The following is a 45,683-nucleotide window of genomic DNA, read 5'->3' on the forward strand; positions in this document are numbered from 1 at the left end:
AAACCCCAGCCGTGAATCCCGCTTCGAATCGGAAAGAGCTGAACCCGCTCTAGCGTCCCGGATTGCGGATGCAATTAAGCGGCTTGCCGAAATCCCACCCGATCTTATGATCGACATCGACCGCTTCAAAGCGTTGAACGACAAGCTGGGCCACCAAGCGGGGGACGACTGTCTCAAACGGATTGCCGGCGTCATCAGAGGAGTGGTTCTCCGGCCCGGCGATAACGTGACAGTAATGTGACAAATCTCTCAAACATAATGTCTGAGATCAAGCTCAAGCATCGGGAACAAGGCCACTCTCAGGTCTTTGTAAGGGCAGTGTTGAGTCAACAGTGCGTTTGGCTCGGCCTTTTGGAGGATGCATGCGCAAGAGTCTGACGATTGCCTTCACCTTGTGCGCGGCCTTGCCGGCTTTCGCTCAAACCGCTCCCACCTCACCGGTCTCGCCGCCTGCGATGGCTCCGGGTGCGATGACGCCGGGCTCTCCGGCGCAGGCGAATAGCGGCCCAGGTGCGAGCGGCGTCACCACCACCGAAGGCACCGGCGCGGGTACTGTCACTAATAATGCCGCCGGCGGTAGCAACGCCGAACAGCCGTCCCGGGCGGTTCCGAACACCGGTACCGGCGGCGGGGGCGGCAGCGGCGGTTAGCACCGACCGCCAGCTCTCATGGAGGGTCGCTTCGGAAACGACGCGGCCCTCTGTCGCCTAGTTGGCGTTAGCCTGAAAAGTTTCGACAGGATCGAATTTGACCCTTCGATGTGATCCTCTGTTGAGGGGCTAAGAACCGGTCGGAGAACACGTCTTGGAACCCAAGTCCGATAAATCGCGGCAGATTGTTGCCCTGACTGCCGACCTTGTATCTGCCTACGTCGGCAACAACGCTGTGCGCGCGGGCGATCTGGAGGGCCTGATCAGCTCCGTAAATAAAGCGCTTGCCGCCCTAGAATTGCCCCCGCCAACGCCAGAAGCCCCGACACTTACGCCACCCGTTTCGATCAAAAGGTCGGTCACGCCGGACTACCTGATCAGCCTTGAGGACGGGAAGCGTTATAAAACGCTCAAGCGCCATCTTTCGGGACGCGGTCTGACGGCGGCTCAGTATCGCGAGAAGTGGGGGCTTCCGTCGGATTACCCCATGGTTGCCCCGAACTACACCATGCGGCGATCCGAACTCGCCAAAACGTCCGGCTTCGGCCGCAAGGCCGTTTCTGAGGAGGCCGGTTCGACCTCACGGCCGAATGCCAGCCCGGAAACAGAAACCGACCCTGCCCAAGAGGCCGCTTAGGAACTAGAAATCGAGTCCTCACCGCAGGGCGGCCCGGTGATAAAGCGGCGCGAACCTCTTGAAACTGAGTGAACGCGACCAAACGAGATTGCTGACCCGCGCCCTCAGCGCGGTTGTCACGCGACAGCAGCGCGTTGTGTGTGCGGATTATCATCGTTAGGAGATGTCATTCCTGACTCTAATAGCGACCATCCCGCGTCACGGTGGGTGAGCACTAGTCGGAGAAGGCATCCATGAACTCGGCGAATGGGCGTTGCGCCAAAGATGAACTGCTGAAGCGTCTGTCGTGAGTGACCCACGCCCGATCCAAGGTGGCATCGCGAGCGCCTCGGTCTCGCGGCTCAATTCGACCTCGGCGAGGACCAGCCCGGCGTTGGGGCCGTCGAACACATCGACCTGCCAGAGGCGTCCTCGATAGCGGACCTCATGACGCATCTTCTCGATCAGCGGGCGTCGACAGAGGTCCGCCAGCATCTGCTCCGCTTCGTCGACGGGAACGGGATACTCAAATTCAGGCCGCACGATCCCGGTCGCGACTCCTTTGATGGTGACGTACGCCCGAGGTCCTGCACGCCTAACCCGAACAGTAACCCCGTTGCCGCTGGCCAGGTACCCCTGACAGAACCGCTGGGCAATGGTGCCCGAGCGCCAGTCGTGACCCAGGACCAGGAACTTTCGCTCGATCTCGACCGGCATGTCCTCGCTTCCTCCGCCTTGGGCAGTTTAACGAAAGCGAAGCGGTCGTCGAACTTTCAAGCGCGGGACGCGGGCGCCTCGCGGTGACCTGAACCGCCCACGGCTTGAGTTACGGCATTTCCATGGGGATCGACCAATTGGTCGCAGGGAGTCGGTCGGTCGTCTGCCGCGTCTCGCGCACGGTGGTAGTCTCGCGCACGATGGTAGATGCGCTCAGCGCCAGATCCCCGAACGTCCTCCTGATTGAATTCGTGGCTCCGCCAGAAGTCCTGGCCTGTCGAATAACGCTACCCGGCAGAGACGATCATGGCCACCCGGGCCCCGCCTCGCCAGATCGGACGTGATCCCGATATCTCGGGCTGACGTGAGTCTCCACAACGCGGGCGGGCTCGACGACGCGGTTCAGGCGTTTCTCGAGGCTCTTCGGGGACCCTCTTGCGATCCTGGTAACGACGGAAGAACCCTCAGAATGCATAGAGATCAAGGCCTCCCTGCAGACGCATGCGAAGCCTATCAAGGGTCGGCCGATCCCGCTCGTCGGCCGCCCGGTTCACCGCGACGGCGTAGTTCAAGACGTTGAATGCTCGAAGAGCCGGCGCGGCCTCCATGACCTCACGCGGCGTCATGCCGTAGCCGGCCAGGAATTGCTCCTTCGCGTCCACGCTTAGGTCGTGCAGCGCGAGTGAAAGGTCCCAGTACGGCGCGGCGTTGCTGGTGCAAAACTCCCAATCCAGCAGAGCCACCACCTGTCCGTCCGGAGCGGCAATGACGTTCTTAAGCCTGAGGTCGCCGTGGTTCAGCACGGGATCGGGCTTCCAGCCTTCGATGTCGCGGAGAGTGGCGCGCAGGTGCTCCAATGCAGGTGGCGCGAGCATCTGGTGGCGCTCGAGCAAGCTCAGCTTCTGTTCCCCCTGAAACTCTCGCTCGAGATAATCGGCCCACGTGTCCTTGCGCGACAGCCGGTTCTCCGACCAGTCGAATGTATGGCCAAACCCGTTGGTCGGAACGCTATGGATCATCTTCGCGTACCGGCCCATCTCGCGCAGCACGCGGAAGCGGTCGGGGTGGTGCGTGCCCTCGACGCCGGATACCTTTCGGGAGACCATGTAGGGGAACGGGATCGGCTCCGTGCCGACCTCCAGCACTTCCGGAACCGGGACGCCCTGCTCTCGGGCGCGCGCCATGGCCCATTGCTCCTTCAGGTACTCCTTGACCTTGGACGGGGTGGCGCTCATCCGCACCACCAACGCCCCATCGGGGTGCTCGGCCTCGAAGACGAAGTTCGTGAGCCCGCCACCCAAGGGCCGCACGGAGCTCGGTGGGCTTCCGAGCAGGTGGGTCAGCACCTGCTCGGCCAGGCGCTGCGCCTCCTCTGCCCCGAGCGCCGGCGCGTCGTGGCCGTTCGGATGGTCGCTCAACCGACAGCCTCCCGCTGCAGCTCCGCGAGCCGCTGCAAGACCTCGCCCATGGCCGGGATGGTCGACACCTTCAGGGTCGCCGAGAGGCCTTTGTGTTCGAGCTGCATCGGGCCGACATGCAGGGCGAGGCCGCACCCGTTGAGGAACGTGTCCATTGGGGTGTCTCCGGCGCCCACACTCTGCGCGAGGTCGAAGCCGAGGGAATCCGCAAGCCGCCTGCAACCTCCGAGCTTGTCGACGCCGCCATGGGTCACGAAGCTGCTAGGGCGGGCGTGCTGGTAGGCCATGAGGCGGTCCTGCGGGATCTCGACCAGCAGGAAGATCATGCACACGTCACGCTGATGCAGGCGGGTCTCGAGTTCGGCGACCGAGCCGCCGAACACCTCCGATGCACTGGCATACTTGCCGCGCACCGCCTCGATCCGCCCCTCGTCGGGCGTCCAGATGATCTCGCCGGCGGTCCAGTCGCGGGGATAGTGGAACAGCAGCAGGTCCGTGACGCCTTCCCCCACCATCCCGCGCACGCCGACCAGGACCTCCTCGATCTCCGAGGCCGTGAGCACGAGCGCGTCGATCTCCTCGAACACGACGGCTCCGCCATTGGTCTCGTTGAGGTAGCCGGTGATGGCGCCGTTGAGCGACACGAGCGGCAAGGGTGTGTCGGTGATGCTGGCCCAGGCGCGGCCGAAGGTCCGCACGACGTTGAGCGGAAAACGCAGCGTGTTGATCGCCACGGGACGTCCGAGATCCCTCAGGTTCTTGAGCCCGAACTCCACCTCCGGTGCGACATGGACACGGCCCTCCCGTTCGATGACAGCCGTGCCATCGAGGTCGGTGATGACAGCCCCATGGGTGGCGAACGCCGAGCCGAGCACGAACTCCCGCAGTGTATCTTCGTCGTCAGGGTGCATGGGCCTACGTCGACCTTTGAGACGACGTTCTGATGACGAGGTGCACAACACCCACCTGATCGCGAGCGAGAGCCCGGGAGTGAATGCCTCGACGGTCAACGGCCCCCGCTACGTCATCCAGAAAACCGCGGTCTCGCTCGCGGTCCATCTCGTGACCTTGACTTGGTCCTTCGGGGGGCAACAAAGCCCCGCCCGGCGAACGCGAACTGTTAGGGCACCGCGCTGCGCCAGGTAGCGCGGCAGCCCCTGATTGCCGCGCGGCAGCGGTTTTGGGCGCCGCCAACAAACTACGTTGGGTCGCCTTGCGGCCTCGCTCTCGGGCCTTGGCGGCCCAATTCTGCAAACGGGTGTCGAACTCGCCCCAGCATTGGCGAGCGGCCTCACGCCGGTCACCCTACTACATCGCGAACGGGCCTAGCTGCTCGATCTAAGCGCTAAGCGGCTACCGGGGCGCTCTCGAAGTAGGCTTCGAAGAGCTGTCCGGCGTCCGGGTCATCGGGCAGGCACTCGCCAAGCCCGACTTCACCGTGCAGGCCCAGGGCACCCGGGCTTCAAACGCCCGCTTTATGCTCCAAGCCTAAGCGTCCCTGATGATCTGCGAGGCGTTCGATATGCCAAAGGAAGAACCGGTCCTCCCATGCCTCCTGCCGCACGTCGGGCACCCGGAAGCTGCCTCGGCCGCGAAGCTGTTCGATGCCGGTCGGCGTGGTGACGACGCGGGTTTCGTCCGCCCAGTCGAAGAGCAACGGCAGCGGCTGGTAATCCATCAAAAGCGCAATCGCGATCGGCGCCGGCAGGCGCACTGGGCATGTAGCGAGCAACGCCTCGCCGAGCTGGCCAAATACCCTTAGGAGCGGCAGGCTGCAGTAGGGCACGCGGCGCTCTCCTGAGGCGAGTGAGGTTGCGCCCTCGGCCATGCTGCAGACGACGCTTTCCCAGCCGACGCCATCATCGTCGAGGGGTTGGCCTAGGCGCACACGGTCGATGAACCCGGTGATCTGGTCATTGAGGGCGGTGCTGATCGGAACCTGGGGGTGAGTTCCGCGAAGATGGCGAGCGAAACGGACGAACGCGGTGGTCGCGCTGATGGGCGTGGTCATGATCATCTCCGTGCAGGTTCAAGGTGCTGCTCACGGCAGCCACGAGCCTTTACGTGGCGGAGACGAGGGCCGAACTCGAACGTAGAAGCGGGGCGCGACAGAGCGCGCCGTCTGAGCTCCAGCAAAGTTTTTTGTAGGAGCGCATGGACGCCGCCGCGGCGAGCGCAGGCTTGCAGGGTGGAACAACAGCGCTTCCGACCGTGCCTGCGATCCGCAGGAACGGCTGGCGGCGCACCTGATCCGAGCCGTCAGCACGTGGATGTCTTGAGCCACAGGACAGTAGGGCAGGGCTCCCTGGGAGGGTTGTCTTCCAAATTGTGGGGCCGCCGAGCGGCGACCCCGTTGCCTTCGTTGGCCCTAGAACTCGAGGCGGTCCCCCGCCCCAATCCGACGGCCCAGCCGTTGAACTTGGCGAGCCGCTTCGTCACTCTGGTCGCCCCACGCATACTGGCCGACAACCGCTTCGAGCACCGCCTCGGCGATGTCCTCGGTCGTGAGCACGCCGGGCGTCGCCGAGGCAGCGATCCGATCGATCGCCGTTCTCAGCTTGATGCGCAGCTTGCGGCGTTCGTCGCTCCAAGCGCGGCCCGATTTCAGATCCGTCATGTTCATACCTCTCGTCGGGCAACGGGATGCTGCCCGACGGTCTTTACGTGAGCGCCAAGGGTGGCCCGCGACCCACGCCAACAACGAAGGAGGGGAACGCGCCGTGGCCTCAGCGGCTCTAACCGCAGCCGCTAGTACCGATCTGCAGGCTGGGAGGCAGGGCCCGTCGCCGACCCTTGGGCGAAGCATGCTTCCCCTTGATTGGCAGGCACCTCGCCAGCCCCGTCGCCGCCCTTGGGCCCGCCGGGGCCTTGATAGGCTTGGCGGCCCGCTCCTGCTCGCGCCCGTCGTCACCGATCGCTCTCGCGCCGCGTCCCCGGCGAGTAGGAGCTCGGCCAGCACCATCGACGAGGCCTTCGGGCCGGTATTCGGAATGTCGATCCACGGCATCGAGCACCGTCATCCGCATCGCGCTGTCTGGTCGGTCTCGCGCCCGACTAACGGAAGAGCGCGGCGACGAGGCTGCAAGCTCTTACCGCGACCGCGATCTGAGGCTGGGCATCGTCGCGCGATTCCGTCTGCCTGGCGCTGAACCGAAGTTGATGTGTGGTGACGCCGAGCACGGTCTCGTGTTGATCAGCGAGGCAATCTGAGGCTCGTTGACGGACGGAGCACGCTCCCCGTGGTCAGTTCGGTCTCAGTGATCTTCAATCGAGCTGCCCCGGTTCAGCTGGTAGCTGGTGACGAAAGTGACGACTTTTTGAACCAACTAAGTAGCCAACTGAGCTGATGTATAAGGGCTGAAGCCGCAACCCGTCACTTTCGTCACCGAACACCAATAATGAACCTTATGGTCAGGCGGGGTGCGGCCAGCCGGCCTCGGGCCGCGAGGCAAGGCGAAGCCCGATCACCTTGTCGCCTCGACTCCCATGAACGACCTCGAACCCGAGACTCTTGAGGTTGCGACCGAACGACAGCCGCTGCTGTGCCATGGTAATGCCCGCCTGCGTAGCCCATTCGCCGTAAGCCGCATGCAGATCCTTGACCCAAGCCTCGTCCGTGCGTTCGCAGCATTCTTCGAGGAAGGCCGGGAGCGGGTTGGCTGCTCGCAGCAACGCGGCCTTGGCTTCCAAGACGGCTGCGGGGGGCGTGAGGCGCCAGCCCCGCCGGATAACGCGCTGAAGCCCGGCGAGGTAACGGTTCAAGATGCCGGGCATTTCCTCCTGCCAGATCAATTTGAACAGACCGGGCTTCGTTTCCTCTTTGGAGAAGGTGCGATCGAACGGCACGACAGTCAGCCGTCGCTGCATACCGTAAGAGAGGTCGGCCAAGGACGGCGGATTGTTGAACAACATCACCACGACTGTGCGTGCGGTGAACGTGAACGATGGGCCATACTTGTTTTCGCCGGTGACCGTCTTCTCCTCGCTGTAGCGCTTCAGATCGCCATCGGGCAGGCGCGTGCCGGCCCGAACGTCGTCGTCGTAGATGGCGAGCTTGCCGAGCAAGCTGCCGGCTGTGAACCGGCTCTTTTCGATGTCACCGATCGGCATCGCGTGGACGAGGTCGAAGCCCACGAGCTTGACGAAGGTCTCGACGAGCTTGGTTTTTCCGTTGTTGCCCGGACCCCAACCGAGCACGACGGTAGCGATCGGCCGGTCGGGCTGCATCGCGTAGCCCATCAACTCGTGCCAGAACGTCGCCATCGCGTTTGGGTTAGTCGCCTTGCCGAAGATCTCCCGGACGGCCTGATCGTAGCGAGGGCAGGTCGCCTCGGGGTCGTAATCAACCTCGAACCGATGGCGGAGGTAAGAGGCCGGATCGTGCGGTTTGAGCTCGAACGAGCCGTCGGCGCCGATCCAGATCTCTCCCGTGCGCGTGTTGATGACCGGAAGGGGGGCGGCAATGAAGCGAAGCGGGTCGCCCGCGGTCGCAACGGTCGGCTCAATGAGACGAAGTACCTGTTGCAGAAGCGACGACGAGTTGTGGCCTCGGCGGGCTGGCATGGCCTGGATGGCACGAAGGACGACGCCAGACAGAACCTGGCGGTCGAGGGTGATCCAGCGCGTGCCGTCATAGGTCCAGAAGCGACCGTCGGCCGGCCTGATGAGGTGGGCGCCCCCGGCAAAGTGCCCGTTGAGGACAGCCCGCATCACCCCTTCCGCCTCGTCGGCAGACAGCTGACCATCGTTGTAGCGTGTGGTGCTAGCTGCGATCCTCTCGACCTCTGCATCGTCGAGGGGAGGGGAGCATCGGGCCGCGTTTTCGGCTTTGAGCGCGGCGCTCAACGCCTCACGCGATGAACCCGCCCGGTGCAGCGTTCCGGCGAAGGTGGCCAGGAAGCTGTTCCGGCTCCCTTCGACAATGCTGCCGGGCGAAGAAGATGCTGCTGTCTGCGGCTCCGGCGCCGGCGGGGGCTGCCGAAGCTTTTCAAGCCAAGCCGCGGGCAGCGTCGCTGGTCTGATTGTCCGAACGTCTCTGCCGTCCTTCCAGCGATAGCGCCGCCCCGACACGTGCCGGCTTGGCGGCGCTACAATGAAGGCGCCATCGGATTGAACATCGACGCCGGGAAGAAGGGCGCGATCGTGCCGTGTCGGAAGACCTCCGTCGGGGTAGCTGAACATGTAGTGCTGCCCACGGCCGCCCGTCAGCGACAGCGCTGAGCGCGGAGGAGGGCCGAGTTCGGCCTTGAGCGCTCGGGCCGTATCGCTCCCACCGTTGCGGGGGTCGATATCGATCGCGACAAGGTTAGAGACAGCGCCAGTGGCAATCCCGACGTTGGCGGCAGGGTGATCCTGCCACAAGCGCGCGACCGCAGTCGGGTCGCAGGTGGCGCCATGCACGCCGCCCACAAGAATCGGGTGCTTGCCGGGGCTGGTGCAGTCACCGCCGCGGCTGCAGGTGCAGACGCCTTGCTCGATGGTATGAAGCGGCAGAACGGCAAGGCCCCGCCGGGCATACGCCACGGCGGCATCCGCGAGGTTCTCGTGATTTCGCGCGCGGCTGGATACTCGTTCGCGACGTTGGTTGGCGTTCATGGAGATTGCCTTTCGGACATGCGGCTGCCGCCCGCGTGTCGCGGTGATGGAGCCGTTGAGGTCTGGGGAGGGCCGCCTGCGGCCGATCTCATTTACCTCACGCACCGCCTTCAGCCCTTGCGGTGAGCGTGCCCGGATTGTGGTCTCGACGATGTTCGCCGCCGCCGCTGGAACGCGCCCGCAGGCGCGGTACGCCCTCTGGGCTTACGGAACACACTTGGCGTGATCCGGCCGTAGCCGGTGACGCAGCGTTGCTTCGGGAGATGGCCATGAGGGCCGAACAACATCTACGAGAGCCGGCAGGTCGGGCGCCGCGCAGGCCTGCCTGCCTTGGGCCCGACAATGTAGGTGGACCGCCGGGAGACTGCCCCGGCCGGGTCGAACCGGCCGAGGCAGGGGCAAGATCGTGCCCCTTAGTGCAGACGCGCGGGGTGCCGCCGATCAGGAAGGTCGTCCGTGCTGGGCGGCGCCTTTTGGCGCTTGATCTCGACGCGCTCGGCCAACGACGTCTTCCAGGCCCCGCTTGGTTCACCGACCACAAGGTCGATTGTCACGCGGGTGCCAGGGGGTTGGGATAAAACCCTGTGCAGGTCGTCCTCCGTCAGTGTGACAGCCAAGTCCGTCCGGCGATTGAAGCTGCGTCGCCCTTCGCCCTTCGGCGTCCGGCGCGCCTGCCGCTCCTCGGATCCGTCACGCCCGGAGAGATCGGTTTCAATTTCGTCCTCAAGCTCTTCGGCAGCCGGTTTCGTTGCCCTCTCCTCCGAGCCGCCCGGCCGAGCTTTCGGCGCCGTGTCGCGAGCCGGGTTTTCGTCAGGGCCGTACCCGATCTCCCGAGGCGCCCCGGTGTCCATGCCGCCGGGCTCGCGGGAGCCGGGCGCCTTAGCTTGTTCGCGCTGGTTGTCGTCGAGGATGCCGATGCCGCCCGCCTCCTCAATCACACGAGGCAGGTCGCGCGGGTCGACGCCCTGCTCGAAAAACGGCCTCAGTGCCCGTTCCCGCACACATGCGAGCGAATACGGCGTGGTGCGGATGTCGAACGCGTTCCCTGCAATCTGCAGCGTGTGGCGAAGGATGTCCTTCGGGTCGTAGCGCTTGACTCGCTTGGGCATCATCGCGTGGACGGCGGCGATCAGGGCAGGGCTCTTCTGGGCCTCCAATGCGACGGCATAAGGGATCTTGAGCCACTTATGCAGAAGCTTGTGGTAACCCAAATCGAGATCGGGAAGGACCTCGCGGACCCGGTTCAGTGCAACAAGCGGCGCGCTCGGGACCTGACGGAGCAGGTTGGTTAAGTCGGCCTCAAAGCGCTCAACCGCCGATCGACTCTGATCGTCGTGATCAGAATGTTGGGGATTCCCCAACATCCTGCCGTTCCAACTTCCTGACATTGCAGCCTCCTCACGATGCACCTTCCGAAACGTCGCTTACTGTTGCGGCGAGCACGACTGACACAAGAGGAACGGTGGCTGAGGCCCCTTGCGACCGTCCTACAGTACCGGTATACATGGTGTCGGAAGTCCGACCGTAAGTGTCTGATATCTTTGACGTCGGTGGTGACTGGGGCCGAGTCCTCTCCTGGGCACCAAAGCGATCTTCCTGGATTTTCGCCAGAGTTCGCCAACTCGCTGAACTTCCACTGAATTGCGCGTCGGAACGGCATTCGGGTCCGGAAACGCGGAACCCCTCTACACGGCGGACAAGCTGGCGAACACAGCTCGTCAGGTACCCCAGCATCATCGGCGAAATCGCGCGCCCCGGCGCTAGGGTTGCTCGAAGCGGGCCTGAAGGGCGTGGCCGTGCACGCGCGAGGTCATCACGATCCTCGCGCCCTTGCCGAGCGGGGCGGCGAGAGGGCCGGCGAGCTTGTTCGGGGCCGCGGCGGCCAGGGCTACGGTCGTGGACTTGCCGCCCTCCTGGATGATCGCCCGACCGGTAAGTCCCTTCGTGTCCAGCGGCTTGCCGTCCTCTTCGAGCACGTAGAAGGCGATCTCGCGGTCGGTGCTGACGAACTCGATCGCATGATGATCCGCCATACGGACCTGGCCGCCATGGGCGCCGGGCTTGGTGGTTTGGGCGAGGGCCGGTGCGGCCAGCGCAAGAAGGGCCGCCAGGGCCGCAACGATTATCTTCAACATCGAACGATCTCCCGTGGTGGCATGGGGTCAGAAAGCTTCGGCGGCGGTGAGGTTGTCCGAGCCGCGGCCCTGGCGCAGCCGCTCGAGCGGTTTGCGCCCGAAGGCGAGAAAGAGGATCGGCGTCAGGAAGGTGTCGAGGAGGGTGGCACTGAGGAGGCCGCCGAAAATGGTGACGGCGACGGGGTGCAGGATCTCCTTGCCGGGCGCATCCGCGCCGATCATCAGCGGCACCAGCGCGACCCCGGCCGACAGCGCCGTCATCAGGACCGGCGTGAGCCGCTCCAGGCTGCCACGGATCACGAGTTCCGGCCCGAACGGCATGCCCTCTTGCAGGGCCAGGTTCAGGTAGTGGCTGATCTTCAGGATGCCGTTGCGGGTGGCGATGCCCGCGAGGGTGATGAAGCCGATCATCGAGGCGACCGACAGGGGCTGCCCGGTGAGCCAGAGCGCGGCCACCGATCCGATCAGAGCCAGAGGCACGCTGCCCATGATGATCAGCGCGAACACGGCCGAGCGGTAGCGGCTGTAAAGGAGCGCGAAGACGAGCGCGAGCGAGAGCAGTGACAGCGCGCCGATGGTCCGGGCCGCCTCGGCCTGAGCTTGGAAGGAGCCTTCCAGGCTGACGAAATAGCCCTGCGGGAGCTTGGTCGCGGCCACCCGCTCGCGGATCGCGGTCACGATCGCGGTCATGTCCGCGCGCCCGTCGGTGTTGGCGAGGACCACCAGGCGCCGGCGGGTGTTTTCGCGCAGGATCTGGTTGGGGCCGTCGGTCTCGCGGATCTCCGCCATCTGTCGCGCCGGAACCCAGCCGGACGGGGTCTCGATGAGCAGGTCGCCCAGGCGCTGCGTGGTCCGCTGTGCGTCGGGCAGCCGCATCGTCACGTCGTAGCGCCGAACCCCGTCCACGATGCGGGACACCACGGTGCCGTTCGACAGGCGGCTCAGCTGGTCCACGATCGCGGCAGGCTGGACCCCGTAGAGAGCAGCCCGGGTGTAATCGACGCGAATTTCGAGCTGCGGGATGCGTACCTGCTTCTCGACCTGCAGGTCGGTCAGGCCCGGGATGCCGGCCATGCGGCCCCGCAGGTCCTCGGCCACGCGCCGCAGGGTGTCGAGATCCTCGCCGAACAGTTTGAGGGCGATCTCGGCCCGCACGCCGGACAGCATGTGATCCAGCCGGTGCGAGATCGGCTGCCCGACATTGACCGAGACCGGCAGCACCGACAGGCGGTCGCGGATGTCGGCCACCAGCTCGGGTTTCGGGCGCGCGTTGGACTTCAGGTCGAGCTCAAGATCCGAGATGTGGACGCCCTCGGCATGCTCGTCGAGCTCGGCCCGACCGGTGCGGCGGCCGATGGTGGCGACATCCGGCATCTCGAGGAGCAGCCGCTCGGCGATGAGCCCAACCCGGTTTGATTCCGCCAGTGAAATGCCTGGGTTGAAGGCGATCGACACGGTGAAGGAGCCCTCGTTGAAGGGCGGCAGGAACGCGCGGGGAAGCATGACCGCGCCGGCGACGGCGATGCCAACCATCACCACCGCAACGCTCATCAGCCATCTCGGATTCCTGAAGGCGCGCTCGAGCAGGCGGCGGTTGCCGCCCTTGAGCACGCGCACGAGCCAGCTTTCGCGGTCCTGCAGGCGCTTGAGGCCAGGCAGGAGGTAATAGGCCATGACCGGGGTCAGGGTGATCGAGACGACGAGGCTCGCCAGGATCGAGATGATGTAGGCCTGCCCGAGCGGCGCGAAGAGCCGCCCCTCGATGCCGGAGAGGGCGAAGAGCGGCACGAAGACCAGGATGATGACCATCGTGGCGTAGACGATGCCGGAGCGCACCTCCTGGGAGGCGGACACCACGACGTCGAACACGGACCGGGGATTGCCCTCTTCGCGGTTCTCCCGCAGCCGCCGGAAGATGTTCTCGACGTCGACCACGGCGTCGTCGACGAGTTCGCCGATGGCGATGGCGAGGCCGCCGAGCGTCATGGTGTTGATCGACAGGCCGGCAAAGTGGAACACCACGGCTGTGGCCAGGATCGAAACCGGGATCGCGGTGAGCGAGATCACGGTGGTCCGCACGTTCAGCAGGAACGCGAACAGCACCACGGCGACCACCACGATCGCCTCCAGCAGCACCGTCTGGACGTTGCGGATCGAGGTCTCGATGAAGTTCGCCTGCCGGAACACGAGCTGGTCGGCCCGGATGCCCTTCGGCAGGTTGGCCGTGATGTCGCGCAGCGCGTCCGTGACTTCGGCCGTCAGCCGGACGGTATCGATCCCGGGCTGCTTCTCGACGGAGACGATGACCGCGGGCTTGCCCATGTAGCCGGCGTCGCCCCGCTTGGTCCGGGCGCCGTAATCCACCTCGGCCACCTGCCGGAGGAAGACGGGATGGCCGCCCACATTGGCGACGACCAGGCGGCGCATGTCGTCGAGGCTGAGGGTCCGGCCGATGTTCCGGATCAGGTACTCCCGGGAATGCTGGTCGGTGAACCCGCCGCCGGTATTGGTGCCGAACTGGGCGAGCGCCTTCTCGACCTGGTCGTAGCTGACGCCCAGGGCCCGCAAGGCGGCCGGTTGAGGCGAGACCCGGAACTGCCGGACCTCGCCACCCATGGGAATGACCTGGGCCACGCCCGGGATGGTCAAGAGCCGCGGCCGGATGGTGAAGTCGGCGATCTCCCGCAGCGCCATCGGGGAGATGGTCTCTCCGGTCACGGCGACCATCAGGATCTGGCCCATGATCGAGCTGATCGGGCCCATCTGGGGCAGGACGTTGGCGGGCAGCTGGGCGCGGATCATCCCGAGCCGCTCGGAGATCTGCTGGCGGTTGCGGTAGATGTCGGTGCCCCAGTCGAACTCGACATAGACGATCGAGAGGCCGACGCCCGAGACCGAGCGCACGCGCGAGACGCCAGGCAAGCCGCTCATCTGCGCCTCGATCGGAAAGGAGACGAGCTGCTCCACCTCCGGGGGCGCGAAGCCCTCGGCCTCGGTCATGATGGTGACCGTGCCTCGGTTCAGGTCCGGGAACACGTCCACCGGGAGCTTGGTCACGACGAACCCACCATAGACGACCAGCACGGCCGCGAGCGCGATCACGAGCAGGCGGTTCCGGAGGGACTGGGTGACCAGGAGGGTGAACATGCGTGGCTCCTCAGCGCACCTGGTTGAGAAGTTCGGCACCCTGGGACACGATCCTCTTGCCGACCGTCAGGCCGTTCAGGATCAGGACGCGGCTGCCGTCGAGGGGTTCGGCCCGAACCTCGAGCGGCTCGAACCTCTCCGGGGTGATGTGCTCGTAGACGAGGTCCTGGCCGTTGCCGCCGCGAACGACGCTCGCGCTCGGAAGCGATATGCCTTCGAGCTGCTGGTCGCTGCTGGCCAGGACGGTCACGAACTGGCCGACGCGCAGGCGCCTCGTGTCACCCTTGATTGCGAAGCGCACCGGGACGGACTGGTTGCGGTCCGCCAGGCCGGAACCCTGGAATGCGAGCTCCAGGCTGCGGCCGTCGCTCAGCCGGACGGTGGCCTGCTGAAGGCGCGGGACCGCCTCGAAGCTCAGCGCCTCGACCCACAGGCGGCTCGGGTCGATGATCTGGAACACGATCAGGCTGGTCTGGGCCATGATGCCGGCGGCGGCATTGGCTTCGGCGATCACGCCGGACACGGGTGCGACCAGCGCCTCCGGCTCCTGCCGAATCCGGTCGAGGGCCTCGCGCCGGTCTTTCAGGCCCTGGAGTTCGAGGCGGGACTCGTCCAGCTGGACAATGGTGATGGCGCCGGTCTTGGCGAGGGGCTCGAAGCGCTGCACGCGACGGGCCACGATGGCGATCTGCTGGTCGAGCTCTCCCTGTCGCTGGCGCATGTCGGAGACGTCGACCGTCTGCACCGGCGGCGTGACATAGGCGAGCACCTCGCCCTTTCTCACGGTTGCCCCAAGCTGGGGGAAACCGCCCGGTGGCGCGGAAAGCCGCCCGGCATTGGCGGCTTGCACGAAGCCGCTGGCATTCGGGTCCGCGATGATCCGGCCGGGCAGCTCGACGGCGCGCCGGTGGACCGAGGAGGCGGTCACCTCGGTCCGGATGGTCAGGATCCGCTGGGTAGGCTTCGGCACGAAGACCGTACCGTCCGCCTGTTTTTGGGCCAGGTCGCGGGCTCCCGGAGAGACCCTCGACGATGTCGCGGCCTGTTCATGGTCATGGCCTTCATGGGCGAGCCCGGAGGTGTTCGAGACCAGGCTCGCGACGGCGATCAAGATCAGGGCCGGCACCGTGCCGAGCCGATGACGGATCATCAGCATCACGAGCGCCCCCGCGAGAAACCCGAACAGCGCGTAGAGCCACGGGTCGGTGCCCGCGATCCTGCGGGACAGCCCCTCGGCGAAGGCCGGGGTGGTGAACCAGGAGGTCCGGGATGCGGCGGCCGGCGTCTCGGCCGAGCCGTGGATGTCCAGGCTGACCGGAAAGACGTCCGTCTGGCCGCCGGTCGTCACGGTGAAGACGAGGTCATACTCGCCGGTCCTGGCGCTCCAGGGGGCTTTCAGCTGGTAGCTGCCGTCCGGGGCAAGAACAGCCGCCACCGTCCCGTCGGGGGTCTCGGCCTGGATCGTGGCGTCGGTGACCGGTTCGTTGCTGGAGAAGCGGTCCAGGTAGACCGAGACGACACCGCCGCGGGCGATCGCCACCAGCTCGAACTGGCCCGAGACCGAGCTGGCCCGCGGAGCGATCGGTGCCGACGAGGTCGGGGCGGCTCCGTGATCGTGGCCTTCATGGGCGCGGGCGAGGCCGCTCCACAGGGTCGCGGCCACGGCTCCCGCGACGAGCACGGCAGCGACAGAGGGTTTCATCGGAGATCATTCCTTGGTGTGAGCACAGGAAGCGACCGCAAGGGCGGCTTCGAGCTGGGCCGCGCGCCAGTCAGCGCGCGGAGGTCACACGAAGGATCGGGGAGGTCTGGGGGGCGCCTCTTCGAGCCGTCCGGGCGGGGCCGTGTCGGCCTTTATGATGAAGGCCCGGCTCTTGCCCCAGGCAAGGAGTCGAGGCGTGTGATCGCCGAAGATGGCGGCGCCGGTGCAGCCCGGGCAGCACGCGCAAGTGAGATCGGCCAGAGAAGGCTGGGCGACCCTGTCGGCCGGCTGCAGGGTTGCGGCAACCTGGACCGCTGGCGCGTCATCGTCGGCGGCCACGCGAGGGGCTTCGAGCCGGTCCATGCGATCCGAGCTCGCCTGTTGCGGGCCGTGTTGATGGCAAGGACGAGCATGGGCGACGGCCGGCAAAAGATGGGCCGCGATCATGACGATCACGACCAGGAGCAGATGCGCAATGCGTCCGGTCCGGCTCATTTCAGCTCGGAAGGTAGCATTGCCTGCTGTTCCTCGCCACGGGTTTGTCGCCGCAGGGCCACTCCCCTTGTGGAGTTTCTGGCGCGTGATGCTAACATACGAGACATTTAGGAGATCGCGCATGAAGCTCTTCGCCCTGACAGTCGTCACCCTGGTCGGGATGGCTGCCCCGGTTCTCGCCTGCTGCCCTGGCTGCCCGTAAGCGGCACCTCACCTCCTTAAAAGCCGCCCGTTGGGCGGCTTTTTTGTTTGTCCTCAGGTTCCCGCGAGGCTCGCGCCACCGCGTCAATGCGGTGTCGGCCGAGCGACCGACGCTTGTCGTGTCGGACAATCGCCGGGTCCGATCGGGCAGCCCTCGTCGAACACGGGAAGGCTTGTCCGTGTCTCCGCTTTGATCTATCGGTTCAATCGATATTGAATTGATGGATGTATCGATGGACGAACGACAGGCCATCAACGCCTTTGCGGCACTTGCGCAGGAGAATCGGCTCCGCATCGTGCGCCACCTCGTCCAGTCGGGACCCGACGGATTGTCCGCGGGCGCGATCGCCGAGAAGGTCGGCGCGTCCTCGTCGAACATGTCGTTCCATCTCAAGGAGCTGGAGCGGGCCGGGCTGATCCAGTCGCGCCGGACCGGCCGCTCGATCATCTACGGCGCGACGTTCACGGCCCTGTCCGGCCTCGTCGAGTTCCTGATGCGGGACTGCTGCCAGGGTCACCCGGAAGTCTGCGCTCCCGCAATGGCAGCCCTTGCCGCTTGCAACTGCGTCCCTGCCCAGGAGGCCGCCCATGTCTGACCGTCAGTTCAACGTTCTGTTCCTCTGCACCGGCAACTCAGCCCGCTCGATCATGGCCGAGAGCATCCTGCGTGGCCTGGGCGGGACGCACTTCAAGGCGTTCTCCGCGGGCAGTCATCCGAGCGGAACCGTTAATCCGCTCGCGATCAAGACCCTGGAGAGCTTCGACTTCCCGACTCAGGGGCTGCGGTCGAAGAGCTGGGACGAGTTCGCATTGCCCGGCGCGCCGGTCATGGATTTCGTGCTGACCGTCTGCGACCAGACGGCCGGGGAAGCTTGCCCAGCCTGGCCCGGCCAACCCATGAGCGCGCATTGGGGCATCGAAGCACCGTCGGCTGTCGAGGGACCCGAGATCGATAAGGAACGGGCGTTCGTCCAGGCCGCGAAGTTCCTGCGCAACCGGATTTCTATCCTGATCAGCCTGCCGATCGCCAGCCTGGACGAGATCGCCCTCCAGCGCCGTCTCGATGACATCGGCACCATGGAGGGCGCATCGGGAAGGGCGTTGCCTGCCGCCTTGAAGGTGGCGAGCTGAGCATGCCGGCCATGAGGGTGGGCATCAACGGATTGGGCCGTATCGGGCGGCTCGCATTGCGCGCCGCCTTCGGCGCCGCGGAACGACCGGACGATGACCCTCGGGCCGGCAATCGGCTGGACGTCGTTCATCTGAACGAGGTCAAAGGCAACGCGAACGCTGTCGGACATCTGCTCGAGTTCGACACGGTTCAGGGGCGCTGGCGAACGGCGATCCAGGCCGAAGGCGACCAGGCACTGATCATCGGCGATCGGCGGCTCACCTATTCCTCGCATGCGGCTTCGGCTGACATTCCCTGGGGGGAGATGGGCGTCGACGTCGTCCTGGAATGCACGGGCAAGTTTCTCACCCAGGAAACCCTGCGAGGCCATCTGGAGCGGGGTGCGAAGCGGGTCATCGTCGCGGCGCCGGTGAAGGATCCGGCGGTGCTCAACGTCGTCGTCGGGGTCAACGAGCACCTCTACGATCCGGCACGGCACCCGATCGTCACGGCCGCGTCCTGCACGACGAATTGCCTGGCACCCGTGGTGAAGGTGATCCACGAGGCCATCGGCATCCGCCATGGCCAGATCACCACGATCCACGATCCCACCAACACCAACGTCGTCGTCGATGCCGTGCATAAGGATCTCCGCCGGGCGCGGTCGGCCCTGCTGTCGCTGCAGCCGACCACCACGGGCAGCGCCACCGCGATCGGTCTGATCTACCCCGAGCTGAAAGGGAAACTGGATGGCCATGCCGTCCGGGCACCCGTCCTCAATGCCTCCCTGACAGATTGTGTGTTCGAGCTGCGCCGAGAAACCAATGCGGCCGAGGTGAACAGCCTCTTCCTTCGTGCTGCACGGGAGGACTTGGCCGGGATCCTCGGGTTCGAGGCGCGTCCGCTTGTGTCCGCGGACTACGCGCGCGACACCCGCTCCAGCATCGTCGACGGGCCGTCGACGCTCGTCACGGACGGAACCCTGCTGAAGGTCTACGCCTGGTACGACAACGAAATGGGCTATGCCTGCCGCATGGTCGATCTCGCCTGCCACATGCAGGGGGCGGGCATCTGACCATGACGGCCGGGCAGCGGAACTACGCCATCGTCACGGCTGCGTATTGGGGCTTTACGCTGACCGACGGCGCCTTGCGCATGCTGGTGCTGCTGCACTTCTTCAATCTCGGCTATTCACCATTCACTCTGGCATTCCTGTTTCTGCTGTATGAAGCCGCCGGCGTCGTGGCGAACGTCATCGGCGGGTGGCTGGCTGCGCGCTTCGGGATCACGCGCATGCTGGCCGTCGGCCTGGCGACCCAGATCGTCGGATTCCTGCTGCTGTCGGCGATGTCGCCTGACTGGACGGCCATCCTGTCGGTGGCCTGGGTGGTATCCGCGCAGGGCATCTGCGGCGTGGCGAAGGACCTCACCAAGACCGCCTGCAAATCGGCGATCAAGGTGGCCGAGGCCGAGGCCCGCGGCGAGGACGGGGAGGGCCGGCTCTTCCGATGGGTGGCCTGGTTCACCGGTTCGAAGAACGCGATGAAGGGGGTCGGCTTCTTTCTCGGCGGCCTGCTCCTGCAGACACTCGGGTTCCGCTACGGATTGTGGGCGATGGCGGCCGCGCTCGGCGTGGTGCTCGTGGCGGCGCTGGCCAGCCTGCCGCCCCATATGGGCCGGGCCAAGGCGAGCCGATCGGCAAGAGAACTCCTGGGCAAGAGCCGTGGCGTGAACCTGCTCTCCGGGGCCCGTGTTGCGCTGTTCGGTGCGCGGGACGTGTGGTTCGTCGTGGGCGTCCCTGTGTTTCTGTATTCGTCCGGGTGGACGTTCACGATGGTCGGAACGTTCCTGGCTTTGTGGACGATCGGCTACGGCCTCGTGCAGGCCTCCGCACCTGCCGCCATCCGGCGCAGCCCCGACGGTCTGTCGAGCGAGGTCGAAGCGGCGCGTTGGTGGTCGCTCGGCCTGGCGCTGGTTCCCATCGGCATCATGGGGTTCCTCCTGGCCGGCCTGGGCCGGAGCGACCTCGTCCTTGTGTCAGGGCTCGCCGTCTTCGGGCTGGCCTTCGCCGTCAATTCCTCCGTCCACTCCTACCTGATCCTTGCCTATGCGGGATCGAAGAAGGCGGCGGAGGATGTCGGCTTCTACTACGCGGCCAACGCCTTGGGACGCTTTCTCGGCACCCTCCTGTCGGGGCTTCTCTACCAGATCGGCGGGATCCAAGCCTGCCTGATCGGATCCGCGGCCATGCTCGCGGCCTGCTGGTTGCTGACCCTGGCGCTGCCGACCCGCTCTCAGGATGCCGTCGCCGTGGCAGGCGGCGGCTAGGGACAATCCTCCATGTCCACCTTCGAACGCTACCTGACCTTCTGGGTCGCCCTCTGCATCGTGGTCGGGATCGGCCTCGGCCATGTCATGCCGGGCGTGTTCCAGACCATCGGCGAGGCCGAGATCGCCAAGGTCAACATGCCCGTCGCGGTGCTGATCTGGCTCATGGTCATCCCCATGCTGCTCAGGATCGACTTCGCGTCGTTGCGGCATGTCGGGCGTCATTGGCGGGGGATCGGCGTCACCCTCTTCATCAACTGGGCCGTGAAGCCGTTCTCGATGGCGGCGCTCGGCTGGTTTTTCATCGCCTACCTGTTCCGGCCGTACCTGCCGGCCGACCAGGCCGACAGCTACATCGCGGGCCTGATCATCCTGGCCGCGGCGCCCTGCACGGCGATGGTCTTCGTTTGGTCGCACCTGACCAAAGGGGAGCCGCATTTCACGCTGAGCCAGGTGGCCTTGAACGACAGCATCATGGTGGTGGCTTTCGCGCCCATCGTCGGCCTGCTGCTCGGATTGTCCTCGATCACGGTTCCGTGGGGCACGCTGGTACTCTCGGTCGTGCTCTACATCATCATTCCGGTGATCGTGGCGCAGCTGCTGCGACGCGCCGTGCTGGCCTCGGGCGGGCAGGCGGCCCTCGATGCGCTTCTCACCCGGCTCGGGCCGGTGTCGCTGGTCGCGTTGCTGGCGACCCTCGTCCTCCTGTTCGGATTCCAGGGCGAGCAGATCCTGACGCAGCCGCTCATCATCGCCATTCTGGCGGTGCCGATCCTGATCCAGGTCTATTTCAATGCTGGGCTCGCCTACCTCCTGAACCGCATGGCGGGGGAGCAGCATTGCGTGGCCGGTCCCTCGGCGCTGATCGGAGCGTCCAACTTCTTCGAGCTCGCGGTCGCGGCCGCCATCAGCCTGTTCGGGTTCAACTCGGGCGCGGCGCTCGCCACCGTGGTCGGGGTGCTCATCGAGGTGCCGCTGATGCTGACCGTCGTCTGGATCGTGAACCGCTCGCAAGGTTGGTACGAGCGTGGCGCGACACGCCCCACCGTTCGACCAGCACGATAATTTGGCAGCCATCGAAATACCGCCTTGACGCGGAGACGCGTTCGCCTGACTGTAATTTGATGAACATCGAACAAGCGGCAAGGCAGCTCGAGGCGCTCGGCAATCCGACGCGCCTCGCGATCTACCGCACCCTGGTACGGGCCGGGGATAACGGCCTGCCGGTGGGCAGCGTCCAGGAGCGGCTCGGGCTGGTGGCCTCGACGCTCTCCCATCACCTGCACCGGATGATCCTGACGGGCCTCGTCTCGCAGGAGCGGCAGGGTACCACGCTCATCTGCCGGGCCAATTACTCGGCGATGCACGCGCTCGTTGGCTACTTGGTCGAGGAATGCTGCGCCGACGCCGCGTGTGCCCCCGCAAGCGAGGCGGCGTAATCACTTCGCCCTTGATGACGTCGTTCTAGAACAATGAAAGAGGTGGCCATGACAGCCTCCGAGAGGCTCCCCGTCGCGGTGGTGGGCGCGGGTCCGGTCGGCTTGGCCGCGGCCGCGCACCTGATCGAGCGCGGGTTGCCGGTGAAGGTCTATGAGGCCGGCGAGACGGTGGGCGCGAGCGTCCGGAGCTGGGGTCACGTTCGGCTGTTCTCCCCTTGGGAGTTCAACGTGGACCCGGCGGCGCGGGCCATCCTGCTGCGGCATGGCTGGCAGGAGCCTCCGGCCGACGTCTATCCGACCGGAAGCGACTTGGTGGGTGCCTATCTGGGGCCATTGGCCGAGACGCCGGAGCTGGCGGCCGTCGTCGAAACGGGAACCAGCGTGTCGGCGATCGGCCGGCAGGGTCTCGACAAGGTGGTGACGAACGGCCGTGAGGCGCGCCCCTTCGCGCTCGCCGTGACGGACAAAACCGGGCGTCGGCGGCGCGACCTGGCGAGGGCTGTCATCGATGCGTCCGGCACCTGGACCAACCCGAACCCGATGGGTGCCGGCGGCATGCTGGCGGAAGGGGAGGGCGACCTCGCTGGCCGGATCTCATACCGCATTCCGGACGTCCTCGGCCGCGACCGGACGGCCTATGCCGGTCTGACCACGCTGGTGGTCGGCGCCGGGCATTCGGCCGCGAACGTGCTGCTGGATCTCGCCCGTCTGGCCGAGCGCAGCCCGGCCAGCCAGATGGTCTGGGTCACGCGCAGCACCAACCTCGCGCGGGTGTTCGGCGGCGGCGCGGCCGATCAGCTTGCGGCCCGCGGCGAACTCGGCTCCAGTCTCAGGAGCCTGGTTGAGAGCGGCCGTGTCACGCTGGTGACCGGCTTCTGGGTAACGGCGGTTCGCGCCGAGGGCGAGGGCCTCGTCGTGGAGGGAGAGACGGCGGAGGGCGTGCGGTCGCTCGGGCCGGTGGACCGGATCGTCGCCGTCACCGGCCAGCGCCCCGACCTCGCCATGACCCGCGAGCTGCGGCTCGAGCTGGACCCGTGGTTGGAGAGCACCCGCGCTCTCGGCCCCTTGATCGATCCGAACCAGCATTCCTGCGGCACGGTCTATCCCCACGGCCACCGCGAGCTGTCGCATCCGGAGCCGGGCTTCTACACGGCCGGGATCAAGAGCTACGGCCGGGCCCCAACCTTCCTGATGGTGACGGGCTATGAGCAGGTCCGCTCGATTGCCGCGGCCATCGCCGGCGATATCGAAGCGGCGGATGCGGTCGAGCTGAAGCTCCCGGAAACGGGCGTGTGTTCCACGTCCCGGCCGGATGAAGTCGGCGCGGCATCGAGCTGCTGCGGCGGACCGGCCCCGGCCGTCCTGGATGCCTGCTGCGTCCAGGACCAGGTCGCAAAGGCGGAAATCGGCCAGGGCTGTGGTTGCGGGCCGAGCCCTGTCCCCACACCCGCACGCCCCCAGGTTTCCTGCTGCGGCAAGGCGGCGTGACCGACACGCGACGTTGGCCCGTCATCACGGCCCTCGGCATCGAGCAGATCCTCGCCTGGGGCACGTCCTATTACCTGCTCACGGTCCTCGCCGCGCCGATCGCAGCGGATACGGGCTGGCCGCTGCCCTGGATCATCGGCAGCCTGTCGGCGGGGCTCCTCGTCGCCGGAATGGTGTCGCCGCGGGTCGGCAGGCTGATCGGCCACCACGGCGGGCGCCCCGTGATGGCCGGCTCCGTGCTTCTCCTCGCGGCCGGGCTCCTGCTGCTCGGGCTGGCGACCTCGCTGCCGGTGCTCCTGATCGCCTGGCTGGTCCTCGGAGCCGGCATGGGCGCCGGCCTCTATGATGCGGCTTTCGCCACCCTCGGGCGGCTGTACGGCGAGGCCGCCCGTCCCGCGATCACGACCCTCACGCTGTGGGGCGGCTTCGCCAGCACCGTGTGCTGGCCCCTGTCGGCCTATCTGGTCGAGCATCTGGGCTGGCGGGGCGCGTGCTTCGTCTATGCAGGCGTCCAGATCGGGGTGTCCCTGCCGCTCATCCTGATGTTCATTCCTGCCGCGCCACCCCTCCCGGTCGCGGACCCAGGCGGGCCCACGCTGGGGGGGGCACTCAGCCAGGCCGAGCTCCGCGCCTTCTTCCTGCTCGCCGCCGTGGTCACGGTGGGTGGCGCGACCACCGCCATCGTCTCGGTCCACCTGCTGACCCTGTTGCAGGAGCGTGGACTGTCGCTGGTCGTGGCCGTCGCGCTCGGGGCGCTCGTCGGGCCATCCCAGGTCGGCGCGCGCGTGCTCGAAATGGCCGGGAGAGGGCGGCACCATCCCCTCTGGACCCTCGCCGCCGCCATGGGCCTGATCGCGCTCGGCCTCGTGCTGCTGTGGGCTGGCCTCGGCGTCGTCGGCCTGGCGCTGGTGCTGTACGGCGCAGGAAACGGAATCTATTCGATCGCACGCGGCACGGTCCCGCTCGTGCTGTTCGGACCGGCCCGCTATGCGCCGCTCATCGGCCGCCTCGCCATGCCGAGCCTGCTGGCACAAGCCCTGGCGCCCTCGGTCGGAGCCTTCGTGCTGGCCCGCTATGGCGGTTCGGCGCTGCTCGGCCTGTTGGCAGTCCTGGCCATCTTCAACCTCGTGCTCGTGGCCGCGCTTCTTCCTCTGTCGCGGCGCACGTAAGCCCTGGACGGCGCTGCCGTCGGGCCAGCATGTCAGGGCCGTCGCGGTGCCTCGCCAGAGGTGGCCGCTTTGCGGGGTGGCTCCAGCCAGAATGCGATCTCCTGGCTGTGGACGGGCGCCCGCCGGCGCCTGCGCTCTCTCCTCGCCATGGTAGGAGAGCCCCGGAGGGATGCGGAATGGGTAACGAGATCGATCTGGGGCTGAGCGGAGGGAGCCCGGCCTTGCTCGACCTCGGCGAATTGCTGGCGACCCGGCTCCTCGTCCAGGGGAATTCAGGCTCCGGAAAGTCGCATCTTCTTCGCCGGCTGCTGGAACAGAGCGCCGGGCTCGTGCAGCAGGCCGTGATCGACCCGGAGGGCGATTTCGTCTCGCTCGCCGAACGCTACGGGCATGTCGTCGTCGAGGCGGACGGCAACGAGGCCGAGTTGCAGCGCATCGCGGCCCGCGTGCGGGAGCATCGGGTCTCCGTCGTCCTCAGCCTCGAAGGACTCGATGCCGAGGAGCAGATGCGGGCGGCGGCCTCCTTCCTGGGCGGGCTGTTCGATGCCGACCGGGACCGCTGGTACCCCATGCTCGTCGTCGTGGACGAAGCCCAGCTTTTCGCGCCCGCGGCCGCCAGCGACGTCTCCGACGAGGCGCGTCGGCTATCGCTCGGCGCGATGACCAATCTCATGTGCCGCGGCCGCAAGCGCGGGCTCGCCGGCATCATCGCCACCCAGCGCCTGGCCAAGCTCGCCAAGAACGTGGCCGCGGAGGCGTCGAACTTCCTGATGGGCCGCACCTTCCTGGATATCGACATGGCGCGCGCCGCCGACCTTCTCGGGCTCGAGCGCCGGCAGGCCGAGATGTTCCGCGACCTCGCGCGCGGACAATTCGTGGCCTTGGGTCCTGCGCTCTCGAAACGCCCGCTGACGATCGCGATCGGACCGACGATCACGGACAGCCGGAACGGGTCGCCGATGCTCATGCCCTTGCCTGAGCCGAGTGCGGATGCCCGAAGCTTGATCCTTGCCGCCGCGCCTGGGGAACCGGAGGCGGGCCCACGGCCTACGCCGGCCCGGCCGCGGCGGCCCGCAGGGTCGGACGTGCTTGTTCAGCTCGCGAATTACCGCCCTCCGGTGCGAGATGATTTGCCGGAGGCGGAGCCCTGCTATCCGGAGGAGCGGGACGCCGCGATGGCCGCAATCCTGGCAGAGATCCTGGGCGATGCCGATTCCGGCATGTGCAATCCGGCCACTCTGTACCAGGATTTCACCGTCCGCTGCCGCATGCGGCGGATCGATGGGGCCGCCGTCAACCTGTCCGAGTTCAAGCGGCGGCTGGCCGTCGCCCGGGCGGGGGCGGGCAGCGGCACGAGCCTGGACGGCGAGGATTGGGAGCGGGCGCAGGTGCTTGCTGCGAGTCTTCCGGACGATCTCGCCGGGCTCTTCCTCGTGATCGCGCGTGCGGCGATCACGGCCGCCCCATGTCCGTCGCATGCCTCGCTCGCCGAGGCCTACGGGACCAGTTCGGCCGGACGTGCGCGCCGCATGCTGGCCTATCTGGAGGAGCGCGGCGTGATCGTCATCCGGCGGGACCTTCGCGGGGCTCCCATCATCGCCGTCCCGGACCTGTCGGCCGAGACCGCGCCCGGGCAACCCGAGGTCGCAATGGCGTCCCAAAGGCTGCGCGGGCGAGGCTGAGGCGACGGCGAGGGTGCGTCGTATCCAACCGCGACCAGGCGCCATCTCCCAGGTCGCCAGGAGGGGCACCGTCGGACAGGGGACGGAATCCGCGTGGTTACGGGCCAGCTTCGTGCATGGCAGCGTCGTTTTCGCCCCGTACCCGAGTGCAGGCGTCGCATCGCTGCATATCGAAGAGGTCAACCTCACACCTCCTTAAGAGGTCGACCCCAGTGTCCCTCGTAAAGGGGATACATGATGCCGAACTACGCACTTGAGGGACAGAAATGGGGATCGCCTACCTTCGGGACGAGCGGCGGGGTCGTGACATGGGCCATCGACAACTCGGTGCCGGCGAGCTTCGCTGAGACCATCCGAGCCGCCTTCGATTCCTGGTCCGCTGTCGCCAACATCTCCTTCGCTCAGTTGGGCTCCGTCGCCTCCTCTGCGATCGATTTCACGTTCGGATCCATCGATGGCCCGAACCGGACTCTCGGGGTCGCGAATTACAGCTTCACAGGCGCGAGCTTTCTGTCGGTGGTCGTCACATTCGACAATGCTGAGGGGTGGCATACCGCCGGCAACGCCGTCGTCAGCGACAGTGGTGCGAGCTTCTACACGATCGCCGTGCACGAGATCGGCCACGCGATCGGGCTCGACCATTACAACGCGGTTCTCGCGGTGATGAATTCCGCTATCGGCCCGTCGGTCAAAGGCTTGACCCAATCCGATGTCGACGGCGCTCAGGCCATCTACGGTTCAGCGCCGAATGCGCCGAACGCTCTGGATATCTTGGTCGACGACGCCTTTTATCTGGCGGCCTATCCTGATGTCGGCCGGGCTGGCCAGGACCCCGACATTCACTACGCTCAATACGGGTGGCAGGAAGGCCGGAATCCGAACGCGTTCTTCTCGACGGACGGCTACCTTGCTGCGAACCCGGACGTCGCTGGCTCGCGGATCAACCCGCTCGCCCAATACGAGCAGTTTGGCTGGCGGGAGGGGCGGGACCCGTCCGCCGCGTTCGACGATGAACTCTACCTGGAGCGGAACCCGGATGTTCGGGCAGCCGGCGTCAATCCGCTCGCCCATTATTTCGCGTCGGGGCAATCCGAAGGGCGGCAGACCTACACCGCCGTTGGCGACGCCAAGGACTTCATACACGGCTCGTTCGACGCCGAATTCTATCTTCTGGCCAACCCGGACGTCGCCCGGGCCGCCTCGGGCACCGGCGGCGACACCTTTCAGTTCGCGTATTCGCATTTCGAAGCCTTCGGGTGGCGAGAGGGCCGCGACCCGAACGCATTTTTCGACACGAGCGGCTACCTGGCTGCCTATCAGGACGTCAAAGCGGCGGGAGTGGACCCGCTGGCTCACTATGACCTGTATGGTTGGAGGGAAGGCCGCGACCCCTCCGCCTCGTTCGATTCCAGCGCCTATCTCGCGGCCTATGCCGATGTGGCCGCCGCACAGGTCGACCCTCTGCAGCACTTCCTGCAATACGGTATCCATGAAGGACGGTCAGGCTTCGGCGACGATCTGATCGGCTGACTCTGAAAGACCCTTGCAGAGGAAAACCGAGCGAGCCTCCCCGAATTCTCGGGCGCCCGCGGGCCGAGATGCTCGGCCGGGCGCCTCATGGGCGGCCCGGCCCTCTGCACCCAGCAGACGGAGTTGCGACCGCCTATCGTATGGCCGAGATAATCACGGTCCCGTGCGTGTCGGGACAAGCCTGTGGGAGCGGAGCGTGCTCGGATTGCGAGACTTCCGTGCGAGGCGGACACGTCCAACGCCCTACGGGTGGCCCAAGGCGAGTTCGGCCGGGTCGCCCTTCTCGATATGGATCGGCAGCTGGTGCGCCATGCGCACCCGCATTGCCACGTGCTGCTGAAGGTCGAAGGCGCCGACACCCGGTTTTCCGTCCGGGACGGCCTCGCCCTCTTGGATGATCGAACGGCGGTCCTGATCAATGCCTGGGAGCCTCATGCCTATGTGCATGACGCTGCGCGACCCCGCACCATCATCCTGGCGCTCTATATCGAGCCGGGCTGGCTCCGCCTGTTCCGGCCGAACTGGGCGGCGAGCGGCGCGCCAGGCTTCTTCGAGCGATCGACGGGAGACCTCTCGCCTCGCATCCAAGGTGACCGGCGGCTTCGCCCATGCGCTCGGCGCGGCGTTGTACGAGGAATATGCCTACGGCCCGGACGGCTCGTTTCTGTCCGGGACTTTTGCGGATTACCTGGTTCCGACCGTGATGGAGGTGCCGGAGCCGATCATCCTGCATCACGAAAGCCGCTCGCCCTTCACCCCGCTCGGCGCCAAGGGGGTGGGCGAGGGCAATTGCATGTCGACACCGGTCTGTCTCGCGAACGCGGTCGCGGACGCGCTCGTCCTTGCCGAGATCGAACTGCCGCTCGGTCTGGCGAGGTTCTCGGGGCCGATGGGCGGAGATCGACATCTCTCAACGGCTTTGGACGGTGCCGTCCCACCGGATGAAGAGCGGGCGGCTTCACCGTGTCCCTTTGACCGATAGGGCAATCGCCATCCTTTCGGAGGTGGAGCGCCTCCGCTCCAGCGACTTCGTGTTTCCCGGCCAGCGTGCGGACCGGCCACTCTCGGGCATGGCCTTCGAGATGGTGCTACGCCGAATGAAGGTGGTCGACGCGATCCCCCACGGTTTTCGGAGCTCGTCCCGCGACAGGGACGGCGAAAGCACCTCGTTGCCCCGCGAGGTTGCTGAGGCGTCACTCGCGCACGTTGTGGGTGACGAGGTCGAGCGCGCGTACAGACGCGGCGATGCACTGGCGAAACGACGAGAACTTATGACAGCCTGGGCGGCCTTCGTGACTGGAGAGCAACCGATTGTAATCCGCTTAAGCACTCGATCGCCAGCTCGAAACGTAGATGCCGCCCAAAAAAGCGGCTGACCCGAAGAGTGCTGGGGCAACCGCACCAGTTTACATCAGTTTAGACGAGGCCACGCGCCGATACTCGCTGCGCTCTTACGAGGCATTCACGTCCAGAGAACGCACTGATTTCACAGGCGCGGATGATGAAATTCTGAATCCACTTCGTCAGGAGGTCAGACGCATCACGGGTCAGAGATGGGCAGAACTTATCCTTTGCCTTCCAGGCAAGACGGTCAACCAAGGAGGAGCGGTTAGTCTCTCTCGGTCGGCCAGTCTGGAGAGCGCAGGGCAACCCGATGAGAGGACCGTCGCATTGTCGGCGAAGATCCCTTCGAGGTCCGTTCGCTCCAGTCTGGGTACGCGCTTGTTCTAGAGCGGTTTCGGCTTAATCCGGCTCGTATCCGGCGGCGATGAAGGAGTTGGCGCATTCGTCGGGCGTGAAGGCGTCGAGGATGAAGCCGATTCTGTCCCAGAGTGCGCCGACGCTCCGCTCGGCGGCCTTGCGCAGAAGCGCTTTCAGCTTGGCGAAGGCGTTCTCGATCGGATTGAAGTCCGGGCTGTAGGGCGGGAGGTAGAGCAGATCAGTGCGGGCGGCCTCGATGGAGCGGCGCACCGCGGACCCCTTGTGGCTGCCCAGGTTGTCCATGACGACGATGTCGCCGGGCCGAAGCTCCGATACGAGTACCTGGTCGATATAGGCCTGGAACGCGAGCCCGTTGCTCGGGCCGTCAATCACCATCGGGGCGGCAATCCCCGTGAGGCGCAGGCCCGCCACGAAGGTGGTGGTTTTCGAGTGGCCGTGCGGGACCGCGGCGCGCAGGCGCTCGCCTTTCGGAGCTCGACCGCGCGACCGCGCCATCTTGGTCGACGTCCATGTCTCGTCGGTGAAGACGAGCCGCTCAGGGTCGAGATCGAGCTGGCCCTCGAACCAGTCCTGCCGCCGGGTCAGAACGTCCGGGCGGTCCTGCTCGCACGTGTGGGCGGTCTTTTTGAACGTCAGGCCTGCCCGGTCCAGGAAGGTCCAGATCGTGCCGACGGACGCCGCCACGCAGACCTCGCTCCGCAGCCGCTTCTGCATCTCGACGATGGTAATGTCGGGCTCCGCTGCGATCAGGCCAAGCAGGTAATCGCGGTGCCGATCCAGCTTCGAGCGCCGCGGCTGGCCCTGCTTGCGCGCGCTCCGTTCGCCCTCGCGAGCCCGGCGCACCCACACGATCGCCGTCGCAACCCCAATCCCGAACCGCTCCGTCGCCGCACGCGCCGACGTCCGGCTTTGATCACCCGATCACGCAGATCCTGACTGTAGGCCCTCGCCATCCTCGCCTCCGCCGACTCACGGAAGAGAACTCGCACGTCTCACCTCAGCGGTGAATCCCAGCCTGAATCGAGAACGGCTGAAACTGCTCTAGATCGATGATCGCCCGATCGGCCGGGAAACGCTCGTTCATCACGGTCGAGAAGGTTGAGCGCCAGCCGTGCGGGACGTGCCGGTGGTCGTATCCGGCCCGATTCAGCAAATAACCCATCACGTTCTCCGACATCGGCTTGTGCGCGCTACGGCCGTTGGGAGCGACGTAGGGCCCGCGGCCGGAGAGGATCCGCATCGCCTCGATCGTCTCGATTGCTTGCCGAGATAGCGGCACCAGATGATCGCGGGCCTCGTCCTCCTTCAGATGCACGCGCAGCCTCATCCTGGCGGCCGGTGCAGTCCATGTCGGCTCATCCGCGTGCAACCCGTCGAATTCGCTCCAAGGCGTCTCCGCAAGCGTACCGGCCGCACGACGGTCAGGGCCATGAGCCGCATCGCCAGCTTGGTGATTGGGTTCGACGGCGTGGCTTCGACGCGGGCCAGTCTCTCGCGGGCCTGTTCCAGGTCCGTGATCGCCGGCTGCCGGCCCTTCTTGATCGGCGCCATGGCTTCTGCAGCGGCCCGGCTGGGTCGGCCTCGCCACGTCCGGTCGCGATCGCGAAGCAGCACACGGCAGAGACCCGCTGCCGGACTCGCCTGGCCGTCTGCATCGCGCCTCTCCCCTCAATCGCGCGCAGCAGCTTCAGCACCCTTGGAGCCGTGAGCTGCCGAATCGGCGTCGACCCGATCTCCGGCAGGCTGGCGTGACGAAAAGGTGCAGCCCGCCGCCGTCTGTGAGTCTGAAGGGCTTCGCGGACGGCTTTGCCTTCCTGACCTGGACGTCGGTGAGCATTGCCTTGCGGCCTCGTACCCGGTTTCTCCCGACCGATACCCGGAAACAGACCCGGTTTGGTCCCGGCTTGAACGGGATGGTGCGGGACGAACGGGAACGGCAGGAGGGCGCAACGCCCTCTAAGAGGAAGGCTGTTCGGGACGGCTAGGGATGTCTAGGAATATAAGATGGCGGAGAGGGAGTCCGAAACACTGTCGGTCTAACGTGATGATGTTACTTTCACTATGTCGCTGTTCGGCAGGGCAACCCCAGCATTTACCCCATCAGTACCCCCTAAACGGCGTCGGACAGGATGCAACAACGTGCATGGCCTTCCGGTCAGGCCTTTGCGGAATGCGAGGTGGTGTTGCACGCTGGGCACTCGACTCGCGGTTGCGCTGATGCTTCGGTCTCGGCGCTAGAAGAAGAGGGGGGAGAGATGGTCAGGATTTTGATCGTAGCAGGCGCGCTCGTGGCCACGGCGGCTTCGGCGTCAGCTCAATATCGCGGGTCAAGCAGCGGTTCTGGTTTCGGTGCCGGCTCGAATTCGTCGAGCCACTCGGTTCAGGGCCACTCCAATTCGGGGGGCAGCTACACGCAGCCGTATCAGGCGACGAACCCAAACTCGACGCAGCTCGACAATTACAGCACGCGGGGCAACGTCAATCCGTACACCGGCGCTGTCGGAACGAGGTCGCCAAAGTACTAAGCTGCTTTGAGGGGCGTCGGCCGTTAGGGTCGGGCGTCCCTGCCGAGGCGAGCAGGCGCTCTGGGCCTAATGCGGCCTTACATTGACTCCCGACAGGACCGTTCCTTACCCGCACGAGCATGAAGTATCTTTCGCGGGAGGAGCAATTCCGATTGGCCCGTCTCGCGATGAGGCGGGAGCGACGCCGGCTTCGTCGCCCGGTCCATAGGCCAGGATGGCTGGCAGACTACGGGATATCGAAAAATATCAGAGAGATTTCGCGAGAGTGAACCAGGTCGGGGTTCCGTCTGATCGAGATAGAATTCCGATTCTGGTCCCTGAGCGACTGTCTCTTCGAGACAATCGGGCTGGAGTCCTTTCAGCAATAGACGAAATGCGCCCCTCGTCCCGCAACACTAACGCTTCAACAAGCAAGGCGAAGCCGATCGAAACCGCTCCGCGGGGGGCCGAGCAGCCGGTGCTACTGTTCTGTCCCGACCAGAGCAGGTGGCAGACCGAGGAATGGTGGACGGCCGACCGCCCGCGGTGGGTTGCCGTGATGGACGCCTCGATCGACCTCGAACCGACCCATTGGGCGCCACTGCCGGCCTCGCCCGCATGAAGATCCCGATCACCTGGCGCGTGTGCGATATCGGCGGCTGGACGCCCGACCCGAACGACAGCATCGCGAGCGACGGGATAGCCGATCGCCCGGTGACTTTTGGCTCTTACAGCCTGTCCGTATGCGGCTTGAGGCTGAAATGATCCCGATCACCGGTGATCAGGGTGACGATCTCCGCTTGCTGATGCATGAGAGTTCCGATTGCTGCCCGGGCCGGTGACTTAAGCGGGAGCTGCATGTGGTACCGGACCAGCTCGCTCCGGTGCCGCTCGATCTGAGCAGGGGAACGGTCCTGCGCGCGGGCGGGTAACGCTGCGGACAGGGACAGCAGAAGGCCGACGAAGACCGGCAACTTCACAACCAGAGCCACGCGACCGTGAGAAGCAGCATCACGGCGGCTGTGATCTGGATTCGGAGGACGCCGTACCAGGTCGGAGCGATGCCCCGGCGGACCGTCCAGAGGTCGTAGGCAAGGAGCCCAGCGACACCGGCGACGAGGACCGGAAGAGCGAACTGGAACGGCAGGAAGAGCGCCACCCAAGCCAGGAGCGCCGGCAGCACGGAAACGGCATAGGGTGGCCAGTTTGGCTGGGCCCGGCGTCGGCTCGCACCGCGAGGCCCCATTGCACGCCTCCCATGAAGGATAGGATGCCCCAGCGCGCCATGGCGCGCTCGCGTTGGCCGTCCGCCGCCGTCCGCACGATCGGGGCAGGATAGTCCGGGAACACGCCAGGGAGTGGCGGGAGGTTGCCGGCGAGGTCGCGCTCGACCTGGAATAGCCGCCGGATCGCCTCCTCGTTCGTGGTGACGGAGTAGAGGTTGCACATGGCTGGCGAGCGTAGCAGAGCCGTGGCACCCTGTCCGACGGACGCGCGGAACGGGTGGCCGGTCCCGGCTAGACGGGCAGACTTGAAGCTCCGTTCGCCCGCCGGGGAAGCCCGACGTACGACACTCCGGAGGCCTGCGTTGTCCGAGTATCCCGATCGCACTCAGCTGCAGGAAATAATCGCCGGTATGAAAGAAGGAGTGATCCTGATCGAGCCGGATCAGGCGATCACCTACGCAAATCATTCCGCACTCGAGATGCATGGCGTCCATCACCTGGACGAACTCGGTCGGACGGTCGACGCTTACCTAGCCAACTACGTTGTCTTGAGCCGGACCAAGCAGCAACTTGATCACGGACGGACGCCCATCGAGCGTGCTACAGCCGGGGAGTGGTTCGACATTCTGGTCGAAGTCTGCCGTCGCGACCGTCCCGATGAGCAATGGACACACCGCGTTCGCAGTCTCGTCGTGAAAACCCCGGCTGGCCTACCCGATTGCCACGTTCTCGTGTCGGCTGACCTTACAAAGCATGTCGAGGCAGAGGAGCGCTTTGACCTCATGTTCTCCGCGAACCCTGCTCCGGCCGTCATTTGCCGCCTTTCCGATCTGCGAATCATAAAGGTGAACGAGGGGTTCCTCCATCTCTCCGGCTACGCCCACGAAGATGTTATCGGACATTCCGTCTACGAGATCGACGTCTTGGAACGGGCCGAGAACCGGGACCTAGCGATAAAGCGGCTGAGGGCGGGGGAGACCATCCCTCAGATGGAGGCCTGTCTCCGTTTCCCGAATGACCCTGAGCACTTCGTGATCGTCGCGGGCCAGCCGCTCGAAATCGGAAGCGAACCCTGCATGCTGTTCACCTTCGCCGACCTGGAGGACAGGCGGAAGGCCGAGGTGGCGCTTGGACGCAGTGAGGAACGGTTCGCAAAAGCATTCCGGCTCTCGCCGATCCCGACCATGGTTTGCACGGTAGATAGACATCGCTACGTCGACGTGAATGACGCGTTCGGGAAGGTGCTGGGATACGGAATCGAGGAGGTCGTTGGCCGAACTGCTGACGATCTTGAGTTATGGGCCGACAGCGACGTCCGGCGACAGTTCGAAAGCGCGTTCGCAGAAACTGGCAGCGTTCGTGGCTTTGAGGCCAAGTTCCACGCAAAGAGCGGGGCCGAGATCGATTGCATTGTCTCGGCCGAAATGGTGACGATCAACGATCAGGACTGCGTACTCTGCGTCTTCCAGGACATCACTGAGCGGAAGCGATCCGAAGCCGAGCTCGTGGCCGCCATTGAATCGGCAATGTCCGACACGTCCTGGTTCAGCCGCGGTGTGATTGAGAAGCTCGCGGCTCTCCGCCAACTCACGGATCCTGGCTCCTCCTCAGCCCGTCTCCAGGACCTGACGCCTCGAGAGCGCGAGATCCTGGGACTTATCTGCCGGGGCACACGAGACCCGGAGATTGGCTCGGAGCTCAGCCTCTCGCCACACACCGTTAGGAACCACATCGCGGCGATTTATCGAAAGCTCGGCATCAATCGCCGGAGTGAAGTCGTGATCTGGGCTCGGGAGCGGGGTCTCGACGGTGCTGCAGCGAAGCAGCCACGATCAGGACGTAAAAAGTAGGAAACTACTAGGAAAACGGCTAATCCGCGTCATTGATTGATGATCGGAGCTGCACACCTCTGGCACTCGCGAATTGCCCGCCCCGGAAACGAGGCCGACGGCAGGACCAGAGGAGCTTACATGACAGCAGCCGTTTACGAGACCCCGCACCGGAGCCGAAATGACGCTGATGCGCCTCATCTCAGCCCGGTCACTCCTGCAGAAGATGCTCGTACGATCCTCATCAACAAGGTTTCATGGGGAGCGATCCTGGCCGGTGTTGTGACCGCTCTCGTCTCGCAACTTATTCTCAATCTGATCGGCATTGGCATTGGCGCCTCAACGCTCGATCCGATGACAAGCGACAATCCAGCCGCGAGCACGTTCTCAATTGGCGCTGGAATCTGGTGGGCGTTGTCTGGCATCGTTGCCGCATTCGCGGGCGGCTATGTCGCGAGCCGCCTCTCCGGGCGACCGAAGGAATCGACTGGCGGGTGGCATGGCCTCACCTCATGGGCCGCGACGACGCTGCTCGTCTTTTATCTCCTCTCGACGGCGGTTGGCGGTCTCGTCGGCGGCGCGTTCAACACAGTCAGCAGCGCCATCGGTGGCCTCGGGCGAGCTGCCGGCTCTGCTGTGCAAACGGCCGCACCGATGCTCGCGAGCTCGACTAACCCCTTCGAGTTCCTGGAGCGGGCAGTTCGTGGCACGACGGGTACCGATCCGGCTGCCCTTCGGAACGACGCAGTCGCGTCAATCCGGGACCTGCTTACGGGGGACGCGTCGAAAGCGAATGAGGCTCGGGAACGTGCGTCGCAGGCTCTCGCTCGCGCGCAGAACATTCCTGTCGAGGAGGCCCGGACCCGCATAGTCGGATACGAGAAACAGTACCGAGACGCCGTTGCCTCTGCGAAGCAGCAAGCTGCGCAGGCAGCGGATACCGCTGCCAAGGCGGTCTCGCGAGGTGCTTTGCTCGGGAGCTTGGCTTTGCTGCTCGGAGCGCTCGCATCCTGGTTCGGCGGCCGCCTCGGCGCCGTCGATCCGACCATAACGGCCGATTTGATCCGGAGGCGAACGGCCAGCCAAGCGGCTTGAACGGTCGCTCCGACGTTGCAGTCCCAAAGCCCGAGTTGGCGGGCGTGCTCCGCCAACCCTCTCACTAATCACCAAAAGTAACTCAGCTGGAGCCTAAATCATGAACACGCAAACCAACTCTCACACGATCACGGCCCTTTTCGACAAACGCGCCGAAGCCATGCAGGCCGTAGAGGAACTTGTCCGGGCCGGAGTGCCTCGTCCGGCCGTTCGGATCTCCCCGGAGAGCGATGTGGGGGCGTCGACCACCACCACGACCTCCTACGACGCAAGCCGCGATGAAAAAGGCTTCTGGGCCTCCCTCGGCGATCTCTTTATGCCGGATGAGGACCGATACACGTATGCCGAGGCCTTGAACCGTGGGAGTGTCATGGTCAGCGTCTCTGTCAGCGAAACTAGCGCTGCTCTGGCCGAAGACATCCTCGAGAAGCACGGGACCGTCAACGTCGAGGAACGCGAGGCGGCTTGGCGGAAAGATGGCTGGTCCGGTTACACGGCCCCGGTCTCGGGTGCTGCTGGCACGGCAACCGCGAAGGTTGGCGTGAAGGAGACCTCGGCCCAAACGGCGGCGCTCGGCCCTCGTGACATGGCGGACGGCGACCAATCCATTCAGGAGGTTGAGGAGCAGCTTCGTGTTGGAAAGCGGCAGGTCGCCTCGGGCCGCGTGAAGGTGCGCAGTTACGTGGTAGAGACACCCGTATCCGAGCAGATTAACCTGCATTCCGAGACGGTTCGTGTCGAGCGTCGCCCGGTTGACGGCTCGATGACTGTTACTGAGGATGCATTTAGGGAGCGCACCATAGAGGCCGTCGCGACCTCGGAGGAGGCGGTCGTGTCTAAGGAGGCTCGCGTGACCGGTGAGGTGCTCGTCCGGAAAGAGGTAGCCGACAGGACCGAAACCATCACTGACAAGGTCCGCTCAACTAAGGTCGAAGTCGAGGATGATCGGGTTGCGGCGCAGGCACCGGTCCCCCCGAAGCGCGTCCCCTAGGCTTATTAGGGCGGGACGACTGGCGTCCCGCCCAGCTCTTTCAACGCCCGAATACCTGAGCAATGAACGCACCATGCCCGACCTGAATCCTACGATGGCCCCCAGTGACAGCCCCGACCAGATTAGCGTTCCCTTAATCGAGGAGACCGCAACGGTAGGGAAGAGAGAGGTCATCACCGGCAAGGTCATCGTGAGAACGTTGGTGGATGTTGAGGACCACCTTCTCCGCGAATCGCTCTCGGACGAATCTGTTGAAGTCGAGCGTTTCGCTATCGATCGCGTGGTCGACGTTGCTCCGCAAATTCGGACAGAAGGCGACGTCACAATCATCCCCGTCGTTCAGGAGCGGATCGTGGTCCAGAAGGTACTCATTCTTCTCGAGGAGGTCCACATCACGCGTCGCAAGTCGATCGAAACCGTCGACATCCCGCTTCAGCTCAGAACCCAGCGCGCTGTCATCGAGCGGACATGACGATTTTTATGTCGCCCTGACTTCGTAGGGAGCCTTGGCTGGTAACTGACGAGAGCGGCGCTACGGGCTGCTCTCTGCGGTTCGGGGTTGACGCGAGCCCGCCTAAAGCATCGCCTCTCTGAGGGTGAAGCGAAGTACCACGACGCCGGATTCCTCGCGAATGGCGATAGTCCAACCGCTGCGGTCCTCTCCCTTCCCGTATCCGGCCGTCAGCAGCACATAGGCGCGTCGTCGCGCTTCCTCACGAGCCTCGTCGAGTTCGGTAAGCTCCGTGCCTTTGCGATCAATTCCACGCATACGGCAGCCCCCTAGCTCGTCTTGGCCGTCACGATGTTGCCGCCAGAGCCCGGGCGGGAAGCTGACGCCCCACTGTCCAGTAGAAGTGGCGCACCTTCTTCCTGGCGCTGGGGAGAAGGATAGCGGGGCGAATCGGGGAACGCTGACGGCAGTTGCTCCGCTACTCCGGGTGCGCCATTGCCTCGACCAACTCGAGCAAGGCTCGCCGCGGAGGGCCGACCGGGATTGCGGCGAAAGCCCTCGCGAGCCGAGCTCCGTCGTTCGATTGCAGGAGAATGCCCTCTGGGGTTCCTGCGGCGATGCCTGGCAAGGCTTCTCGATCAACCAAGTCGGACGGGCGACACCCGAGCGCGACGGCGATCTTCGCCAAACGTGAGCCGGAGACACGATTTATGCCGTTCTCGTATTTCTGAACCTGCTGGAACGTCACTCCGATCGCGTCAGCGAGCTTTGTCTGAGACAAGCCCAGCATGGTTCGGCGGGCGAGGATTGCCTTTCCGATATCGCGGTCCGCCTGCTCGGGTGTCTTAGGGTTCACGCTGAGAATTCCTACTCTGGTCCTATCGACTGCTCGGGCGGGGACGCTGAAGCCGCGCTAGGAACGCCCTCCAAGGCTGATCTTGGGCCGCGACACCGCGCGGTCGCCGCGGTCCGAGCCGAAGGTGCGCACCGCAGCCCGGCACTGGACAGCCATTACCTGCCCGATCATCCCGGCTATCTGAGCCAGCCGCGTCTCGTCGCATTGCTCAGCGATCGCGAGCCCGACGTCGCGGAGATGCGCTCGCCCGTAGCAGAACACGGCGAGCTTGATCCGGGCGCTCTCGGGCATCTCAGCCACCAGGGACAGGACCCCCTCCGGGTCGGCCCGGTGAAGCTGTCCCAACTTCTCGAGCGGCACCGGACAGACAGCGTCCCGCTCCGCATGACCCCACTCGCCAGCCATCGTGTCCTGCCTCTCTCCCAAGCTACGACGATGACCGGGGAGCGTGAAGGGACCATTAACCATGTCAGTCCGAAGCCCGATCCTTCGGAGTTGGATCAGCGCCGAAACGCCTCGGCCAAGTCCTCGCCCTCACGCAGCCCCTTGTAGAAGGCGTGCCGGAGCTTGCCGTCTTCGGTCCAGCCCCTGAACTCGACTTTGGCGACAAGGCTCGGCTCGGTCCAGACCACGCCCTTGCGCCGAAGCTTTATGGACGGCGTTGCGCGCACGATGCCGCCGAGCTGTCGCCGGAGCGCTCGGGCCGAGGTCTCCGTGAAGCCAGTCCCGACCCGCCCACATAGGCCAGCGCAACTCCCTCGCGGCATGCGACGAGAAGCCGGCCGAGCCCGCCGCGGGCGACCGACGAGGGCTCGTAACCGACGATCGCGAAGCTAGACTCTGGTTGGCTTTCTCGAGTCAGTCCGGGTGAACTGCCTGACCGAAGGAAGCGCTCCTATGATACGTACCATCTATCGTGCACGTGCGCGGGACATGCCTTGATGATGACCATGCGAGCAGACCTCCTCGATCGTCTTCTCGTCACTCTGGCGGTGCGGCTTCGCTCATTCTCGGTTTGCAGAATCCAGCGAGGATGGCGCCTCGGGTTCAGCCCCTTCGAGGCGATCACGATCCACTACGTGCTGCGAGGCACCGGGAGCTTGCGGGTTGGTGACGGGCCCTGGCGGCCGTTCGCGCCGCACACCATAATCGTCATTCCGGCGCGGCAGTCACACACTCTTGGCGAAGCTGAAAACTGCGTAGGCGAGGCTCGGGCTGAAGATCATTGCGTCCTCCACGGTGACGGCCTGATCACGTTCACGGCCGGCGACGGAAGCCCCGACGCTCTCTTCGTGTGCGGGCAGATCTCCGACAGCTACAGCGGCGCGATGGGTCTGTTCGAGTTGTTTCAGGCGCCGATGGTGGAGGCCTTTCCGTCGGACAGCATCTTGCAACGATCCTTCGAACTCATGCTCGCCGAGGTGGCACAGCCGAGCCTCGGGACCCAGGCCATGACTGAGGTGCTGATGAAGCAATGCCTCATCATTCTCCTGCGTCAGCACCTCGCGGCGAACGACTTCACCTCTCCGCTGCTCGTGGCTCTCCAAAACCCGAAACTCGCCCGCGCCGTCCTCGCGGTACTCGAACAGCCGGGAGCGCCCTACACGGTCGACAGCTTGGCGGCTCTCGCTGGGATGGGTCGAACCAGCTTCGCAGAAAGCTTCTCCGACGTCTTCGGTCGGGGCCCGATGGAATTCGTCCAGAGCGTCCGTCTGCGCATCGCCGCCCGCCTGCTAACGAGCACCGATCTGCCGATCAAGGTCATCGCCGGTAGCGTCGGCTATGCGAGCCGAAGCTCATTCAGCAAAGCATTCGAAGTCGAGTTCGGGGCCGCTCCAACGCAATTCAGGCTGGTTGGCGGACAGGACGAAGGCGAACCGGAGCGCATCGAAGGAACTCTGGCTAGCGTCATAGAACGTACATAATTCTGTTGCGGCCGACTCGGAGCACACCCGTCGCCGGTCTTCCATCGTTCGGATTGCGTCTTCTCGCGTTCGAACGCACATTCTTCAGGAACGACTGCACCTGGCGATCCTTCTCGGCACATGGGTGAGGACGAGCGGTGGCCGGCTTGCGGCCACCTCGTCCCCCGACCCTCGTGAGGAATCGCCATGATCACCGACCGTCGTTCGATTTTAGCTGGGGTAGCGTTCGTCGCTGCCACCCCCGCTTTCGCCCAATCCTCGGCGCCTCTTGCCAAGGCCATGCCGACCATGGTGCCGGCCGACGTTAGGATGGCCCCGCAATTTTTCGCTGCCGTGATCCCGCGGGCCGAGATGTCGCTCTCGACGTCCCAACTCGGCGTTGAGAAGGCGACCAACCGGAATGCGCACGAATTCGCAGGTTTCGAGCTTGGCGAAGCAATTACCGTCAACATGGTGCTGAAGGATATCCTCACGACCGCGCCGGCGATGGACAAATCAGCCGAGATGGCTCTCGTCGAGAAGATGAAGGCGACCGCGAAGGGGACTACCTTCGACCGCGCCTACATCGCCTTCCAGCTGGAAAACCACGAGTTCCTGCGCGACCTCGCCGACGGCTATCTGGCGAACTCAGCTGGCGCGACCGATCCGGCCGAGAAGCAGGGCCGACATCTGGCCTCGCTGATGCTCGCCGTCTTCAAGGAGCACACGGCGATCTGCAAGCGCATCTCGACCGAACTCAAGGCCTAAGCACCGGCCTCCCGCCCGAACAGGCACTTCGCCTGCCGTCCGCTCTTCTTTCCCACATATCACACGAGACAGACCACATGACACCTCCGTTCCGATCCCTGCTCGCCCATCTTCTGGCCGGCGTCGCCCTGGCGACCGCCTCTATCGCTTGGGCACAGGCCCCCGCTCCCGAGACCGTGCCGGCGATGGTCGCCGAAAGCCCCGACAGCGGGACGATGAAGCGCGCCGACAAGGACATGCTTCGCGTTCTCGAAACGATGCAGGCACTCGGCGCGAAGCCGATCGAGTCCCGCACCGTCGAGGAAGCGCGCACGCAGCCGAGCCCCGGCGACGCCGTGAGGGCCCTTCTCAAGGCCGAAGGCAAGGACCCTGTCGCCCTGATGGCGGCCATGAAGGTGTCCAAGAAGGACATGACCTACCCGATCTCCGGGGGCACGCAGCCGCTTCGTATCTACATGCCCGAGGGTTCCGGGTCGGGCCCCCTGCCGGTCGTCGTCTACTATCACGGCGGCGGATGGGTGATCGCGGACCTCGACACCTACGAAGCGTCCGCCATGGCCCTAGCCCGGAAGGCGAACGCGATCGTGGTCAGCGTCGAGTATCGCCACGCCCCGGAGAACAAGTTCCCGGCGGCGCATGAGGATGCCTTCGCGGCCTACAAGTGGGTCCTGGCGAACGCCGGCCAGTTCGGCGGCGATCCGGCCCGGGTCGCGGTGGCGGGCGAGAGCGCGGGCGGTAACCTCGCAGCCAACGTCGCGATCATGGCGCGCGACGGCAACGTGCAGGCACCGGTGCACATGGTGCTCGTCTATCCGGTGGGCGGAACCGACCTCACCACGCCGTCCTATGTCGCGAACCAGAACGCGATGCCGCTCTCCAAGGCCGCGATCGGCTGGTTCGTCGACAAGACTCTGGCCAAGCCGGAGGACGCGAAGAGCCCGATGCTCAACCTGACCACAATGGCTGACCTCAAGGGCCTTCCGCCCGCGACGATCATCAATGCCGAGATCGATCCGCTCTTCTCGGACGGCACCATGCTGGTGGACAAACTGAAGGCGGCGGGTGTCAAGACCACGCACGTCACCTACAAGGGCATGACGCACGAGTTTTTCGGGCTCGATGCTGTCGTGGCTGACGCCAAGACGGCGCAGGATGTCGCCGCCCGCGACCTCAAGGCAGCCTTCGGGGCCCGCTAACCCGAAGGGAAAGCTCCGGCGTCACGCCGATGCCGGAGCTGCGGTCGGCCGGCGTGTCGCCAACCCTCGTGATCACGACGGCGTCGGCCCATTCGCCGGTCTCCGGATCTCCGGTCCGAGAAAACGCGACGGCGCCGGCCTTCGTGACCCCTAACGCCCGGGCCCTTGCCGCGGCCGCTGCCGGCGACTGACACTCGACCGCCTCGTCTGCGCACAGATTGCCGTCCTCATCCCGCACGAACGGAAGGACGGCCCAATACGTCACGCTTCCCATCACACTCTCCTGCTCAGAACGATCCGCGGCAGCGCCCCGCGAACGAAGCCATGCGACACGATCGCTTCGAAGTCGCCGGCCAGCACGCCCATGTCGTGCAGCAGCGCCCGGATCGCCTCCCGAGCGTCGCCCTTGAACTCGTAGAGGACCGCATCGACGTCGGCCTCCGTCGGGAACGCGGGCTCGTGATCAGGCGGGACGTCGGCCATGCCTGTCGAAGTACTCGTTCGGGCGCCTACGCGTGGAGTGCCGGGTGTGCGAGCGGCGGGGCTCCTACAGCGTCGCGAGGCTCGGCGAGCGATACGGCGCGGAGATCGGGCTCGAGGCGCTGCTGCTCATGCTGACGGCCTCCTGCCGGTGGCAGCGCGCCCCACGCGATCGCCGGCCGCGGCAATACCAGCAGCGCTACCTAGCGTACCTGCCCGATCTGCAAGAGCCCGGGCCTGAGGCGCCGGTCAGGCCAGTGCTGAAGGTGGTCGGAAAAGGATAGTGCTGGTGCGTTCTGCCTCAAACTGCTGAGCAGGCGCTCGTCCGGGAGGCGGGTGACAAGCGCGACTCCGGATGCCACACAACAGCTATACCGAGATGAAGCAGCACGATCGGATCCGCAACATAGGGCCGCAGCAGATGCCGGACTTCACCGTTATTGAAGGAGGCGGTGGCTCAGTCGCGCGCACTGACCATGATGTCTCTGCCGTCCAATTAGCTTTCAGGCGCCTTATAATAGAATTCCTGAGAGCAACGGCCCGCGGGGATGATTGTGGGCGAAAGCTGTCAAATAGTATTTCTGAGTTCTATCAGGAGGCAACCTCGAGTAGGGTGCCTCTTTCCAAGATTTTTGACCCTGTCCTACGAGAGACCCACGACGACGTATTGGCCCAGAAGTTCGACGAAAGCGTAGGAGACGAGAGAAGATGGATTCTACTTAGTTCTTTGCGGGTCATAGCCGAGTCGATGGCAACGGATCCTGCCGCACGGGGTCGCCTCTCCAGTCGGACATCAGAATTTGATCGAGCCTTGGAATCCATCATGGTCGAGAAGGAGAGAAGGGCGCGCGACAATGGATGGAGCTACCTTGAGGAGGTAGTGCGTCATCTGGGCCCATGGCCATCGAAGGGTGGCAATCATCTGACCCGAGCCAAGAAAGGCCGCCCGAAGAAGTCGAAATCGAGCGAAAAGCCGATTATTTTATAACGGTCTCACCAGTGTGAAGGACCGCGTCGCCGTTAGCGTGTTGAGAGGCGTGACAGTCTGGACTGCGTTCGATCACCTCGGCGCGTGATCATGGCCGGCCGACGATGACGCCAGCGGTCCTCGCCGTCACGCTCAGCCTCTCCGGTCTCTCCGGCACGCCTCTCGATTGTGGCGCCGCCTTCGCGACGCGGAACGCTCTGGCGCGGGAAGAGGCTGCGCTGTTGCAGACCGAGGTTGAGCGCCGGCGCCTCAGCGCGTCTGAGCGAGCGAAGTTGGCAGCGATCCGTAAGCAGCGCCGGCAGCTGCTTGTCTGCGGATAGGCTTCACGGCCTGCAGGCTAACCGGCTGGCGCCACTCCTCCTGGTCCGTGTCGGGCTCGCACCCGTCGCCGACATCCTGTTCACGGTCATCAAGGCCATCGCTGGACCGGGAACCCGGGCCGTTCTGCCAGCCGAGCGAGGGCTCGTCCTCGTCGCCGGCTGGCTCGGAATCGTGATCGGGCTCGAGATCCGCGTCGCCGTCCAGCATGTCGAGGAGCGCGATCAGCCGCTCGACATGTGCCTCTAACGCCTCCCGTTTCAGGAGTTCGGGCGGGACGCCCTGGATGACGAGGGCGCCCATATCAGGCGCCTCCGGGGGAGGCGTCGAGCGCAGCCCGAAGTACCGCCATCATGCAATCGGGTTGCTTGAAGGACCAGCCGCTCTGGCGAGAGTGGTACCGGAGCCATTCCTCGGCTAAACGGGCTTTTACGGCCACGCCCGCGAGCGTAGCGGCCGGGAGCGCGATCACGGCAGCCTCGGCCTCCGATACCGCCTTGCGGGTGGCCGTGCCGGCCTCATGGTGAGCGTCGAGCTGATAGTGCTCACGCCACCGCGCATTCTGAGCGTCACGAGCTTCGGCCAGCGGCAGGAGCTGCCGAAGACGACGGATCAGGAATGGCGTGCGACCCGCCCGGCCCCGTACCTCCGGAAGCCACCGCAGGAGATCCCGTAGCATCTGGCCGTCCCATCGGTTCGCCCATGTCTCCGGCCCGAATTCCTCGAAATAGTCCCATTCCGGCCGGAGCCGGACACCTGTGGCCTTCGTAACCTCGCGCGCGAGATCGACCAGCTCGCAATCGAAGGACTGGTAGCGAAGCGCCGGAGGGCACCAACCCATCGCGTGCCTAAACCCGGTCTCGGCCTCGGCCTGAGCGGCCTGTGCGGCATCACGATCCGCAGCGGCACGAGTCCAGACCTCACCGGCTGCGATCAGCTCGGCATCGGCAGGGATGGCGACAGCCGGAGCGGCGGCCATCGCGACCGGAACGGCAGCGCCTCCCGAAAGGGCGCCGAGGGCGGCCAGAAAGCCGCGACGGGAAGCGTTCGCCATGGCTCAGGCCCTCCCGACGACGACGGACCGGACGGCGGCGATTAGGCCGGCGAGAAACTTGTCCTCGTCCATCCCGTCATGGGTCCGATCCTCAGTAAGGGCGGCCAGCGCCAACAGCCCGGATGGTGTCGTCGGCGGCACGGCGAGCAGCGCGTCTCGAACCTCTGCCCATTGTTCAAAGGCCTCGTCCCTTGCTTGTTCGGTTTCAGCCTCCCTGATGACCTCCGGCGTGGCTGCGAGCTGGGCGGCGTCCTCGTCCAGTTCGCGGTGCAGCCGGGCGCGACGCGCCTCGACCTTCGCGGCATCGGCGCCAGGGGCCTTGCCGTCGCTGTCGCAATCCCGGTCGATCGCGTCGTGATCGTGCAGATAGACGGGCTCGGCTATTTGTTCGTGCCGGGGGATCGGTTCGTAATCCAGGGCGCGAGGCCTCCGATGCCACTCGCTCGCCCAGAGAGCTTCTTCAGCCCGGCTGTATGCCGAGATCGCGTCGCCCCAAAAGTCGAAGGCCCGACCCTCAGCCTCGATCGCCGCGAAGATCGGATCGGGCTGCGGCGGCGCGGCAAGAGCAACCTGCCCGCCAAGGGCGACACTCCCGGCGGCGGTGCCGGCCAGCGCCGCGGTGAGAAGGGCTCGCCTGGACTGCAGGCGTGCGAGAGCATTCGACGACATGGTGCTGTCTCCGTGAGGGTAGGGTCGGTGAGGAGGAGAGGAAGCGCCGCTCAGCAGCGCGGGTACGCTACGGGGTGAAGATCAGCCGTCAGGCGGGCGAAGATCGTCCGACATGGCCCTGAGCCGTTCGATGCTGCGGAACTCGATCTCGGCACCGTTAAGGGCCGGGGCGACGGTTCCGAGAAGGCCTGCCGGGGCGCGCTCGCGGA

General features: G+C 65.4%; 43 protein-coding genes and 5 pseudogenes. 25 read left to right on the plus strand and 23 right to left on the minus strand.

What is annotated here, in order from left to right; translation table 11 throughout:
- Both ACFE87_RS18275 and ACFE87_RS18280 read left to right on the plus strand, forming a co-directional pair.
- Positions 1 to 241, plus strand: a 241-nt coding sequence (locus ACFE87_RS18275; protein ID WP_375461086.1) for a diguanylate cyclase, incomplete at its 5' end; no start/stop codon positions are given.
- A 563-nt stretch (positions 242 to 804) separates the two neighbouring features.
- Positions 805 to 1,287, plus strand: coding sequence for a MucR family transcriptional regulator (locus tag ACFE87_RS18280; RefSeq protein WP_375461087.1), 483 nt, complete (start codon positions 805 to 807; stop codon positions 1,285 to 1,287).
- A 198-nt stretch (positions 1,288 to 1,485) separates the two neighbouring features.
- Here the strand turns inward: ACFE87_RS18280 and ACFE87_RS18285 are convergent, their stop codons facing one another.
- The 11 genes from ACFE87_RS18285 to ACFE87_RS18335 form a co-directional block, all read right to left on the minus strand.
- Positions 1,486 to 1,983, minus strand: a complete 498-nt coding sequence (locus ACFE87_RS18285; protein WP_375461088.1) for a CYTH domain-containing protein — start codon at positions 1,981 to 1,983, stop codon at positions 1,486 to 1,488.
- 464 nt (positions 1,984 to 2,447) lie between these two features.
- A complete protein-coding gene (locus tag ACFE87_RS18290) occupies positions 2,448 to 3,401 on the minus strand; it encodes a phosphotransferase family protein (protein ID WP_375461089.1) in 954 nt (317 codons plus the stop codon).
- Entirely contained in the window at positions 3,398 to 4,411 is a 1,014-nt protein-coding gene (locus ACFE87_RS18295; protein WP_375461090.1) for an HAD family phosphatase, read from the minus strand. The genes ACFE87_RS18290 and ACFE87_RS18295 overlap by 4 nt, the downstream gene beginning before the upstream one ends.
- Before the next feature lie 452 nt (positions 4,412 to 4,863).
- The gene (locus ACFE87_RS18300; RefSeq protein ID WP_375461091.1) at positions 4,864 to 5,412 is read right to left on the minus strand and encodes a hypothetical protein; all 549 of its coding nucleotides are present in this window, start codon (positions 5,410 to 5,412) and stop codon (positions 4,864 to 4,866) included.
- A gap of 357 nt (positions 5,413 to 5,769) precedes the next feature.
- Positions 5,770 to 6,018, minus strand: coding sequence for a hypothetical protein (locus tag ACFE87_RS18305; RefSeq protein ID WP_375461092.1), 249 nt, complete (start codon positions 6,016 to 6,018; stop codon positions 5,770 to 5,772).
- A gap of 794 nt (positions 6,019 to 6,812) precedes the next feature.
- A complete protein-coding gene (locus ACFE87_RS18310; RefSeq protein ID WP_375461093.1) occupies positions 6,813 to 8,996 on the minus strand; it encodes a phage/plasmid primase, P4 family in 2,184 nt (727 codons plus the stop codon).
- A 413-nt stretch (positions 8,997 to 9,409) separates the two neighbouring features.
- Positions 9,410 to 10,384 (minus strand): hypothetical protein, encoded by a 975-nt coding sequence (locus ACFE87_RS18315; protein WP_375461094.1) that lies wholly within the window; start codon positions 10,382 to 10,384, stop codon positions 9,410 to 9,412.
- A 372-nt stretch (positions 10,385 to 10,756) separates the two neighbouring features.
- Positions 10,757 to 11,131: a hypothetical protein gene (locus ACFE87_RS18320; protein WP_375461095.1), complete on the minus strand. Its 375-nt coding sequence runs from the start codon at positions 11,129 to 11,131 to the stop codon at positions 10,757 to 10,759.
- Between the two features lie 27 nt (positions 11,132 to 11,158).
- Complete coding sequence (locus ACFE87_RS18325; RefSeq protein ID WP_375461096.1) at positions 11,159 to 14,278, minus strand: efflux RND transporter permease subunit; 3,120 nt, start codon at positions 14,276 to 14,278, stop codon at positions 11,159 to 11,161.
- A 10-nt stretch (positions 14,279 to 14,288) separates the two neighbouring features.
- Positions 14,289 to 15,980, minus strand: a complete 1,692-nt coding sequence (locus ACFE87_RS18330; protein WP_375461097.1) for an efflux RND transporter periplasmic adaptor subunit — start codon at positions 15,978 to 15,980, stop codon at positions 14,289 to 14,291.
- An 84-nt stretch (positions 15,981 to 16,064) separates the two neighbouring features.
- Positions 16,065 to 16,475, minus strand: coding sequence for a hypothetical protein (locus tag ACFE87_RS18335; protein ID WP_375461098.1), 411 nt, complete (start codon positions 16,473 to 16,475; stop codon positions 16,065 to 16,067).
- A 434-nt stretch (positions 16,476 to 16,909) separates the two neighbouring features.
- Here ACFE87_RS18335 and ACFE87_RS18340 point away from each other — a divergent pair, with 434 nt between their 5' ends.
- The 13 genes and pseudogenes from ACFE87_RS18340 to ACFE87_RS18400 all read left to right on the plus strand — a co-directional run bounded on the left by ACFE87_RS18340 (position 16,910) and on the right by ACFE87_RS18400 (position 28,799).
- Positions 16,910 to 17,272, plus strand: coding sequence for an ArsR/SmtB family transcription factor (locus ACFE87_RS18340; protein WP_375461099.1), 363 nt, complete (start codon positions 16,910 to 16,912; stop codon positions 17,270 to 17,272).
- Positions 17,265 to 17,807 carry an arsenate reductase ArsC gene (locus tag ACFE87_RS18345; protein ID WP_375461100.1) on the plus strand — a complete coding sequence of 181 codons (543 nt, stop codon included), beginning with the start codon at positions 17,265 to 17,267 and terminating at the stop codon, positions 17,805 to 17,807. The genes ACFE87_RS18340 and ACFE87_RS18345 overlap by 8 nt, the downstream gene beginning before the upstream one ends.
- Positions 17,808 to 17,809: 2 nt before the next feature.
- Positions 17,810 to 18,862, plus strand: coding sequence for an ArsJ-associated glyceraldehyde-3-phosphate dehydrogenase (locus ACFE87_RS18350; protein WP_375461101.1), 1,053 nt, complete (start codon positions 17,810 to 17,812; stop codon positions 18,860 to 18,862).
- A 2-nt stretch (positions 18,863 to 18,864) separates the two neighbouring features.
- Positions 18,865 to 20,115, plus strand: a complete 1,251-nt coding sequence (gene arsJ, locus ACFE87_RS18355; protein WP_375461102.1) for an organoarsenical effux MFS transporter ArsJ — start codon at positions 18,865 to 18,867, stop codon at positions 20,113 to 20,115.
- 12 nt (positions 20,116 to 20,127) lie between these two features.
- On the plus strand, positions 20,128 to 21,180 hold the full coding sequence (gene arsB / locus ACFE87_RS18360) for an ACR3 family arsenite efflux transporter (RefSeq protein ID WP_375461103.1): 1,053 nt from the start codon (positions 20,128 to 20,130) through the stop codon (positions 21,178 to 21,180).
- 59 nt (positions 21,181 to 21,239) lie between these two features.
- Complete coding sequence (locus ACFE87_RS18365) at positions 21,240 to 21,554, plus strand: ArsR/SmtB family transcription factor (protein ID WP_375461104.1); 315 nt, start codon at positions 21,240 to 21,242, stop codon at positions 21,552 to 21,554.
- A 48-nt stretch (positions 21,555 to 21,602) separates the two neighbouring features.
- Positions 21,603 to 23,042: an FAD-dependent oxidoreductase gene (locus ACFE87_RS18370; RefSeq protein ID WP_375461105.1), complete on the plus strand. Its 1,440-nt coding sequence runs from the start codon at positions 21,603 to 21,605 to the stop codon at positions 23,040 to 23,042.
- Positions 23,039 to 24,211, plus strand: a complete 1,173-nt coding sequence (locus ACFE87_RS18375; RefSeq protein WP_375461106.1) for an MFS transporter — start codon at positions 23,039 to 23,041, stop codon at positions 24,209 to 24,211. The genes ACFE87_RS18370 and ACFE87_RS18375 overlap by 4 nt, the downstream gene beginning before the upstream one ends.
- Positions 24,212 to 24,387: 176 nt before the next feature.
- Positions 24,388 to 25,893 (plus strand): helicase HerA domain-containing protein, encoded by a 1,506-nt coding sequence (locus ACFE87_RS18380; protein WP_375461107.1) that lies wholly within the window; start codon positions 24,388 to 24,390, stop codon positions 25,891 to 25,893.
- Between the two features lie 237 nt (positions 25,894 to 26,130).
- Positions 26,131 to 27,423 (plus strand): matrixin family metalloprotease, encoded by a 1,293-nt coding sequence (locus ACFE87_RS18385; protein ID WP_375461108.1) that lies wholly within the window; start codon positions 26,131 to 26,133, stop codon positions 27,421 to 27,423.
- Between the two features lie 288 nt (positions 27,424 to 27,711).
- A pseudogene (locus tag ACFE87_RS18390) lies at positions 27,712 to 28,011 on the plus strand (AraC family transcriptional regulator); the annotation flags it as partial.
- A pseudogene (locus ACFE87_RS18395) lies at positions 28,010 to 28,306 on the plus strand (molybdopterin cofactor-binding domain-containing protein); the annotation flags it as partial. The pseudogenes ACFE87_RS18390 and ACFE87_RS18395, both read left to right, overlap by 2 nt.
- Positions 28,307 to 28,364: 58 nt before the next feature.
- Positions 28,365 to 28,799, plus strand: coding sequence for a tyrosine-type recombinase/integrase (locus tag ACFE87_RS18400; RefSeq protein WP_375461109.1), 435 nt, complete (start codon positions 28,365 to 28,367; stop codon positions 28,797 to 28,799).
- Positions 28,800 to 29,166: 367 nt separating this feature from the next.
- Here ACFE87_RS18400 and ACFE87_RS18405 read toward each other — a convergent pair.
- The 4 genes and pseudogenes from ACFE87_RS18405 to ACFE87_RS18420 all read right to left on the minus strand — a co-directional run.
- Positions 29,167 to 30,098 (minus strand): annotated as a pseudogene (locus ACFE87_RS18405) (IS630 family transposase).
- 44 nt (positions 30,099 to 30,142) lie between these two features.
- Complete coding sequence (locus ACFE87_RS18410) at positions 30,143 to 30,472, minus strand: tyrosine-type recombinase/integrase (RefSeq protein WP_375461110.1); 330 nt, start codon at positions 30,470 to 30,472, stop codon at positions 30,143 to 30,145.
- Positions 30,469 to 30,696 carry a hypothetical protein gene (locus tag ACFE87_RS18415; RefSeq protein ID WP_375461111.1) on the minus strand — a complete coding sequence of 76 codons (228 nt, stop codon included), beginning with the start codon at positions 30,694 to 30,696 and terminating at the stop codon, positions 30,469 to 30,471. Before ACFE87_RS18415 ends, ACFE87_RS18410 begins: the two co-directional genes overlap by 4 nt.
- Positions 30,697 to 30,761: 65 nt before the next feature.
- A pseudogene (locus ACFE87_RS18420) lies at positions 30,762 to 31,085 on the minus strand (hypothetical protein); the annotation flags it as partial.
- Between the two features lie 1,042 nt (positions 31,086 to 32,127).
- Between ACFE87_RS18420 and ACFE87_RS18425 the strand changes: the two are divergent.
- Positions 32,128 to 32,271, plus strand: coding sequence for a hypothetical protein (locus tag ACFE87_RS18425; protein ID WP_375461112.1), 144 nt, complete (start codon positions 32,128 to 32,130; stop codon positions 32,269 to 32,271).
- Complete coding sequence (locus tag ACFE87_RS18430) at positions 32,268 to 32,414, plus strand: hypothetical protein (protein WP_375461113.1); 147 nt, start codon at positions 32,268 to 32,270, stop codon at positions 32,412 to 32,414. Before ACFE87_RS18425 ends, ACFE87_RS18430 begins: the two co-directional genes overlap by 4 nt.
- Before the next feature lie 211 nt (positions 32,415 to 32,625).
- Here ACFE87_RS18430 and ACFE87_RS18435 read toward each other — a convergent pair whose 3' ends face one another.
- On the minus strand, positions 32,626 to 32,895 hold the full coding sequence (locus ACFE87_RS18435; RefSeq protein WP_375461114.1) for a DUF3429 domain-containing protein: 270 nt from the start codon (positions 32,893 to 32,895) through the stop codon (positions 32,626 to 32,628).
- A gap of 342 nt (positions 32,896 to 33,237) precedes the next feature.
- On the opposite strand from ACFE87_RS18435, the gene ACFE87_RS18440 reads away from it, so the two are divergent.
- The 4 genes from ACFE87_RS18440 (at position 33,238) to ACFE87_RS18455 (ending at position 37,262) form a co-directional block, all read left to right on the plus strand.
- Positions 33,238 to 34,725, plus strand: a complete 1,488-nt coding sequence (locus tag ACFE87_RS18440) for a helix-turn-helix transcriptional regulator (protein WP_375461115.1) — start codon at positions 33,238 to 33,240, stop codon at positions 34,723 to 34,725.
- Positions 34,726 to 34,845: 120 nt separating this feature from the next.
- Positions 34,846 to 35,799 (plus strand): PhnA-like protein, encoded by a 954-nt coding sequence (locus ACFE87_RS18445; protein WP_375461116.1) that lies wholly within the window; start codon positions 34,846 to 34,848, stop codon positions 35,797 to 35,799.
- A gap of 100 nt (positions 35,800 to 35,899) precedes the next feature.
- A complete protein-coding gene (locus ACFE87_RS18450) occupies positions 35,900 to 36,790 on the plus strand; it encodes a YsnF/AvaK domain-containing protein (RefSeq protein ID WP_375461117.1) in 891 nt (296 codons plus the stop codon).
- A gap of 73 nt (positions 36,791 to 36,863) precedes the next feature.
- The gene (locus ACFE87_RS18455; protein WP_375461118.1) at positions 36,864 to 37,262 is read left to right on the plus strand and encodes a YsnF/AvaK domain-containing protein; all 399 of its coding nucleotides are present in this window, start codon (positions 36,864 to 36,866) and stop codon (positions 37,260 to 37,262) included.
- A 102-nt stretch (positions 37,263 to 37,364) separates the two neighbouring features.
- Here ACFE87_RS18455 and ACFE87_RS18460 read toward each other — a convergent pair whose 3' ends face one another.
- From ACFE87_RS18460 to ACFE87_RS18475, 4 genes and pseudogenes are all read right to left on the minus strand, one after another.
- Positions 37,365 to 37,559, minus strand: coding sequence for a DUF6894 family protein (locus ACFE87_RS18460; protein ID WP_375461119.1), 195 nt, complete (start codon positions 37,557 to 37,559; stop codon positions 37,365 to 37,367).
- A 160-nt stretch (positions 37,560 to 37,719) separates the two neighbouring features.
- Positions 37,720 to 38,031, minus strand: coding sequence for a helix-turn-helix domain-containing protein (locus ACFE87_RS18465; protein WP_375461128.1), 312 nt, complete (start codon positions 38,029 to 38,031; stop codon positions 37,720 to 37,722).
- 123 nt (positions 38,032 to 38,154) lie between these two features.
- On the minus strand, positions 38,155 to 38,502 hold the full coding sequence (locus ACFE87_RS18470) for a hypothetical protein (protein WP_375461120.1): 348 nt from the start codon (positions 38,500 to 38,502) through the stop codon (positions 38,155 to 38,157).
- 95 nt (positions 38,503 to 38,597) lie between these two features.
- Positions 38,598 to 38,932 (minus strand): annotated as a pseudogene (locus ACFE87_RS18475) (ATP-dependent DNA ligase); the annotation flags it as partial.
- A gap of 106 nt (positions 38,933 to 39,038) precedes the next feature.
- Here ACFE87_RS18475 and ACFE87_RS18480 point away from each other — a divergent pair.
- The 3 genes from ACFE87_RS18480 (at position 39,039) to ACFE87_RS18490 (ending at position 41,965) form a co-directional block, all read left to right on the plus strand.
- On the plus strand, positions 39,039 to 40,022 hold the full coding sequence (locus ACFE87_RS18480; protein ID WP_375461121.1) for a helix-turn-helix domain-containing protein: 984 nt from the start codon (positions 39,039 to 39,041) through the stop codon (positions 40,020 to 40,022).
- A gap of 309 nt (positions 40,023 to 40,331) precedes the next feature.
- On the plus strand, positions 40,332 to 40,769 hold the full coding sequence (locus ACFE87_RS18485) for a hypothetical protein (RefSeq protein ID WP_375461122.1): 438 nt from the start codon (positions 40,332 to 40,334) through the stop codon (positions 40,767 to 40,769).
- Positions 40,770 to 40,846: 77 nt separating this feature from the next.
- Positions 40,847 to 41,965: an alpha/beta hydrolase fold domain-containing protein gene (locus tag ACFE87_RS18490; RefSeq protein WP_375461123.1), complete on the plus strand. Its 1,119-nt coding sequence runs from the start codon at positions 40,847 to 40,849 to the stop codon at positions 41,963 to 41,965.
- 273 nt (positions 41,966 to 42,238) lie between these two features.
- On the opposite strand, the gene ACFE87_RS18495 is transcribed toward ACFE87_RS18490, so the two are convergent.
- Positions 42,239 to 42,448, minus strand: a complete 210-nt coding sequence (locus ACFE87_RS18495; protein ID WP_375461124.1) for a hypothetical protein — start codon at positions 42,446 to 42,448, stop codon at positions 42,239 to 42,241.
- A 1,291-nt stretch (positions 42,449 to 43,739) separates the two neighbouring features.
- Here ACFE87_RS18495 and ACFE87_RS18500 point away from each other — a divergent pair.
- Entirely contained in the window at positions 43,740 to 44,000 is a 261-nt protein-coding gene (locus ACFE87_RS18500) for a hypothetical protein (protein ID WP_375461125.1), read from the plus strand.
- A gap of 55 nt (positions 44,001 to 44,055) precedes the next feature.
- On the opposite strand, the gene ACFE87_RS18505 is transcribed toward ACFE87_RS18500, so the two are convergent.
- Together ACFE87_RS18505 and ACFE87_RS18510 are read right to left on the minus strand one after the other, a co-directional pair.
- Positions 44,056 to 44,805 (minus strand): hypothetical protein, encoded by a 750-nt coding sequence (locus ACFE87_RS18505; protein ID WP_375461126.1) that lies wholly within the window; start codon positions 44,803 to 44,805, stop codon positions 44,056 to 44,058.
- A 3-nt stretch (positions 44,806 to 44,808) separates the two neighbouring features.
- Positions 44,809 to 45,474, minus strand: a complete 666-nt coding sequence (locus tag ACFE87_RS18510; RefSeq protein WP_375461127.1) for a hypothetical protein — start codon at positions 45,472 to 45,474, stop codon at positions 44,809 to 44,811.
- Positions 45,475 to 45,683: the final 209 nt, after the last annotated feature.

Source organism: uncultured Enterovirga sp., assembly GCF_964242715.1.
In the GTDB taxonomy this organism is placed as follows: Bacteria; Pseudomonadota; Alphaproteobacteria; order Rhizobiales; family Beijerinckiaceae; genus Enterovirga.

Bases quoted from the DNA above. Each gene is read 5' to 3' on its own strand.
- ACFE87_RS18285 (WP_375461088.1), bottom strand. From the start codon at position 1,983: ATGCCGGTCGAGATCGAGCGAAAGTTCCTGGTCCTGGGTCACGACTGG.
- ACFE87_RS18300 (WP_375461091.1), bottom strand. From the start codon at position 5,412: ATGACCACGCCCATCAGCGCGACCACCGCGTTCGTCCGTTTCGCTCGC.
- ACFE87_RS18305 (WP_375461092.1), bottom strand. From the start codon at position 6,018: ATGACGGATCTGAAATCGGGCCGCGCTTGGAGCGACGAACGCCGCAAG.
- ACFE87_RS18310 (WP_375461093.1), bottom strand. From the start codon at position 8,996: ATGAACGCCAACCAACGTCGCGAACGAGTATCCAGCCGCGCGCGAAAT.
- ACFE87_RS18315 (WP_375461094.1), bottom strand. From the start codon at position 10,384: ATGTCAGGAAGTTGGAACGGCAGGATGTTGGGGAATCCCCAACATTCT.
- ACFE87_RS18320 (WP_375461095.1), bottom strand. From the start codon at position 11,131: ATGTTGAAGATAATCGTTGCGGCCCTGGCGGCCCTTCTTGCGCTGGCC.
- ACFE87_RS18325 (WP_375461096.1), bottom strand. From the start codon at position 14,278: ATGTTCACCCTCCTGGTCACCCAGTCCCTCCGGAACCGCCTGCTCGTG.
- ACFE87_RS18330 (WP_375461097.1), bottom strand. From the start codon at position 15,980: ATGAAACCCTCTGTCGCTGCCGTGCTCGTCGCGGGAGCCGTGGCCGCG.
- ACFE87_RS18335 (WP_375461098.1), bottom strand. From the start codon at position 16,475: ATGAGCCGGACCGGACGCATTGCGCATCTGCTCCTGGTCGTGATCGTC.
- ACFE87_RS18340 (WP_375461099.1), top strand. From the start codon at position 16,910: ATGGACGAACGACAGGCCATCAACGCCTTTGCGGCACTTGCGCAGGAG.
- ACFE87_RS18345 (WP_375461100.1), top strand. From the start codon at position 17,265: ATGTCTGACCGTCAGTTCAACGTTCTGTTCCTCTGCACCGGCAACTCA.
- ACFE87_RS18350 (WP_375461101.1), top strand. From the start codon at position 17,810: ATGCCGGCCATGAGGGTGGGCATCAACGGATTGGGCCGTATCGGGCGG.
- arsJ (WP_375461102.1), top strand. From the start codon at position 18,865: ATGACGGCCGGGCAGCGGAACTACGCCATCGTCACGGCTGCGTATTGG.
- arsB (WP_375461103.1), top strand. From the start codon at position 20,128: ATGTCCACCTTCGAACGCTACCTGACCTTCTGGGTCGCCCTCTGCATC.
- ACFE87_RS18365 (WP_375461104.1), top strand. From the start codon at position 21,240: ATGAACATCGAACAAGCGGCAAGGCAGCTCGAGGCGCTCGGCAATCCG.
- ACFE87_RS18370 (WP_375461105.1), top strand. From the start codon at position 21,603: ATGACAGCCTCCGAGAGGCTCCCCGTCGCGGTGGTGGGCGCGGGTCCG.
- ACFE87_RS18380 (WP_375461107.1), top strand. From the start codon at position 24,388: ATGGGTAACGAGATCGATCTGGGGCTGAGCGGAGGGAGCCCGGCCTTG.
- ACFE87_RS18385 (WP_375461108.1), top strand. From the start codon at position 26,131: ATGCCGAACTACGCACTTGAGGGACAGAAATGGGGATCGCCTACCTTC.
- ACFE87_RS18400 (WP_375461109.1), top strand. From the start codon at position 28,365: ATGAAGAGCGGGCGGCTTCACCGTGTCCCTTTGACCGATAGGGCAATC.
- ACFE87_RS18410 (WP_375461110.1), bottom strand. From the start codon at position 30,472: ATGAGGCTGCGCGTGCATCTGAAGGAGGACGAGGCCCGCGATCATCTG.
- ACFE87_RS18415 (WP_375461111.1), bottom strand. From the start codon at position 30,696: ATGGCGCCGATCAAGAAGGGCCGGCAGCCGGCGATCACGGACCTGGAA.
- ACFE87_RS18430 (WP_375461113.1), top strand. From the start codon at position 32,268: ATGAAGATCCCGATCACCTGGCGCGTGTGCGATATCGGCGGCTGGACG.
- ACFE87_RS18435 (WP_375461114.1), bottom strand. From the start codon at position 32,895: ATGGGGCCTCGCGGTGCGAGCCGACGCCGGGCCCAGCCAAACTGGCCA.
- ACFE87_RS18445 (WP_375461116.1), top strand. From the start codon at position 34,846: ATGACAGCAGCCGTTTACGAGACCCCGCACCGGAGCCGAAATGACGCT.
- ACFE87_RS18450 (WP_375461117.1), top strand. From the start codon at position 35,900: ATGAACACGCAAACCAACTCTCACACGATCACGGCCCTTTTCGACAAA.
- ACFE87_RS18455 (WP_375461118.1), top strand. From the start codon at position 36,864: ATGCCCGACCTGAATCCTACGATGGCCCCCAGTGACAGCCCCGACCAG.
- ACFE87_RS18460 (WP_375461119.1), bottom strand. From the start codon at position 37,559: ATGCGTGGAATTGATCGCAAAGGCACGGAGCTTACCGAACTCGACGAG.
- ACFE87_RS18465 (WP_375461128.1), bottom strand. From the start codon at position 38,031: ATGCTGGGCTTGTCTCAGACAAAGCTCGCTGACGCGATCGGAGTGACG.
- ACFE87_RS18470 (WP_375461120.1), bottom strand. From the start codon at position 38,502: ATGGCTGGCGAGTGGGGTCATGCGGAGCGGGACGCTGTCTGTCCGGTG.
- ACFE87_RS18480 (WP_375461121.1), top strand. From the start codon at position 39,039: ATGATGACCATGCGAGCAGACCTCCTCGATCGTCTTCTCGTCACTCTG.
- ACFE87_RS18485 (WP_375461122.1), top strand. From the start codon at position 40,332: ATGGCCCCGCAATTTTTCGCTGCCGTGATCCCGCGGGCCGAGATGTCG.
- ACFE87_RS18490 (WP_375461123.1), top strand. From the start codon at position 40,847: ATGACACCTCCGTTCCGATCCCTGCTCGCCCATCTTCTGGCCGGCGTC.
- ACFE87_RS18495 (WP_375461124.1), bottom strand. From the start codon at position 42,448: ATGGCCGACGTCCCGCCTGATCACGAGCCCGCGTTCCCGACGGAGGCC.
- ACFE87_RS18505 (WP_375461126.1), bottom strand. From the start codon at position 44,805: ATGGCGAACGCTTCCCGTCGCGGCTTTCTGGCCGCCCTCGGCGCCCTT.
- ACFE87_RS18510 (WP_375461127.1), bottom strand. From the start codon at position 45,474: ATGTCGTCGAATGCTCTCGCACGCCTGCAGTCCAGGCGAGCCCTTCTC.